Here is a 57,671-nt window from a genome sequence, read left to right as displayed (position 1 = left end):
AGACTTTAGAAATAATAGTTACATATTGAGAACTAACATAACCATAAATAGAATTAAATTTTATTTTATACCAATCTCCTACTTTAGATAATATTAAAAATTTATCGCTAACCTTTAAACTACCACATATTTTAGAATTAATTGAAGGATTTAATCTTATATTTAAGTATGAAGTAGCACTTATTTTAGGGTTACCATATTGTAACTGAGAAGTTATAGAAGATGTTTGCTTAATATTCTCTATACTATTTTCCTTAGTATTAACTATGGCATCATCTATAGTAGTATCCTTATTTATGTATATGTATCCCTTAAGATGTAAATTTCCTCTATCTTTTATATTCTCCTTAGAAAGACATTTTAATTCTTTATCATAATCTCCTCTTATAGAAAAGTTTCCTTCATTAAAATATACTTGATTTTCTTCTACATTTTCTACAAATGCTACATGTCCATAACCTAAATTACCACCTTCCCAAACGGCAATGGAATTCTCTTTTGGTTCACTTCCATAAGGAAAAGCATTATTTTTTTCATTATCATACCACCAATCTATAGCATTACCATAAAATGTATTTGGAAGTTTGATATTTAATTTTTCCAGTATCCTGCCGTAAGTAAACCAAGTACATTGCCCTTTATAGCCAGATAGTGTAAATATATTATCATTATTGTAAGCGCTGTTGTATGTGTCTGGCATTGAGTTGTTGTATGCGTTTACTGAAATACATAAAGGTTTATATAAAAATGAAGTGGTAATAAAAGAAATAAGTATAATTTTTTTAAATTTATTCATTAAGTTACACCTCCTAAGTATTTTAAATCTATAGAAATTATCGTATTAAACATAGAATAATTAAATTTAATATAATTCGACAATTTCTAATAAAATTCATCTAAGTGAATCTTAAGAGATGAACTAACTTAAATAAAAAAAGGTACAAATAAATGTACCTTTAAAACTAGGGGGATAGTAAATAATTATTTATCTGATTTCAATTCTTCAAGACATTGCTTACAGATATTTTTTCCTTTATAATTAACTACATCCTTTGCATTACCGCAGAATATACAAGATGGATTATATTTTTTCAATATAATATGTTCCCCATCTACAAAAATTTCTAAAGAATCCTTTATTTCAATATCAAGAGTTCTTCTTAATTCAATTGGAATAACTATTCTGCCAAGTTCATCAACTCTTCTTACTATACCTGTTGATTTCATTTTTTTAAATTCCTCCTTAAAACAATATTCGACTTTATTTAATTAAATAATAGCAATAATAACATAAATAGTCAATATATTTTTTGAGTAATTTAAATAAATTTAATAATTTTATTATCATAATGAAACTTATACAAAATATAGGCAATTATTATAATTTTTAAAATAAATATAAAAAAGATTTCATATTTATGGCATAATATAAATATAGCAAAAATGTTTTTTTATTTATATATTACTTATACTATAGTTTATGAGGTTTTAGTAATATTGCTAATAAATAAAAGTTAATTACAAAAAATATTTTAAAAGGAGGAAAAAATATGACTTTAGAAATAGGAAAAGAGTATAATGGTTTTAAGTTGATGGAAAAAAATACATTAAAAGAAATTAATTCAGAAGCTTTGATATTTAAACATGAAAAAACTGGTGCAAAGTTATTAAAGTTAAAAAATGAAGATGATAATAAAGTTTTTTCTATAGCTTTTAGAACTCCACCAAAGGATAGCACGGGAGTTGCACATATATTAGAACATTCTGTATTATGTGGATCAAGAAAATTTCCTACAAAGGAGCCATTTGTAGAACTTATAAAAGGATCTTTAAATACCTTTTTAAATGCTATGACTTTTGGAGATAAAACAATGTATCCAGTAGCTAGCAAAAATAAGAAAGATTTTTTTAATCTTATGGATGTATATTTAGATGCAGTATTTTATCCTAACATATATAAATATCCTCAAATTTTTATGCAGGAAGGTTGGCATTATGAATTAGAAAATAAGGAAGATGACATAGCATATAAAGGTGTGGTTTTTAATGAGATGAAGGGAGCTTATTCTTCTCCTGAATCTATTTTAATGAGAAAAATTTCAGAATCTTTATTTCCAGATACTACTTATGGGGTTGAATCCGGTGGAGATCCTGAGCATATACCAGAGCTTAGCTATGAAGAATTTATAGATTTTCACAAAAAATACTATCATCCATCTAATAGCTACATATATTTATATGGAGATGGAGATATTTTAGAAGAATTAAAATTTATAGAAGATAATTATTTGAGAGAGTTTGAGAAATTAGATGTGGATTCTAGCATAAAAATTCAACCACATTTCTCAAATATGAGAGAAGTTATAGTAGATTATCCTATATCTTTAAATGAGAAAGAAGAAGATAAAACTTTTTTTAGCTTAAATTTTGTTATAGGTAAGTCTACAGATAAAGAATTATATTTAGCGTTTGACATTTTAGAGCATTTGCTATTAGAAACTCCTGCAGCCCCTCTTAAAAAGGCTATATTAAAAGCAAACATAGGTAAAGATGTATTTGGAAGTTTTGATAATAGTATTTTACAGCCTACTTTTAGCATAGTAGTAAAAAATTCTAACGAAGATAAAAAAGAAAAATTTAAAGAAGTTGTATTTGAAACTTTGAAGGAATTAGTTAATAATGGAATAGATAAAAAACTTGTGGAATCTTCTATAAACATAAAAGAATTTGCTTTAAGAGAAGCTGATTTTGGAGGATATCCTACAGGACTTATATACGGAATAAAGTGTATGGACAGTTGGTTATATGATAACAATCCTCTTATGCATTTAAATTATGAGCCACAGCTTGGAAAAGTAAAGGAAGCTCTTAACTCAAAATATTTTGAAGAATTGATAGAAAAATATATTTTAAATAATAATCATAGCTCACTTCTTATAGTTAAGCCTGAAAAAGGATTGGGAGAAAGAAAAGATGAAGAAGAAAAAAGTAAATTAAAGGCCTATAAGGAAACACTATCAGAAGAAGAGATAGATAAAATAATAGATGAAACTAAAAAGCTTAAGGAAAGACAAATAAGTTCAGATTCTCAAGAGGATTTAAATAAAATACCATTGTTGTCTATAGAAGATATAGAAAGAAATACCGAAACATTACCATTAGAAGAATGTAATGAATTAGGTGTAAAGGTGCTTAAACATGATATATTTACCAATAAAATTGCATATATAAATTTATATTTTAGTTCAACAGTAGTTCCTCAGGAATTAATTCCTTATACAGGACTTTTAGCTACTGTGTTAGGAAAAGTAAGCACTAAAAAATATAGTTATGAAGAGTTATCAAATGAAGTTAACATTAACACTGGAGGAATATACTATACGTCTACTGCGTATTCGAGTAATAATGATTTAGATTGTTTTATACCAGTGGTAAAAGTAAAGTCAAAAGCGTTAATATCAAAATTGCCTAAACTATTTAATTTATTGGGAGAGGAAATCAAGCATAGTAAGTTTGATGATTATAGTCGTATAAGAGAAATAATTTCAGAATTGAAATCTAGAATGGAAATGACTATATTCGATAGAGGGCATATGGTTACAGCGGGTAGAGTTGCTTCTTATTTTTCTTCAGTGGCAGCTTATTTAGAAAATGTTACAGGATTAACCTTTTATCATTTTATAGTAGAATTAGAAAAGAATTTTGAAGATAAGAAAGAAGATATAGTTAATAAACTAGAGCAGGTATCAAAGCTTATATTTAATAAAAATAATCTTACTGTAAGTGTAACTTTAGAAGAAGAAGATTATAAGCATTTTAAAGATAGTTTTTCAGTATTATATGACAGTTTAGGAGAGAAAAATATAAGTTATAATAAATATATATTTGATTTAAAGCCTGAAAATGAAGGTTTAATGACTTCTGGAAAAGTTCAATATAATGCCAAAGGATATAACTATAGAAAGTTAGGATATGATTATACTGGAACAATGCAGGTACTGAAAACAATTATAAGTTACGATTATTTATGGAATAAGGTAAGAGTACAAGGTGGAGCTTATGGTTGCTTTGGTGGATTCAATAGAAATGGAAATATGTATTTTGTATCTTATAGAGATCCTAATTTAAAGAAAACTTTAGAAGCTTATGATGGAGCAGTAGAATATATAAATAATTTTAATTGTGATAATCGAGAAATGACAAAATATATTATAGGAACTATTAGTGATATAGATTCACCTCTTACTCCATCTATGAAGGGAGAAAAAGCTGCAGCTAATTATTTTAGTAATATTACTTCACAAGATTTACAAAAAGAAAGAGAAGAAATATTAGATACAAAGGTTGAAGATATTAAAAAATTAGCTAATATTGTGGAAAAGTGTATGAAAGAACAATATATATGTGTTTTAGGCAGTGAAGAAAGAATAAAAGAAAATAAAGAATTGTTTAATAAAGTAATTAATATATTTGAATAAGAATATGATAATCAATTAAAAAGATTAAATAGACTATATCTTAAATTTAAAATTATGATATAGTCTATTTAGTTTGTAGTTTACATTGACTTATATGGATATAATTTTTGAAATTTATACAAAATATATAATACAGGGGGAATTTGTTAATGAAAATAATGAAGAAAACGTTATCAATTTTCATTATGTTTATGTTCATTTTTACATTAGGTGCTTGTGGTAAGAGCAAAGATACTGCAAGTAAGGGAAATAAATTTAAACCAGGAAAATATATTGCAGAAGCTAAGGGACATAACGGTATTATTAAGGTTGAAGTAGAAGTAGATGAAAATAAAATAAAAAATATAAAAATATTAGAACACAAAGAAACAGAAGGAATAAGTGATCTTGCATTAAAGGACATACCTAAATCTATAATAGAAAAGCAAACTTTAGCTGTGGATATTATAACAGGGGCTATAGTTTCAAGTAAGGGTGTAATTGAATCTATAACTTTAGCTTTAAAAAAGGCAGGTGGCAATATAGAGGAATTGAAAAAGTTAGGTGAAGGTGAACGAGGGAATAAAAAGGAATTAATAAAAAAGGAAGCTGATGTTATTGTAGTAGGAGCTGGTGGAGCAGGTATGGCAGCAGCAGTATCAGCTGGAGAAGAAGGGGCTAAAGTAATAGTTATAGAAAAAATGCCAATGATAGGAGGCAACACCATAAGATCTGGTGGTGCTTATAATGCTGCAGATACTGAAAGACAAAAAGCTCAGGGGATTAAAATAAGACTGTAAATGATTTTAATAAATCTGTAGAGAATAAAAAAGATAATTTTGGTCGTGCTATGTGGAAAAATAAAATAGAAAAAGCTCCTTATTATGCTACATTAAGGCATCCAGCAGTTCATCATACCATGGGAGGGCTTAAGATAAATGAAAAAACTCAAGTTATAGGCAAAGACGGTAAAGTAATACCAGGATTTTATGCAGCAGGGGAGGTTACTGGAGGAATTCATGGTGGCAATAGGCTAGGAGGAAATGCGCTTCCTGATGTTATAGTATTTGGAAGAATAGCAGGCAAGAACGTTGTAAAATAATAAATTTAATTTATATTGAGTTTAAAATTAAAAAATTAGAATAATATATAAAGAAAATATAATTATTATGGAGAAGTGTATGAAAAGTTATGAATTTAATTTTAAAGATGGAGAAGGAATAAAAATACATGCATATAAATGGATGCCGGAAGAAAGTGAGATTAGAGCAGTTGTACAATTAGTACATGGTATGGAAGAAAGTGGAGCTAGATATGAAAGGTTCGCTAGAAAATTAACGAAAGAAGGCTTTGCTGTTTATATAAACGACCATAGAGGACATGGTAAAACTGCATGTACCAGAGAAAAATTAGGATATTTGGGAGATGGTAATGGATTTAATTGGTTAGTTGCAGATATAAAAGAGCTAAATAACATAATTAAACAGGAATATAAATCAGTACCTATATTTTTATTTGGGCACAGCATGGGATCTTTCATTGTTCAGAAATATGTATCATTATATGGAGAAGAGGTAAAAGGAATTGTATTATCTGGAACTAATGGGAAAAGGGGTATAGAATTAGATTTTGCAATTTTAATGGCAAAATATGAAATGAAGAAGTATGGAAGAAAAACAAGAAGTCGTAAGTTAAATAATTTATGCTTCTTTAACTGTAATAAAAACTTCCCTAATAATAAAACAGAATTTGATTGGTTAAGTAGAGATGAAAAAGAAGTGGAGAAATACATTAATGATCCTTTATGTGGTCATGTAGCAACTACATCATTTTTTTATGATTTATTTACAGGAATAAAAAATACTTATAAAAAAGCTTCAGTTGAAAGTGTGCCAAAAAAATTGCCGATTTTTATATTAGGAGGAACAATGGATCCTATAGGACAAAATGGTAAAGGCGTATTGAGGCTATATAATATGTATAAGAAAATGGGAATGAAAAATATAACTTGTAAACTATATGAAGGCGGAAGGCATGAGATGATAAATGAAACAAATAGAGAAGAGGTTATGAAGGACATTATATATTGGTTAAATAAACAGCTTGTTCTATAGAAGCTAAATTATTAAAAAAGTGTAGCTACTTTTTTAGAATACAGATAAGGTAGTTTCTCTTCCGCTATAACTATAGAAAGGAGAACGTCCATAGATTTATGTAAATACAAATCTATGGACGTTCTCATAGAAAGATTTTTTCGTAATGTTAACTAAGAAAAATTCTTTTTATCTGTACTCTGTGCTCTGTGCTCTATAATCTGAAAAGTTGCTTCGTAATCTTTTGAAATTATTGTTTAATTTTTACAGAGTATTTCATTTCAATTTTTACAGGATTATAAGAGAGTTTTGCTTTTCTTAATCCTTCAATACCTAAATCTTGCTCTCTATTTATATAAGTTATATCATTTAAATATTGTTCTACAAAAGTTTTATTTATATAAGCATAAAGTCCTCTTATGTCAGAGTCTGCTTTTTCAATGTGAATAATAGCCATATCATTATTTACTTTTTCTCCTATGGTAAAAGCAGAAATTTTGTCATTTACATATACAGCCATACCTATAAAATCCAATTCATCTATGTTCTTTAATAGTTCTTGTATTCCGTATAATTCATAAAGAACATATCCTTTACAGTCATTTTTATTACACCATTCTTTAGCAGCTAATATACAATCATTTATAATTTCTTTTGTTATAGGAGCAGTTCTATATTGATATTTTTTAATAAAGGCATTGTAATGATTTTTTTTACCATGAAATTTTCTGCCAGAAAGTTTCATTAAATCATTTTTTAAATATATATAGTCTGCATTATCCCTATCTTCTTCTATTATTAATCTATCTTTATATAGTTCCTTAATTTCTAATAAGAAAGATTCTTCTATATCTTTAAATAGATAATCTAAATTATTTTCATCTTTATATTCTATTAAGGTGTCTATTATTTCTTTTAAATTTTCTTTTGTATATCCTATAGGCTGCATGAAATGATAAGAATGGTCGAAGTCTATCTTCTTTATTATAAGAGTATTATCTAAGATAGCATATTCTATATTACAGCCTTTTTTCCAAAGGTATAAATTTGTAAAGGAATATTCACAGGTTAAAAAATTATATGGCTTTAAGTATTTGTTGAATATTTCCTTATCCTCTATTGAAAGAGGTTTGAATTTTAGCATATTAACACTCCTTGCTAGTATATAATTAATATTAATTAATAGTATGTATCTATTATAATATAAAAAATAAAATGTTAAAAGGGGGGTAAAAAAACTTGCAAAATGTTATTGAAAATGGTAAAATCGTAACATAATTAAATTATAGTTTAGAATTCAGTGATAAGGAAGAGTAGTTAAATCTGATTATTTAAAGAGAGCTGAGGATGGTGGAATCTCGGTAATATAGGTTTTATGAATGGACCTTATAGAAGTAAACCGAAATCCTTTAAGGAAAGTAGTATTTACCGGAAGCCTACCGTTAAAAAGGACAGGATATGTTAGTATCCCAGTAGAGATGTGCATTTTTGCATAATTTAGGTGGTACCGCGATAATACCTTCGCCCTAATTTCAGGGTGAGGGTTTTTTTATTTGTCTAATTAAGCAAAATACTCTCTACATATAAACATTATCAGAATTTATAAATGATTGCAGTGGCTCCTATCTCTTATAGAGGGTAAGTATTACAAATGACAGCTATGCTATAAAAAATTAAATTATATTGTATTTGGAAAGGAGGAGAGATTATGTTGTGAAGGATAAAAGTTTTTCTAAAATATTTTATAAAAAATGTAAATTTAGAAGGGAAGTCGTTTAATTATGAAATTAAAAAATTTTGTTTTATCATCACTATTTTTAGCTATTGGATTTTTACTTCACCAAATCACTCCTCCATTTTTATTTGGAATGAAGCCGGATTTTTTACTGATAATGATGTTTATTGCTATATTTTTGGTAAATGATTATAAAATCACACTTATAGTAGGAATAGTATCAGGTATATTAACTGCAGCAGCCACTACCTTTCCAGGAGGGCAGATACCTAATTTGATAGATAAAATTATAACTTGTCAAATGGTATATATATTATTTAAAACATTAAAAAATAAACTAAACTCTAATATGAATATTATAATTGTATGTATAATAGGAACTTTTATAAGTGGAATGATATTTTTAACTTCAGCATTCTTTATAGTAGGACTACCAGTTTCCTTTGGAGTATTAGTTTTAACTGTAGTTTTACCAGCTACATTAATAAATACTGTAGCATCCTTTTTCTTATTTAAAATTGTAAATACTGCTTTAAGATACTCAATGTAAAATTAAGAAATAATTTTTGAAAGTTGATAGTGGACAATTTACATTTGATAATGACTTTTTTCAATTAATATTATACAAAAGATTTAATTCTGAATTTTTGTACAGGGTAGAAAAAATTATCATTAACTGTCCACTGTTAATTATCAACTAATAAAAATTAGGTTGGCTATTTTTGGTGTTCCAGGTTATATTATAAAATTTTATAAAATAAATAATGGATATTATACTCAGCTATTTTTTTATATATTTACCATACTTTAATGGTTTGTTTTCTTTCCAAGGCATATATTCTGTAGCAAATTTTATTCTATCATAGTAGGATGGATGTGTATAATACCAAATTTCATATATTTTACTTGGATGGGGAAGAGCTAAACTATTTTCATGAAGTTTTATAGTAGAAGTTATAGCTGAATTAGTATCCTTAGTTAGTTCTAATTGGAAAGTATCAGCTTGCCTTTCAACATATCTAGAATAAGTATTTATTACTGGATTTCCTAAGAAAATAAAGAAATTCATAAGTAATATTATAAGTGGTAAAGCAGCTATATCATATAGTTTATCAAAACCTAAATTTTTTCCAAAGTTAAATATGATCCATAAAGCAGTTTTATTAACTAAGTATAATATTAATATTGTAAATAAACCTCCTAAAACTATAGATTTCCAAACATGCCCCATAACATAATGACCTATTTCATGGGCAGTAACAGCTAAAGTTTCATTTTCTGATAATTTATTTATAGTTGTATCCCATAAAACTATTCGTTTTGAAGAAAATACTCCTGTCATATAAGCATTCATCTCTTTGGTATCTACACTTTTATCTACTTGATATAAATTACTATTTTCTAGTCCAACTTTTTCTAATTGTTCATAGATTTTTTTCTCTAAATTTTTATTTTCTATAGCAGTATATTTATTAAAAAGTGGATCTATATATCTAGGAGAAATAAAAGTAGTAAATAAAAGTACTGGTATTGATAGAACTCCTAAATATAGCCACCATTTTTTAGGGCTAGCCTTTATTATAAAATAAGGTATCCATATAAATATAGCACCTATTATCATTGATAAAGAAAAACTTTTAAAGTAATCACTAAACCATTTTAAAGAACTTTGATTTGATAACCCGAAATTGTGCTTATTAATAAAACTACTGTAGTAATCTAAAGGGAGAGTAATTAAACAATTTATTGTTGTAAATATTATAAAATAAATAGCTATTTGCAAAATTAAATGAGAGCTTATATTTTCAGCAATAGATTTTATTTTAATGGAAAAACCAGTTGTTAAAAATAAAATAGGAATAGCAAAGGTTAAAATTAAATTAATTGACCATATATTTATGTTAGCTTTTCTATAACTTATAGATTTATCAGATGTTTTTGGGAAATTTGCTACAGTATCATTTTCTAGATATATGGTATATGAAGTATCGCTTTGTAATTCTTTTGTATTTTTATTTTCAGCTATTCGTACTGAAATAATAAATAGAAATATAAAAGCAAAAAATATTGTTAGTAGTAAAGTAAGCCTTTTTTTCAAGATATCCCTTCTTCCTTTAACTATATATAACTATATTATATTATTAACTTATCAATTCTATTAATAGTTAATTTTATAATAAATTTTATATAAATAATTATTAGATTAAAGGTATAATTTTTTAAATTTGTAAAGGAGTTTTATTAATTAATGTCGAAAACATATAATATAATAGGTATGATATTAATATAGATAATATTGAATATAAAAAATATTACCTAGAGGTGATTTTTATGTATGTAGAGCTAAATTATAATGAATTACAGAGTATAGAAAATCTAATTAGCAACAGAATAAATCAATTAAGAATTGATATAGATGGAGATGCAGAAAATGAAGATGAATTTAAAGAAATAATTAGATCTTATAAAAAATTGTTAAAAAAATTACAAGGATTTAAAAATGGGGAATGTGAAGAGGAGTTTTTAACTTACAAGGAAATAGAAGAAAAAGCTAGCAATGCAATTGATGGAAAATTAAGAAAAATCGAAGATAGTAATAAGACTTTTAAAGAAATATTTCCTCCTGGATTTGAAAATGTGCTAAAAGTTTATGTTTATAATAACAAAGATCAGATTGCTAAGAAGATTAAAGAAATAATAGACAATGACAAATTTAAGAGTAGAGCTAAAGAAGAAGTTGGAAAGTTTATAGCAAATAGTAATCCTATGATAAGTAAATTTATAAACTCTGAAAGTATACAGAAGAAGTTGCTTGATAATTTACGTAATTATGTTGAGGATGATAAAAACATTATGGAAATTGTTTTTCTTATAAATGGTTTTATAGATGAACTTAAGGATAAGAAAATTAAAGATTTCCTTGTATATGTTCCTTATGAAGGGAAAAAAACATTATATAATTTTATACGAAATACAACGTTAGACTTTTTAAAAAAATAAAAAGTTTAGATGTATTTTGTTAATGTATTTATATAGTGTACGACTTTTACGAATAGAAAAGGGAGCACTGCTTCCTTTTTTTAATATAAATAATACTATAATAAAAGAATCTATATTATAATATTTAAGAATGATTATGTTAATAATTAATATGAGCTATTAAATTAAAGGAATTTACTTAAGTAGGTGTGATAATATGGAAAACTCTATAGAATTTAAGTATGAGGAACTCTCTAATATATATGAAGAATTAGCTATAACGGAAGAAGAATTAAGAAGTCAATATGAGGAGCTTAGAAAAAATCAAGAAGCATTAAGAATAAGTGAAGAAAGATATAGACTTGCAGTAGAAGGAGCAAATGATGCATTATGGGACTGGGATTTTATAAATAATAAATTTTTTATATCAGAAAAGTGGAAAAAAGAAATGGGATATGAGGAGATGAAAAGAAATTTAAGTATAATTGGTAAATGGACTAGATTAATTTCTCCACAAGATTTGGAAATGGCTCTTAATGCATTAAAAGATTATTTGAAAGGAAAGACTCCTTACTTTTTCTGTGAATATAGAATGAAGTATAAAAATGATAGTTATAAATGGGTTCTAGCAAGAGGAAAAATTTTAAGAGATGGAAATGGTAGACCTATTCGTATGGCTGGCTCTCTATCAGATATAACGGATAGAAAAGTATATGAGGAAAAAATAAAGCAGTTAGCTTATTATGATAGATTAACAGGATTGCCTAATTTTCATTTGCTAAAGGAAAAAATAGATGAAAAAATTAGAGAATGTAGAGATAAAATTAAAGTAGCTTTTTTATTGATAGATTTAGATAACTTTAGAAATATAAATGATACCTTAGGACATAAATTTGGTGATAAAGTTCTAGTTAATATTAGTAATGAGCTAAAGAAAATTATTCATTCAAATGATATGATCTGTAGAATAGGCGGAGATGAATTTTTAATTGCTAAAAGCTTTGTTAAAGATAAAGAACAAGTGATAGATGTTGCAAAAGATATATTAGAATATTTCCAAAAACCTATTATCGTTGAAGGACATGATATATATATAACTATAAGTATAGGTATAGATATGTATCCTGATAATGGCAAAGATTCTTATACTTTATTGAAGAATTCAGATAGTGCTATGTATATAGCAAAAGAAAAGGGTAAAAATAGGTATGAATTTTTTCATAAATCTATATACAATAATATTTTACAGAAGACACAATTAGAATTAGATTTAAGAAAAGCTGTAGAAAACAATGAGTTTTTATTATATTATCAACCTCAAATGAGTTTAAAAACAAGTAAAATTATAGGTGTAGAGGCTCTTATAAGATGGAAGCATCCAGAAAAAGGTCTTATTTCTCCAGCTAAGTTTATTCCTTTAGCGGAAAGTACAGGACTTATAGTGCCTATAGGAAAATGGGTATTAGAAACTGCTATTTTGCAAAATATGTTTTGGCAAAAAATGGGATATAAAGAAATAACTATGTCTGTAAATGTATCTTCTCTTCAATTACAACAGAATGATTTTATGCCTACAGTTAAAGATGTATTGAATAAAGTTAATATGAATCCTAAATTTTTAGATATAGAGATTACAGAGAGTACACTTATGAAGTCCATAGATTCTGTTATTAAGAAGCTAAAGTCTTTAAAAGAAATGGGAATAAGAATATCTTTAGATGATTTTGGAACAGGATATTCATCACTTAACTACTTGAAGAAGCTACCTATAAATACATTGAAAATAGATAAAGTTTTTGTAGATGATATTAAAGAGGATTCAGATGATGAGGCAATAACAGGGGAAATAATTCAATTAGCTCATAAAATGAAAATAGATGTAGTAGCAGAAGGGGTAGAGATAGGAGAACAGGTTAAATTTTTAAGGATGCAAGATTGTGATAAAATACAAGGATATGTTTTAAGCAGACCTTTACCACATGATGAAATAGAAAAATATTTAAATAAATAGATTTAAATATAAGCATATAGTGAATTTAAAATTGTAAACACTATATGCTTTAATTTTAAGGTAATCTTAATGTTTCTAAAAGAACATTATCCTGATCAAATATTTGAAGAGTTTTATTATCTTCACTTATTTTTGCTAAATTAAAACTTTGATGAAAGGCATCATCTAAAGACTTATAGAATTTTAAACTTAAATCATCTTCTTTTATTATATGGGAAATAGAATAGCCAAAAGCTTCTATGAGCATTTTATAATCATTCTTCATCTTCAGGACCTCCTTTTGTATATTAAAAATCAATTAATATTATATATATTATTTTTATAAAAGTACATAGAAATAATAAAAAAACATATTGACAAAATAATCAGAATATTGTATGATTATATCAATAGATAATCAAAAATCTAAAAATTAAATAAATTTATCTATTTTATAAATAAGTATAAGGAGGTTAATTAAAACTAACTTTTATTGAGTCCAAGCTTATTTATAATTACATTAAGAAGAGGGGTGATTCCACCAAAATATTAAGGGAAACACATAGAATTTAAAATCTAGGATAGGAGGTATCCTCCAATGGGATAGGTAATTAGGGGCGGTACCTGTAGACTCTAATTCCTTATAATAAATCCCTTGATTTAATCTAAATTTATTCTCATTTCTATAGAGGTTTTTAAATAATAAAGGTAAGATTTAAATATTAAATGTGATAAGTTATTACTTACATGTTAAGTTAAATTATTAGGTATTTGATGTAGAAAGGATGGGTGAAAATTCAAATAGTTAGCGATGAATTTACAAGTGAATTAGAGTCTACTTTATAGCTGGTTTGTATATATAAGGGAGTATACAAACCAGCTATTATATTTTAAAAACTGTTATGAATATTTTAACTATATTTTCTACAAATGTTATATGATAGGATATATAATGTTTTTGGTAGGAGTCTATGAAGAAGACTAGTATATTAAAAATTGTATCAGTTACAATTATAATAATTTTGTTAGGAAGTTTTTGTACTTTTTCAATGAAAGTAAAAAGCTTGACAATAAAATATTAATAAGGACTCCTGTTAATCATGAACGAACAGATTATGGTTTGCTAAGGACAATGTTATATTTGCTTAAAGTATCGCTATAAGCATATCAATGCTTATAGACATTTTTAAAAAAAAGGCAGTCTAAAAAATAAAAAACGGAAGGAAAATCTTCCGTTTTATTTAGTAAAGGGGGAGGTTCTGTTAAAACGTAGGAAAATAATGTACACTTACTCTATTTCCTGTATAATTAATTATAAATATTAAATATTAAATTTAAATTATAAATATATTAACAATTAATAAACTTTATTAATTTTAGAGAGGTTTTTTATATGAGTAGTTTTCAGCTTAAAACTTTAGCTTGTATATTTATGTTAATAGATCATATGGGTACAATAATATTCCCACAATATATTTTATTTAGAATTATAGGAAGACTAGCTTTCCCTATATTTGCTTGGATGATTACTATAGGATATGAACATACAACTAATCCAATAAACTATATGAAAAGGTTAGGTGTTTTTGCTGTAATATCACAGGTGCCTTTTTCTTTGGCCTTTGGATATAAAGAGTTAAATATTTTCTTTACTCTGTTTCTGGGATTTATAAATATATATTATTATAATAAAATAGAAGAGAGGAAGAAAAGAATTTTTATTTTAATAGTTTTCATTATTCTATCTACTATTTTAAATACTGATTATAGTGCATATGGAATTTTAACTATTTTCTTTTTTTATAAGTACAGAGATGATTTTAAGGAAATGGTTAAGTATCAAGGAATTTTAAATATATATTTAGTAGCAAGTTGTGCTTTGGTTCTATTTTTAAATAGAAAGGCTATTAATTTAGATATTTTTCTTCAAACAGTATCTTTAACATCTTTATTTTTAATAAAAAAATATAATGGACAAAAGGGGAAAAATATAAAATATGCTTTTTACGCTTTTTATCCAATTCACTTGATTGTTCTTTATGTTATAAAAAATAAATGGTTGTAAAATATGGTATAATACCTCATATAACTTAATATTAATATAGGCTTTTAGGGAAACGTTGGAAAGGTAAATATAGTTATGAGTAAATATTCTAATAGAAGAAGGTCACATATACATTTTATAAGACAATATTGTATTAAAAGTAATGAATATACAGGTACAAGAGTAGTTATATTTATAAAAGGGAAGAAAAAGTACATTTATGATATGGAAAATTTTAAAATACATAGATATGAAAATCCTAAAAATAAAAAACCAAATAAATCAACTTGGAACATAGTTTGCTGTTCAATAGATAAAATAATAAAAAAACAAATGGTTAATTTCAGTCAAGATGGTAAATTGAAAATGTATCATATATTATATGAGTCTTTAGAATTAGAACTTATAGAATATTATTTGAAAGTATTTAAGGAGGAAAATATACCGCCAATTAAAATTTATTTGAGTTAATATTTATACTGGGGGAATGTTAAAGATGATATTTATAAAAAATGGTAAAATATTTACTATGGCAGATAAAATTTATGAAAATGGAGGCATATTGATAAAGGAAAATAAGATATTAGAGATAGGAGAAAATATTCAAGTGCCTAAAGAAACAGAAATAGTAGATGCAAAAGGCGGATGGGTTATACCGGGTATAATCGATGCGCACTGCCATATAGGATTAATAGAAGAGGGAATGGGATTTGAAGGAAATGATATAAATGAAACTACAGATCCGGTTACTGCCGAGTTAAGGGCAATAGATGGCATAAATCCTTTAGATCATTCTTTTGAAGAAGCTATTAAAGCGGGAATAACTACGGTTATGACAGGTCCAGGAAGTGCTAATGTTGTTGGTGGACAATTTGTAGCTATGAAAACTAAAGGAATATGTGTAGATGATATGATATTAAAAGCTCCGGCAGCTATGAAAATAGCTTTTGGGGAAAATCCAAAAAGAGTTTATAATTCAAAGGGAAAAAGACCAATAACTAGAATGGCTACAGCAGCTATTTTAAGAGAAACTTTAGTAAAAGCTAAAAACTATAAGAAAAGAAAAGATGCATCAGAAATTAAAGGAGATAATTTTGACATAGATTTAAGAATGGAAGCGTTAATACCTGTAATACAAAAGAAAATACCACTAAAGGCTCATGCACATAGAGCGGATGATATTTTAACTGCCATAAGAATAGCTAAAGAATTTGATTTAAATATTACTTTAGATCATTGTACAGAAGGAGAGATTATAGGGGAATATATAAAAGATGCACAAGTGCCTGCTATAATTGGACCTACATTAACTTTTAAGGGAAAGATTGAAACGAAGAATAAGTCATTTACTACTCCAAAAATTCTCAGTAATCTTGGTGTAAAAGTTGCCATAATGACAGATCATCCAGTAATTCCTATACAATATTTGCCTATGTGTGCAGGACTTGCTGTAAAAGAAGGATGGAATTTAGAAGAAGGATTAAAATCAATTACTATAAATGCTGCAGAAATAATAGGAATAGAAGATAGAGTAGGAAGTATAGAAAAAGGAAAAGACGCAGATATAGCAATATTTGATGGCAACCCATTGGATAGTCTTACAAATACAATGTATACTATTATAAATGGGAGAATAGAATATAAAAAGGAGTAATATATTTAAACTTACAAATTAATTAATAATGGAGGATTAAATGAATCCTTATAAAAAAATAGAGGAATTTAAGAATGCATTAATAACATGTTTCGAAAAAAGATTAATGTGTATGTTGCTCACTGGTAGCTATGCTAGGGGAGAGGAAAGGGACACTAGCGATATAGATATGTGGGTTTTTTTAGATAAAGTTGAATATAAGGATTTAAATGAAATAGGGAAAATACTTTTAAATCTTCCTAAAGAACCTAAATTAAATCCTCAATGTACATCCTTTGAAGAAGCTTTGATGCCATTTTTTATAAGAGAATATAGTTCTATACAATATCATACTGATGGTAAAATATTATATGGGGATTTAAAGGTACCTTATCCTAAAAGGGAAGAATTTTTAGAAAATAGTAATAAACTTATTGTCTATGTTCTTATGGGAATAAGGCATTTTAAATGTATTAATGAAAGTAAAGAATCTTTATTTAAGAAAAAACTTCAAAAAAGAATCTTAAAGCCTTTTATGTGGGCGTTAAGATATAGATGTGCTGCTACTACAGGAATTTATCCATTAGAATTAGATAAATTAAAAGAATTTTCAAGTAGTGATGAAATAAATGCAATAAATATTTATAAAGATTTTCTTATTGATAAAAAAGATAGTTATATAGGAAGAGAGGAAGAAATTCTAAAAAGTATATATTTATTATGTGAAAAATTAATTCAGGAAAATTAATTTTAAGAGAATATTATGAAATTAATTCAGATATACATTTCTAATATTTTAACTTAGAAATGTATATCTATAAAAATTAAAATAAGGCTCCGTTCCATGCCCAATCTTGAATTTCTTCAAAAGTTAAATAGATATTATCTTTAAGTATTCCTAGTTCTCCTTCAAAAACATTAGAGATGTCTTTTGCAATTTCATTTTTAGTTTTTCTATTTGTACTTCCGTATATTTTTACTTCAATAAAAGCAGCTTTTTCTTTTATATTTCCTCTAAAATAAATTGAGTTATTATCATTAAAACTTATCATTAGCCACTGTTCACTTTTACCAGGTATTTTACATATTATTTCACCAAGTTTTGCTTTTATAGTTTCTCTTTTTTCTTCTGAAAGTTTTGTAGATACTGTAGCATTAATGTAAGGCATTTATAGTTACCTCCTTCAATTTTAAATATAAGATTATTTTACTAGTTTTAGGTTTAAATTTCAATTGTTCTGGAAAAAATTGATTATATTACTAGAAATTTTTATGGAGGGTATATATGAATTTTATAGAGGCTATTAATAAACGTCATTCCGTAAGAAAATATATTAACAAGCCAGTAGAAGAAATTGTATTTAATAATTTAGACAAGTTTATAAGTAATACTCCTAGATTATACAATGATATAGATATGAAAATATATGTAGTCAGACATGGAGAAAAAATACATAAAATTTCAAAGGGTATTATAGGAAGCTATGGAAAAATAAAAGCACCTCATTATTTAATAGTGACTTCTGAAGAGAAAGAAGGATATCTAGAGAATATTGGGTTTGTATTAGAAAAAATAGTTTTACAACTTACTATGTTAAATATTGCTACCTGTTGGATTGGAGGTTTTATAAAAAAGGAACTTCTGGATTCTATAATAGAAATACCAAAAAATCATAAGCCAACTATAGTTATAGCTTTTGGATATGGAAAAGAAGGAAATGACATAATTAATAAAATATCTAAGGGATATAAAAGAAAAAGTATGGGGGAATTTGCTTCAGGAAATTTTGATGGAGAATGGATTGATATCCTAGAGATGATAAGAAAAGCACCTTCTGCAATGAACTTTCAACCATGGAGACTTTTTAAAAATGAAAATGAAATAGATTTATATATAGTAAAGAGAAATTTTATAGGTAAGAAACTAGAAGTACTGAATAGGATAGATGCGGGTATTGCATTATGTCATTTAAATATAGGAGGGGAGATATTTAATAAAAAATTAGACTTTAAAAAGTTAAAAGGTAAGGAAAAAGAAAATTTAAATTATGTTATAAGTGCAATAGAATAATTACATATTTAGGAAAATAAATAATAATTTGTGAAGTTATATGAACAAAAAAAAATAATTCTAATATAATAAAAGTGTGATTAGAATTATTTAATGAGGTGCTTTATGGAAAATTATTCAATGGATATGAATGAAATGATGGACAGAAACCAGATGGCAGGAATGAATCCACATATGGATATGTACTCAATGCCAGAAATGGGTATGGGACCAACCATGGGAATGTATCCAATGCAAGGAATGGGTATGGGACCAACCATGGGAATGTGTCCAATGCCAGGAATGGGTATGGGACCAATGATGGGAATGTGTCCAATGCCAGGAATGGGTATGGGACCAATGATGGATATGTGTCCAATGATGGGAATGCCATATATGAACCCGATGTATCCAATGTGTCAAATGGAGGATATGGGATGCATGAGGGAAGAAGACTAAGCACATAATTATGAAAAAGCATGTAGAAATTTATACTACATGCTTTTTTATTTTATTAAAATAATAGAATGTTTTCAATTACAATGAGTTGTGAGATAATGTTAATAAATACATATAGTTAATATAGAATATAAAAGATAGGAGAATGAATTGAGTTGGAGGATATTAAGAAAAAATATTTAAAAAGAAAAAACAGATATGAAAAATTGCTAAAAAAACAAGTTCAAACTATGAATTTTTTCAGTGCACTAAGATTAATAACATTTATTACTGGAATAGGATTTACACTTTTTTTCTATTATAGAATTGAGAACAGCTACTTAGCCGGGTTAATACTATTGGTTACATTAATATTATTTTTTGTATTGGCAACAACACATGAAAAAGTAATAAAGGGAAAGGAACTTACAGAAAATATAATTTCCATAAATAATGAAGCTATAAACCGAGTAGAAGGAAAATGGAAGAAGTTTAATGATACTGGAGAAGAGTATATGAATGAGAATCATCCATACATAAATGATTTAGATATATTTGGCAAAGCTTCTCTCTTTCAATATATAAATTCTACTACTACTATTTTTGGAAGAAAAATATTAAAGAACACATTAGAAAAACCTAATTATACTATAGAAGAAATATATAAAAGACAAAAAGCTATATCAGAATTAGGAAAAAAAATTAGTTGGAGACAAAGATATAGGGGAGAAGGATTGCTAAGACAAAATAAGAAAAGCAACCTAGAAAGACTTTTAAAGTGGTCAGAGGAGAGATATTTTGTATATGGGAAACCATATTTAAGATTAATTGTTACAATACTTCCCCTTATAACAATATCAATAATTTTATTGTTTTTCTTAACTAATAGAGTAAGCTATTATGTGCCACTAGGATTAATTTTAATACAGACTATAATATTAAATATATCTAAGAGAAAAAGAGTTAATGCGTTGGATACTTTATATATACATAAAAAGAGTATACAAAATTATTATGAAATGATTAAACTTATAGAAAAAGTTAATTTTAAATCAGAATATTTAAAGAATATAAAAAAGAATCTTATAAAAGACCATAAAGCGAAAGCATCTAAAGGGATAAATGAATTAGCTCATTTAAGTAATTTAACTTCAGATAGAATGAATTTTTTATATTTACCATTTAATATACTTGCTTTATGGGATTATCATATAATGATAAAATTAGAAAAGTGGAAGAGAAACTGGGGAGATGATTTAAAGAAGTGGTTTGAAACTATTGGAGAATTTGAAGCATTGAGTAGTTTTGCTATATTATCACAGGATAATCCTGATTGGAGTATGCCTACTTTTCAAGAAGGAGAACTTGTAGTTAAAGGTAAGAATATAGCGCATCCTTTAATTAGTGAAAAGGCTATAAAGAATGATGTAACCCTAGGACATAATGAAAAAATAATTTTAATTACAGGTTCTAATATGTCTGGCAAAAGTACTTTACTTAGAACTGTTGGAATTAATTTAGTTTTAGCTTATACAGGTGCACCAGTTTGTGGAAAAAACTTTCATTGTTCTTTAATGGATATATATACATGTATGAGAATTAGTGATAATTTAGAGAAAAACATATCTTCTTTCTATGGAGAGTTATTAAGAATTAAAGAGCTTATAGAGGGAGTTAATAAAGACAAACCTATTTTCTTTTTATTAGATGAAATATTTAAAGGTACCAATTCAATTGATAGACATACTGGAGCTAAAATACTTATAAATAAATTAAGTAATAAAAATGTATTAGGGTTTGTATCAACTCATGATCTAGAATTAGGAAGCTTAGAAAAGGAAAATAACTGGGTTATAAATTACCATTTTAGAGAGTATTATGAAAATAATAAAATATTTTTTGATTATAAATTAAGACCGGGAATTTCTACAACTAGAAATGCCTTATATCTTATGAAACTTGCTGGCATAGATGTGGAAGAACAATAAATAAAAAAAGATAAACAAGTATAATATCTATTATTAACTAAAGAATAAAAGAGGTGAATAATTTGCTAAAAAGAGATACTAGGGTGCAAGTTGTTATTTTAAAGGAAGATAAATATATATTATTAAAACATTACTCTGTAAAAGAAGATAAATATTTTTGGGCATTGCCTGGCGGAGGAAAAGAAAAAGGAGAAAGTGAAGAAGAAGGAGCTATAAGAGAGGTTTTTGAAGAAACGGGATTAAAAATAAAATTATTGCCTTGGAAATTTGAAATTGAGGCTATGGATAAAAGATTTTATAATAGAATGGTAACATTTATAGGATATCCTATAGAAGGGCAGGTTAAAGTTGGATATGATCCAGAAGAGGATATGTGTCAGTATTATAGATTAGTAGATATAAAGTGGCAACATTTATATGATGATGAATATTTGTCAGATTCAACTTTAAAATGTATTCAACAGGTAAGAAGGGTTTTAAAAAATAATTTGCATATAATAGAATAAAAAGTGGAATATATAAAATTAATAAATAGTATTGATTGCGAGGGATTTTCATGTGTGGAAGATTCTTATTGAAAAGTGATTTAAAAGAGGTAGTTAATACATATAATTTAAGAGATTGTAATTATATTCAAAGGGAGTTTAAAGGAGGAGAAATTTTTCCAAGTGATCTGACTCCTGTTATAACTACAGATGAAAAAATTAAGTTTTTAAAGTGGGGATTTATTAGTAAAGGAAATAATAAATTAGTTATCAATGCTAGAAGTGAAAGTATTAGCGAAAAACCTTTATTTAAAAAAGCTTTATATACTAATAGATGTGTTCTTCCAGCAAATTGTTTTTATGAATGGAAGGGAGAAAAAGGGAAAAAGCAAAAGTATAGAATATCTGTTAAAGGAGAAAGTATATTTTCTATGGCAGGGATCTATGATAGGTTTGTTGATTCAAAAGGATTAGAATATGAAGGATTTGTAATAATAACTACAGAGGCAAATTATGAAATGAGTAGCCTTCACCATAGAATGCCTGTAATATTTAAAATAGGTGAGGAGAAATCTTGGCTTTCAGAAGATATTAAAGAAGATTTTGATCTAACAAGCATATTAAAACCTTATAAAAATGGAGAATTGTTAATAGTGCCTGATAATGGATATGAACAAACATCATTCATATAGAAAATGAGCATAAAATTATATTTTATGCTCATTTTCTATATAAGGAGTTATAGAACATAGAGAATATACTTTATTGAGGAGTATACATTCCTTTACTTTGCATGTAATTGAATAAATCTTCACCATGTTGTTGTTCTTCTTTTTGAATATGATTTAGAGTTTGTCGTATGTTTGTATCTCTAAATTCAAATATACTAATATTATAACTTCCAGAAACATATTTTTCTGTCATAAGCAGGTCTCTGCAAAGATTTCCATCTTCAGGGCTATTTACATTAGATTGAGCAGTAGTTGCTATGTTTTGTGAGCTGGTATTATTTGTATTAGTAGATTGATTTCCGGCATTTTGCTGAGTATTAGGTACTTTACCACTAAGTATTGTGTTTAAACTAGTCAAATGTTCTTGTTCTTGTTGGGCATGTTTATTAAACATTTCTTTTAACTGAGGATCTTGTGCTTTGGAAGCATAATCATTGTATTTTACAATACATAATTCTTCGTGACTTTTTAAATCCTTTAATAATAAAGTTTCTTTTTGAGTTAATTGAATCATTGTTACCACCTCCATTATCTATTTTTACTAAAAAAGCATAAAGTATTCATAATAAGGTAAAGTAAAGATTTTAAATTTTAAATAATGTACTAGAAAGTAGGAATAAGGCATGGTAATATATTAATATAATTGTAATATTTTACCAATAGGAGGTATTAAAAATGAGCAATGAAAAAGGGTATTTAGAAGAAGTGGAAAAATTATATACTCCTCTTTTAGCTATAGAAGAAGCATCAAGATGTCTTTTATGTTATGATGCACCTTGTAGTAATGCATGTCCAGCTAATACTAAGCCTGCAAGATTCATAAGAGCATTAAGATTTAGAAATCTAAAGGGAGGAGTAGAGGTTATAAGAGAAAACAATATTTTGGGTGGAATATGTGCTAGAGTCTGTCCTTATGATAAATATTGTGAAGATGCCTGTAGCAGATCTGGAATAGATAGACCCATAAATATAGGTGCATTACAAAGATATTTAACAGACTATGAAAGTAAAATAGGAATGAAGGTATTAAAAAAGGTTCCATTAAATAAAGAAAAGGTTGCTATTATAGGTTCTGGACCAAGTGGATTATCGGCGGGGACTACATTAGCCAGAAAAGGATATAAAGTAACTATAATTGAAGAAAAAGAAAGATTAGGAGGCTGGTTAACTTACGGAATACCCTCCTACAGATTACCTAGTAAAGTAATACGTGAAGAAATAAATTATATAAAGGAATTAGGGGTGGAGTTTAGGACAAGCTATAAAATAGATAAAGATAAAAATTTTCAGAAGTTGAAAGATGAAGGATTTAAATGTATTTTGATAGCATGTGGATTACAAAAAAATAAGGACATAGATATAAGAGGCAAAAATTTGAAAGGAGTAATAAAGGGGACTGACTTTCTAGCAGAGGCAAAATTAAAAAATGGGAAGATAAAAATTGGGAATAAAGTAATAGTTATTGGAGGTGGAGATGTGGCTATGGATTCAGCAGCTACAGCTAAACTTTTAGGTGCTGAAGATGTGAAAATTGTATATAGAAGATCTATTGAAAAAATGCCGGCTAGTTTAAAGGAAAAGGAAATAATACATTCGTTAAATATTCCTATATTTACAGGATTGAAGCCATTAGAAATTTTGGGGGAAAATGATGTAGTAACAGGTTTTAAGGCTATTGGTATGTTTGATAATTCTAAACTAGAATTACAAGCAGATACTATTATACTAGCTATTGGTCAAGAAATCAGTGATTTAGATGAACTATCTTATATAGATAAAAATGAAAATGGTATTATAATAGATGAAAATTATGAAACTAATTTAAAAGGAGTGTTTGCTTGTGGTGATATTGTAGAAGGAGATAAAACTGTAGTATATGCTGTAGCTTCTGGTAAACAGGCTGGATACAAAATAGATGAATACTTAACCGCTTTAAGGCAAAGTAAAGAAGCGGTAGAAGAAATAGCAACTATAAAGGAAGGTGAAAATTAATGAAAAAGTTAGATCTTTCCATAGATTTTTGCGGAGTAAAGTGTGATAATCCTTTTTTCTTATCATCATCACCAGTAAGTAATAATTATGAAATGTGTGCAAAAGCTTTAGAAGTTGGTTGGGGAGGAGTTGTATTTAAAACTATAGGATTTTTTCTGCCGGAAGAGGTATCACCAAGATTTGATAATTTAAAAAAAGAGAGTACGCCATTTTTAGGATTTAGAAACTTAGAGCAGATAGCTGAGCATTCACTAGATTATAATTTAGCACAAATGAGGAAAATAAAAGAAAATTACTCCGAAAAAATTTTAATAGCATCTATAATGGGGGGAAATGAAGAAGAATGGACCAAACTTGCTACAATGGTTACAGAAGCAGGAGCGGATATAATTGAATGCAATTTTTCATGTCCTCAAATGACTAGTCATGCAATGGGGTCGGATGTAGGACAAAATCCTGATTTGGTAAGAAAATATTCTAATGCTACTAGAAATGGCACAAAACTACCAATACTTGCAAAAATGACACCTAATATAGGTAACATGGAAATACCTGCTGTGGCTGCTATTGAGGGAGGAGCCACTGGAATTGCAGCTATTAATACAATTAAAAGTATAATAGGAATAGATTTAGATAAAAGAGTAGCAATGCCTATAATTAATGGTAAATCTTCTATATCTGGTTACTCAGGAAAGGCAGTAAAACCGATAGCTTTAAGGTTTATAGCTCAATTAGCTAAATATCCTAAACTAAAAAATATTCCTATAAGTGGTATTGGAGGAATAGAGACTTGGGAAGATGCTTTAGAATTCATAATGCTAGGGTCTAGCAATTTGCAAGTTACTACTGCGGTTATGCAATATGGTTACAGAATAGTAGAAGATATGATAAGTGGACTTTCGTATTATATGGAGGAAAAAGGATTTGAAAAAGTAAAAGATATGGTAGGAATAGCATTAAATAATTTAGTTCCAGCAGAAGAATTGGATAGAGATTATGTTATATATCCTAAATTTAGTGAAGAGGAATGTGTAGGATGCGGAAGATGTTATATATCATGTTATGATGGAGGGCATCAAGCTATAGATTGGAATAAAGAGGAAAGAAGGCCGAAATTAAATAAAGACAATTGTGTTGGATGTCATCTTTGTAGTAATGTGTGTCCTGTAAATTGTATAGAATATGGAGAAATACAGTTTAAAAAGGAAGGCAAAGAAAGAGAAATTATAGTTTAATAAAAGCAAAATATGAACTTATTCTATAAGGATTGCTTAAGGGGCAGTCCTTATAGTTTTTTATTTCGTGTTCAACTTCTTAAGTTAAGCTATTGTAACAGTGTTAGGAACAACTGCTATTAAAGGATTTTAAAATATAAAGGATACAGGAGATGGGGTGTTTATAGATTGAAACATGCTAAAAATTCCGAATAATATTCGACACCATTTAATCAGCATGGTAGAATAGAAACGTAATAAGTAAAGAATATATAATAAGTAAAGAATATATAAAAGGTATAAAGAAAAAAATTAATAGATGTAAAAATATCTAAAATCAATTATAAACCTATTTAGGAGTGATAAAATTGAAAATAGCAGTTATATCTGATATTCATGGAAACATTTTTGCATTAGATAATGTTCTTTGTGATATTGATAAAAAAAGTGTTGACTGTATTATTAATTTAGGCGACTTTGTTGGTTATGGAAGTTTTCCTAATGAAGTTATAGAGCGTATAAGGAAAAAAAATATATTATCTATAAAAGGTAATTACGATGCTTCTGTTATAGATAACAAATTTAGTTATATAAGGGATACAGAAATAAATAAGTTTTCCCTTCCTTATGCAGTATCCGCAATAAGAAAAGAAAATATGGAGTATCTTAAGACATTGCCTAATGAATTAACTTTAAAGTTTGAGGATAAAACCATAATATTTGTTCATGGAAGTCCAGAATCTATAAATGAATATTTAAAAGAAGATAGCAATGAAGTAAAAGAAGTTATGAAAAAATTTAAAGGAGATATTTTAGTTTGTGCTCATACTCATATACCCTATATGAAAAAGTATGGAGAGAAAATAATAATAAATGATGGAAGTGTAGGTAAACCAAAGATTGGAAGACCTAATTCTACATATGTTATATTAAATATTGAAAAGAATAAGGAAATTAAAGCTGAATTTATAGAGATATCTTACAACTATAAAAAAATCATAGAAGATATGCAAATTAAAAAATTTCCAGAGGATCTTATTAAGTCTTACGAAACAGGAAAAGAGTAGTTATTTTAAACTTTAAGAATTAGTGTAGAACTTATAGAAGTAGCATTAATTAATATAATAACTTTATAAAGAAAAATACGAGGTGAAAATATGAAAATAAAAAATGGCATTTTAAAAAACAATTTATTTAAAACTATACAAACTATAATATCAGTAATATTTATGATGGCAGCAGTTGGATGTACTAATACTGCCAATCCTACTAATAATAAAAGTACTAATAAAAACTTAGAACAAAAAAAAGAAGCTAGTAAAACTAATAATGATAAATCTGGAAATAACCTTAAGGTTCATTATATAAATGTGGGACAAGGAGATAGTATACTACTTCAATATAATAATAAAAATATGCTTATAGATGCAGGGCAAAATGCTGCTTCTAATACAGTAGTTAATTATTTAAAAAAGGCAGGAATAAAAAAAATAGATTATTTAGTAGCTACACATCCTCATGAAGATCATATTGGAGGAATAGATAAAGTAATAGATAATTTTAATATAGGAACTATGTATATGCCAAAAAAGACAGCTAATACAAAAACTTTTAGGGATGTAGTACAAGCTATGAAGAAAAAAGGTATAAAAGCTAAAGCACCAATAGCAGGTGAAAAATTTACTTTAGGAGATGTAAAATGCACAATTTTAGCACCTAATAGTGATAAGTATGATAATGTAAATAACTATTCTATAGTAATAAAAGCTACTTATGGAGAAAATTCATTCTTGTTTACTGGAGATGCAGAAAGTCTTTCTGAAAAAGAGATTATGAATAAAAATTTTGATATACAGGCAGATGTATTAAAACTTGGTCATCATGGAAGTCGAACTTCAAGCTCTACTGCTTTTTTAAATAAAGTTAATCCTAAGTATGCAGTGGCTTGTCTTGAAAAGGGAAATGATTATGGACATCCTCATAAAGAAACTGTAAACAAATTAAAAGATAAAGGAATAAAATTATATAGAACGGACGAAAATGGGGATATAGTAGTGACAAGTGACGGGAAAAATATAAAATTTAGTTCTTCTCCGGGAAGTTATAATTCAGTAAGATAATAATAAGTATATTATATTGTTAAGATTAGAAATAGACAATATATAGTATATAATTGCTTGAGAAAATGAAAAATAAATTAGGAACTTGCAGATGTAAATTGGTGAGATATGATATAATTGTAGTAGTAATCAATGGAGGTTAGTATAAAATATGGAGGATGAATAATGAAAATTGATAAAGTAGAAGTTTTTGGTTGGGAAGCTGCTATAAGAGGAATGAGAAATCCAATGAATAGTTGGAATAAATCAGATAGTAAATATTACAATAATCATGTTGAAATAGGAGCCAATGATTTAAAACTTATGCAAAGATTAATATTAGCAGGAACAGAGCACTGTAAGTTTATGAGGTATATTACTGTATACATGGATATTGAGGCTCCATTATATTGGTGGAAAGAATTTGATACTTATAAATTTTGTGAGAAAAATAGTACAAGCACTATGCATAAAATTACTTCTAGAGCATTAACTTATGATGACTTTGATTTTGATTTTGAAAGTGAATATAGAAGTAATATAATAAATACTCTTAATAATATTATAGATAAATACAACAGTGTAGAAAATGCAAGTGAAAAAGAAAAAAATTTTAGAATGATAATTCAAGATTTGCCAAGTGCATTTAAACAAACTAGGACTGTAGTAACTAATTATGCAGAACTTAGAAATATGTATTTTCAAAGAAAAAATCATAAGCTTAAAGAATGGAGAGAAGTTTTCATTGATTTATTAAAATCATTACCATATAAAGAAGACTTGATAATGATTAAATAATTTATAATAAAGTATATAAAAAGGCTTATATCAAGAGGTGTAAGTCTATATTTATGTGCTATAATTTAATGAATTTATGATATAATTTAAAAGTTAAAATTATTCATATATTAAAAGTATGGGGGACAATAAATATGACATATGAAAATGAAGTTAAGTATGATAAAGAATCATATGAGAATTTGAAAATTAACTGCCAAAAATGTTTCGGATTTTGCTGTGCTGCATTATATTTTTCTGCTTCTGAAGGGTTTCCAACGGATAAAGATGCAGGTAAGCCATGTATAAATTTACAGTCTGATTTTAAATGTGCTGTTCATAAAAATCTTAGGCAGAAGGGGCTTAAAGGATGTACTGCTTATGATTGTTTTGGAGCAGGTCAAAAAGTCGCTCAAGTTACATATAGTGGACAGGATTGGAGAAGGAATTCAGAAAATGCGCAACAAATGTTTGATGTATTTTTAGTTATGAGGCAACTTCATGAAATATTATGGTATTTAACAGAAGCATTTAGGATACAACAAGATAGTATTATTCAAGACAAAATTAGTTATATGATAAGTGAAACGGTACGACTTACTGATCTAGATGCTAAGTCTCTTATAGAGCTAGATTTAGTAGTACATAGAAACAATGTTAATGCTATACTTTCAAAAACTAGTGAATTTGTGAGAACTAAAGCTCGTAAAGGGCAGAAGTCTACTTTAAAACGTAAGAAGACAATTGCAGGAAGATTAAATCTTATTGGTTCAGACCTTAGAAAAATTAATTTAAAAGGAGAAGATTTGAGAGGAGCATTGCTTATTGCAGCAAATCTTAGAGGGGCTGACTTAAGTGGAGCTGACCTCATTGGCGCTGATTTGAGAGATGCGGATATAAGAGAAGCTAATCTAACAAATAGTATATTTATTACGCAAGCTCAGATTAATGCAGCTAAAGGAGATTCTAATACAAGGTTGCCAATATCATTAGTTCCTCCTGCATATTGGGATAAATAATTTACTGATGGATAAAAAGATTAGTATTTCGACCTATTAATATAAATAAAAATCAATATATAAAATTGAATTTAAGAGATTAAAGCACTATTCTTAATAGAATAAGTGCTTTTTCGATTTACTTGAATATATGTTTACATTACATTATTATTAAAGTAATAGCAAAATTAGAAAAAGTTTTAACTAAGTTAGGAATGGAGTGTAAATTTAAGGAGAAAAAATATGAAAAATGTAAAAATAAAGTTGAGAACAAAAATAACATTGCTAAATATAGTGGTGGTTTTTATAGCTCTAATAATTACGGTTATATTTATGTGTCAACTTAGGATGTCCTGGATTAAAAAAGATACAGAGATTAACCTAATGAATATAAGTAAAATAGTATCAAAGTCTCCTTCAGTAATAAAGTCTCTTAAAAATAAAAATGATAAAGAAAAGGTACAAGCTTATGTAAAGAGCATAATAGATTCAGCAAAAAATGTAGATTCAATAATTATAACAGATCTAAGTGGAAATAGTTATGGCAATTCAGAAGTGGAAAGTATCCCTATTAGAAAAGAAATAGATATAGGTAGTAAAGCTGCCATTGAAAATGAAGATAATTTAAAAGAAATGATACAAAGTTTTGGTAAGGTTATCATATGCTTTGTGCCAATAAGAGATGAAAATAATATTCCTTTAGGTTTTGTAATATCAAAAGTGCTAACTACCAATTTAGAAATAGCAAGATATGAAATAATTATAGTATTTCTAATGCTAGTATTATCTGGATTGCTTATAGGCAGCGTAGGATCTCTTATAATATCTAAAAGTGTAAAAAGTTCTCTTTTAGGATATGAAGCGGAGCAGATATCAAAGTTATTTATTCAAAAGCAGGAGGTTTTAGATACCTTAGATGAGGGGATTATAGCTGTAGATGAAGATTATAAAATAACTTTTTATAATAAAGCTTCTTTAAGTATATTAAAAATAATAGAAGAAGATATAAATGATAAAGATATATTTAATATAATACCAAACTCTAATCTTCCTAAAGTATTTAAAAATGGAAAAGCAGAATACAATAAAGAAATGGTGATAAATAATACAGTTATAGTGACAAATAGAATTCCTATAAAAGATAAAGGAAAAATTATAGGTGCTGTTACTATATTTAGAGATAAAACAGAAATAACTAAATTAGCAGAGGAGGTTACTGGGGTTAAACAAGTAGTTGAAGCTTTGAGAGCTAATAATCATGAATTTATGAATAAACTTCATGTGATTTTAGGACTCATACAAATTGGACAATTAGAAGAAGCTAAAAAATATATATTAAATCAAACTAAGATACAGCAGCAGAAAATAAGTTTAGTAATGAATAAAATAGAGGATTCAACTATTGCGGCTCTTATATTGGGAAAGATAAGTAGGGCTAAGGAAATGGGAATAGATCTTATTATAAATCCAAAGAGTAATATTAAAAAAAGAAGGGGAAGGATAAATAGTAACATACTTGTAACTATAATAGGGAATCTTTTAGAAAATGCTATGGAAGCGGTAAGCTTAACTGATAAAGAAGAAAAGAGCGTAGAAATCCTTATTGAAGAAAATGAAAAGGAAATAAGGGTAATGGTTAAGGATTCAGGCATAGGGATAAAAAAAGAGGATATACCTTACTTATTTAAAAGAGGTTTTTCTACTAAAGGAAAGAATAGAGGAAGAGGTTTAACAATTTTAAAGGACGTAGTGGATAATTTAGATGGTAAAATAAATTTTTCTTCAGATTTAGGAGAAGGAACAGAATTTATAGTATTTATTACAAAGGAGGATCAGTATGATTAAAGTACTTATAGTAGAAGATGACCCTATGGTGGCTCAAATAAATAAAAAATATACAGAAAGTATTGAAAAATTTCAGGTAGTAGGAATTTGTAATAATGGAGGAGAAGCGCTAAATACTATAAAACAAGAAAAGGTTAATTTAATAATATTAGACCTTTACATGCCTAAGCTTGATGGAATAAGTTTTTTAAAAGAAATTAGAGCTTTAGGAATTATGACAGATATTATTATGGTTACAGCTGCGGATGAGGCGGACAAGCTAAATGAAGTTTTAAAGCTAGGAGCTATAGATTATTTAATTAAGCCTTTTGAATATGAAAGATTTAAAGATGCTTTAAATAAATTTAAAACTAGATATAAACTTTTAAGTACAAAAGCTGTGATAAATCAAGAAGATATAGATAAAATAACTAGTCAAAATATACATGGGATTAATGATGAGATGCAAAAAGGAATAAATGAAAGAACTTTAAAAAGAATAAAGTTCTTTTTAAAAGAATATAAAAAAGAATCGTTTACTTGTGAAGAGATAGCAGAGAAAATGAGATTATCAAGAGTTACTATAAGAAGATATTTAGAGTATATGACATCTTTTGGCGAATTAAGTACAGATATAGAATATGGAGAAGTAGGAAGGCCTAAAACCATATATAGAGTTAGGTTTTAATTTTTAAATAAAGTTTGCATTAAATAGATTTTTTAAGTTAATGCAAACTTTATTTAAATGAGATAAATAAAAAATTAACAATGAATATAAAAAAATATTAGATTTGCAAGTAAAAAATCATTATGTGTAGATTTTTTCTTGCAAATTTAATGAGTAGAAGTATTGATAATTCAGTATAATAGTTATAATTTTTGTAAAAAATGAAATGAATAAAAACTATCAATTCACAAACTATTGTAATAATTTACAATAGTTTAAATGTTGTGTTATACACTTAACAATAATAAATTTAATTACAAAATGTTTATAATACTTACATAATATAGGAAAGTGATTTTTTTTAGAGTATTATAAATATATAGACAATAATACATTAATCAATTGGCCAATTGATTTATAAAAATAACATAAAGTTTAAATTTTAACATACTCATTTTAAAAGAATAGGGGAGGTTGAGTTATGGACTATAAAGAAATGAGTTTAAAGCTCCATGAAGAAAAGGAAGGAAAAATAGAAGTAATATCAAAGGTGCAGGTAAAGGATAAAAATGACTTAAGTACAGTATATACTCCTGGAGTTGCGGAACCATGCAAGAAGATTAACCAAAATAGAGAAGAAGTTTATAGGTATACGGCTAAAAAGAATTTAGTAGCAGTAGTAACAGATGGTACAGCAGTACTAGGACTTGGAGATATTGGACCTGAAGCTGCCATGCCTGTTATGGAAGGAAAGTCAATACTTTTTAAAGAATTTGGAAATGTAGATGCTTTCCCTATATGCCTTGACACAAAGGATGTAAATGAAATAGTAAAAACTATAAAATATTTATCTCCGACTTTTGGAGGTATAAATTTAGAGGACATAGCTGCTCCAAGATGCTTTGAAATAGAAAAAATATTAAAAGAAGAACTAGATATACCAGTATTTCATGATGATCAACATGGGACTGCTATAGTAGTTTTAGCTGGTATTTTAAATGCATTGAAACTAGTAAATAAAAAAATGGATGAGGCAAAAATAGTTATAAACGGAGCAGGAGCTGCTGGAATATCAATTTGTAAGCTTCTTTTGGCTGGAGGAGCTAAAAATATAGTTATGTGTGACTTAAAAGGAGCTTTGGCAGAAGGAGAAACTTGGATGAATGAAGCTCAAGAAGACATTGCTAAGGTTACAAACAGGGAACTAGAAAGAGGAAAAATAAATAATATTATTAAAGGAAAGGATGTATTTATTGGAGTGTCAGGCCCTAATGTACTAACTTCTGAAATGGTTTCCACTATGAATAAAGATTCTATAGTATTTGCCATGGCTAATCCAGTACCAGAAATACTTCCAGAAGAAGCTAAAGCAGGAGGTGTTAGAGTTGTAGCAACAGGTCGATCTGATTATCCAAATCAAATAAATAATGTTTTAGTTTTCCCTGGAATATTTAGAGGAGCATTAGATGCAAGAGCAAAAGCTATAACAGAAGAAATGAAATTAGCCGCGGCGGAAGCCATAGCTAGTATTGTTGGAGAAGGAGAACTTAATGAAGAATACATTATTCCAGATCCATTTAATAAAAAAGTAGCCCAAGTTGTGGCAAAGGCTGTAAAAGATATAGCCATAAAAACTGGGGTATCAAATTTAAAATAAAAATTAAGGGGGCTTTTTCATGAGCAATAAAAAAATGAGTCTGGTCACAAAGATAATGATAGGGTTAATTCTTGGAGTTATAGTTGGATTACTTTTTGTACCAGCACCTAAAATTGCAACTAATTATATTAAGCCTATTGGGGTATTATTTTTAAATCTTATTAAAATGACTATAGTTCCATTAGTATTTGCTTCATTAGTTGTTGGAGCAGCAAGTATTGGTGATGTTAAAAAGTTGGGTAGAATTGGTGGAAAAACTATGATTTATTTCTTCATTACTACAGCAATTGCTATAGTAATAGGATTGACAATTGCTAATATATTTAAACCAGGCGTTGGTATTCCATTAGGAGAAGTTACTAAACCTAAAACTAGCGAAGCACCTTCATTAATACAAACTTTATTAGATATAGTTCCAACTAATCCTATAGATGCTTTAGCAAAAGGAAATATGCTTCAAATTATATTCTTTGCATTATTTACAGGAGTAGGAGCCACTTATATAGGGGAAAAAGGTAAGCCTTATTTAAAGTTTTGTGATAGCTTAGCAGAGATAATGTATAAAATAACTGAAGTTATAATGAGCTTAGCACCTTATGGAGTGTTTGCTCTTATAGTTCCTGTTATAGCTACAAATGGACCTAAAGTGTTGTTACCACTTATAAAACTTATAGGAGTCTGTTATTTAGGATTCGTATTACACTCAATTATAGCATATTCATTTTCAGTTAGTATATTTTCAAAGATATCAGCAAAGCAATTTTTTAAAGGAACTTCTCCAGCTACAGCTATAGCTTTTAGTACAAGTAGTAGTTCAGGAACATTGCCTATAACTATTAAAACTGTAAGAGAAACTTTTGGAATATCTGAAGGAATAGCAAGCTTTGTACTTCCGCTTGGAACAACTATAAATATGGATGGAACTGCAATTTATCAAGGTGTATGTGCTATGTTTATAGCTCAAGCATACGGAATACCATTGACTATAGGACAACAGGTTACAATTTTACTTACAGCTCTTTTAGCTTCAATAGGAACAGCAGGAGTTCCGGGTGCTGGATTTATGATGCTTATGATGGTTTTATCTTCAGTAGGTCTTCCACTTGAAGGAGCAGCTTTAATTGCAGGTATAGATAGAATATTAGATATGGGGAGAACTGCTGTTAATGTTACTGGTAATGTAGCAGCGTCTATTGTAGTAGGTGCTACAGAAGGTGAAATAGATTATAGTAAAGCTGAAATGAATGGAAATTCAGCAAATGCTTAATTAGTATAGTTTTATGTTAAAAGGCGGGGGCGTTGTAATGGGTAAAACTGTAGGGATTTTAGGAGGTATGGGACCTAAAGCAACAGTAGATTTATTTAATAAAATTGTGGACTTTACAGATGCTGAAAGTGATCAAGAACATATTCATATAATCATTGATAATAATGTAAATATTCCAGATAGAACAAGATTTATATTAGGAGATGGTGAAAATCCTATAACAGAACTTATAGAAACAGCAGTTAAACTTGAAAATAATGGAGCTGATTTTATAATAATGCCTTGTAATACAGCACATTACTTCTATGACAAATTGGTAAATGCAGTGAAAACACCTTTTATAAATATGATTGAAGAAGTAGGAAAATATATTGTAAGAAATTATGGGAAAGGTAAAGTAGGGTTACTAGCTACCATTGGAACGTATAATGGAAGAGTATATGAAAAATACTGCGAAAAATATGGGCTAGAAATAGTAATGCCTACGGATGAAATTAAAGAAAAACTTTTAGATTTAATCTACAGGGTAAAATCAGGAGAAAGAGATTTTAATATAGATTATATAAATGAAATATTGCAAAAATTCAAAAAAGAAGATGTGGAAATAATAATATTAGGTTGTACAGAATTACCTTTAGTATTTGATTCTTTAAAAGAACAGTTAAAAGATTTTAATTTTATATCATCTACAGATATTTTAGCAAGAAAAGCTGTAGAAATAGCTAAATAAATTTTTTATGGAGGGATTTTATATGTTATATAGATTAGAAAGTGACTCTGTTGGAGAAAAACAGGTGCCTAAGGATGCTTATTATGGAGTTCAAACTTTAAGAGCTTATGAAAACTTCAGAATAACAGGAAGAAGAATTAATCCTGAATTAGTAAAAGCTTTAGCACAAATTAAAAAAGCAGCAGCAATAACTAATATGGGAATAGAACTTTTAAATAGAAAAATAGGAAATGCTATAGTTAAATCTTGTGATGAAATTATGGAAGGAAAATTTCATGATGAATTTATAACAGATCCAATTCAAGGTGGAGCAGGTACTTCTATAAATATGAATGCTAATGAAGTTATAGCAAATAGAGCTATAGAAATATTAGGAGGAGAAAAGGGAGATTATAGTATAGTTCACCCTAATGATCATGTTAACATGGGGCAATCAACTAATGACGTTATTCCGACAGGAGGAAAGATTGCAACTATTAGATTGTTAGAAAAAGCTATGGAGGAGCTTGATAATTTAGTTCTTGTTCTTATGGAGAAGTCAAAGGAGTTTGATCATGTTATAAAAATGGGAAGAACTCAAATGCAAGATGCAGTACCAATAAGATTGGGGCAAGAATTTAAAGCTTATGCAGATGTAATAAAAAGGGATATAATGAGAATAAAAAGAGCTAAAGAAGATTTAAATTGTGTAAGTATAGGAGCTACAGCTATAGGTACAGGATTAAATGCAGATGAAGAATATGTAAGGAATATTACTCCTAATCTATGTGAAGTTACTGGTTTAGAATTAAAGCAATGTGAAGATTTAGTAGATGGAACTCAAAATTTGGATACTTTTGCAGCGGTATCAGGAACATTAAAAGTATGTGCAATTAATATATCAAAAATAAGTAATGATTTAAGATTATTATCATCAGGACCAAGAACAGGTTTTGGAGAAATAAATCTTCCAGCAAAACAAAATGGTTCATCTATAATGCCAGGAAAAGTTAATCCTGTAATACCAGAGGTGGTTAATCAAGTAGCTTTTAATATAATAGGAAATGATATGACTATAACTATGGCAGCAGAAGCAGGGCAACTGGAATTAAATGCTTTTGAGCCAGTAATTTATTATAACTTATTTGAATCTATAGAAACTTTAACTAATGGAGTGAACACATTTATAGAAAATTGTATAAAGGGAATAACAGCCAATGAAAAGCGTTGTAAGGATTTAGTTGAAAATAGTGTAGGAATAATAACAGCAATATGTCCACATGTGGGATATAAAGCTTCTGCTAGAATAGCTAAAACTGCAATAAAGACAGGAGAATCAGTAAGAGAACTAATATTAAAAGAAGGACTGTTAAAGGAAGCTGATATGGAAGTGATATTTGATCCATATGGAATGACCAAGCCTGGTATTTCCGGTAAGCAGCTATTAAAAAAGTAACAGTTTAAATAATTGCCATGATCTTTAAGGTCATGGCAATTATTTAATTAACAAATTTAATGAAATCATTATTTTCTTTTTATCATATGCTTTTGTGGTTTTAAAGTAATGTCTGTAATAACTATTCCATTTCTTTGAGTTAATACCATCTCAACAGTATTAGCTACTTCCTCTGGTGTAATATAACTTTCCAAGGTATCTCCTTCTTTAAAGTTAGCATTTCTATAAAAGTTAGATTTGGTCATATCTGGATGTATGGCAATTACCTTTATGCCAGACTTTCTCCCTTCATCAAATAAACTATTAGAAAAATGTGTAAGTGCTGCTTTTGTAGCTCCATAAGCACAGCCATATGTACTAGACTTTTTAGCAGTTATAGAGGATATATTTATAATAAAGCCTGAATTTTTCTTTAAATCTCTAAGAAGCATTTGAGTTATTATAAGTGGTGCTTCAATATTTACTGTAACCATCTCATGAATTTTTTTATAATTTAATTCCTCATGAGGACCGAAGTAACCAACACCAGCATTATTTACAAGAATATATACTTCTTCTTTTTTCTTTATATCTTTTATTTTTTCATGAAGAGATGAAGTATTCATTAAATCACAAGTTATGGATATAAAATAATCACTTTCAATAGGGTTATTAGAAAAGTTTCTTCCTATGCCATAAACTTTGTAGCCTAACTTTATTAAGGTTTTACTAATCTCAAGACCAATGCCTGAGGAAGCTCCTGTAACAATAGCTGCTTGCATATTACCCTTCCTTTCAAATATATATTTTGCCTTTTGGTACATATTTTTTTACAAGCTCATACACATATACAACCATATTTTCCGATAGATTATTAGAATAGCTACATAGACCATTTACTGTCTCAAAAGGATAATTTAATATAACAGAGTCTAATCTTTGTTTTCTCATTCTTTTTAAGTAATCCTTTGAAACTCTAAACACTCCTATGCTTACGTCATATATTTTTTCTACTGATAGCTCTGTAAAAGTAGTGTCAATTAAATTTTTATAGGTTTCTTTCCACTGTTTTATATAAAGTATTGGATCAAAACATAATCGAACTTTCCATCCTTTATCTATAGCTTCTTTTATACTTGAAAGCCTTTCTTTCAAAGACGGTGTCTTATTTTCATAATTTTTTATTACTAAATCTGGTGATAAAGTCCATGCTAAAATTATATTTTCCTCTTTTTTTATATCTTCTATAGCTTTAAAATTGGCACTTTTAGTTCTTAACTCAATAGTTAAATGTTTATGTTTTTTAGCAAAATTAATCCATTGTCTTCCATAATCAATTACATTTTCAAAGGCTAAAATATCTGTATCATAAGAAATACATAGATATACTGAATGTTTTTTTAAAAGCTTTTTCACTTCGTTGAAAATATCTTGAATATTTACAAATATAACCACATTAGCTGAGGAATACATTCCTTGAAGATAACAGTATTGGCAATCATATATGCAATTCATCATAGTTGAAGTATAGTAAAAATGGCTGTTTCCAAAATCCTCACAAACTTCAGCACCTTCATATACTAAATTATCCTTTTTTACTGCTAGAATCAATTTAGGACTTTTCTTTTGTAAGATATAATTTTGATGACTTCTAGAAAATACATCTTTATAGTGATTAATTTGAACAATTTCAGCTTTATTAAAGTAATCTAATATTTTTTTTGTATTAGGATAATTTAAAGCTTTTTCTTCAATGTATATATGCGAAAAATAAGGATTAAATAAGCTTTTGTTTGAATTCTGCAAAATATCTCTTCCCCTCATTTTTAGATTTACATTCTACATCTAGATACATCTTTATAATATCTATACAGTGACCATATTGAAGCTTATGATATGTAACTAGTTGTTTAAATTTACTTTCCATAGTAGAAGATAATTTTAAATTTTTCACTACAGTATTTAATATTTCCTTTTCTTTTTTAGATAATATATTTTGTTTATATGAAAATTGAAGCTTTATTTCATTTATCCAATCTATAATTTCTTCAGAGTTACTATTAATTAAATTGCAAACTGTATTTTTATTTATATTTTCAATTTTTAAGTAATCTGAAACTACTTTTATAAAGAAGATTTTATGGGACTCTAAAAATATTGAAGCTGCTGCGTATATTCCTGCGGCTTCCATATCCACCAATTGGCCTTCAAGCTTTATATTATCTTTATCAATTACAGAAGAGCAAGTTTCAATGCTAGTTTCTTTAAATGGATGTTTAAAAAGCATATCAGGATAAAAAGTTTTTTTTGTATCGTTTTCTATAATTTTATTGCAAAAAAATGCAGTTCCTATAGCTGTATTTTCATTTTTAGTACCACACAAACCAATATTTATAAATAAATCTGAGGATTGTGGTTTATACTTTGAAAATAAATAGGTAACAGCAATTGCAGCTTTTATTTTACCTAATCCAGTAATAATTAATATAAATTCTTCATTTTTAAAGATTTGAAATTTATGACACTGAGAATCCTTTTTTAAATTTAATTGTTTTATAAAAGGCTGGGCTTCCAAATGCATAGCTGTACACATAAATATCATGTTCATTACCTCTCTTATATAACATTACTTTAAAAAATTCATTTCATATTAGATATTACCATAATATCACAAGTTATTAAACATAAGTGAATATATTAACATTAATTATAAACGTAGGATTAAATATTATATTATGATAAAATTAATTAAAAATGTATAAAGGTAAACTTTTAGTTATAGAAAGGGGAAATAGGTATGAAATATGATTTTGACAAAGTTATAGATAGGCATAATACAAACTCAGAAAAATGGGATTTTAATAAAGAGAAATTTGGAGAAGAAAATGTATTATCTATGTGGGTAGCAGATATGGACTTTAGAGTCCCAGAATGTATTATAGAAGAGATTAAAAAAAGAGCAGAACATGGAATTTTTGGATATACTGCACCAGGAGAAAACTATTATAAAAGTGTAATTAATTGGATGAATGAGCACCACAACTTTAAAATAGAAAAGGAATGGATTTGTACAGCGCCAGCAGTAGTACCTGCTTTATATTGGATAGTACAAGCTTATACCGAAAAAGGAGATAAGGTTATTATTCAACCTCCTGTATACCACCGATTTAAAGGAGCAATTGAAGATAATCAACGAATAGTAGTTGAGAATCCATTGAAATTAGAAGATGGAAAATATTACATTGATTTTGAGGACTTAGAGAAAAAAATAGATGATAGAGTAAAAGTATTATTTTTGTGTAGTCCACACAATCCAGTAGGAAGAGTTTGGACAAAGAATGAGTTAACAAGATTGGGAGAAATATGTTTAAGTCATAATATAATAATGGTATCAGATGAGATTCATTCAGATATAGTATTTGAAGAATATAATCACATTCCTTTTGCTACTATAAGTGAAGAATTTGCAGAAATTTCTATAACGTGTACAGCTCCAACCAAAACCTTCAATATAGCTGGATTACAGGTTTGTAATATAGTCATATCTAATAAATATTTAAGGGATAAGTTTTTGCATAGATTAAAAATAAATGCTATGGGAAGTTTAAATACTTTAGGAATGGTAGCTTTAGAGGCTGCTTATAATTATGGAGAACAGTGGTATAAAGAAATGCTTCATTATGTAAAAGAAAACTTTGACTTTTTAGAAAATTATCTAAAGGAGAATTTACCACAAATTAAGCTTATAAAGCCTGAAGCCACATATTTAGCATGGGTAGATTTTAGAGGACTTAAAATGAACGATTTAGAACTAAGAGATTTTTTAACCAATAAAGCTAAGGTAGGATTTAATGCTGGAAATATTTTTGGAAAAGAAGGAGAAGGATTTCAAAGAATAAATCTAGCTTGTTCTCGTATTATATTAAAGGAAGCTTTAGAGAGAATAACAAAAGCTTTAAAATTTATTGGAAAAAATGATTAAAAATTTTAAAAAACTATTGCAAAACAATAATAATTATTATATAATAGTTATTGTCGGATGAAGTTAAATAATTTAAAAATAAATAAATGATTTGGAAATGGGAGGAATTTAAAAATGAAAAAATTTGTATGTACAGTATGTGGATATGTTTATGAAGGAGAACAAGCACCAGAAAAGTGTCCATTATGTGGAGTAGGTGCAGATAAGTTTATAGAAAAGAAGAATGAAATGAGTTGGGCAGATGAGCACAGAATAGGAGTAGGAAAAGATGTGGATGCTGAAGTTATAGAAGGATTAAGAGCTAATTTTACAGGAGAATGTACAGAAGTAGGAATGTATTTAGCTATGAGCAGACAGGCAGATAGAGAAGGATTTCCAGAAATAGCAGAAGCTTATAAGAGAATAGCATTTGAAGAAGCAGAACATGCTGCAAAGTTTGCGGAATTATTAGGAGAAGTAGTCTGTGCTGACACAAAGAAAAATTTAGAGATGAGAGTAGAAGCAGAGCATGGCGCATGTCAAGGAAAGAAAGATTTAGCGACTTTAGCTAAGAAATTAAATTTAGATGCAATTCATGATACAGTACATGAAATGTGTAAAGATGAAGCAAGACATGGTTCTGCATTTAAAGGATTATTAAATAGATATTTTAAATAATATTTATTATATAAACAAAGATATTTCAAATGAAAAATACCTTCATTAGTGAATTGCTAATGAAGGTATTTTTTTACTCTATTTTAATAAAACTATTGAATTTAATGAGAAATATTGCTACAATTATAAAGAAATTGATATTGATATTCATTATCAATAAGCAAGATATTTGCTTTATATAGAACATTGTTAAGAGATAAAACTTTATTAGGGAGGGATTAAAGTGATTAAATTTAGGAATTTAAAGATAACAAAGGCAATTTTAACTTTAGAAATGTTAGCAATATTTTTCATAATAGTTATAGGAATGTCAGCATTAAGATACATAAGAATTATTAATAATAATTCTTTAATTATGCTTAAAAATAATATGGAACCCCTTGCTTATTTAAATGAAGTAAGAAGCGATTATTTGAACATAAGGATAAAAGTAAATAGAGCTAATTCTAGCTATAAAAAAGAATATAACAATGAAATAAAAAATTATGATAATAATATTAAAAAGAACTTAAATACATATATATCTGATAATGTTCATGAAGAAGAAAATGAAGTTCTAAATGCTATACAAAAAGAATATGGAGAGTACATAAGAAATTGGAATAAATTAGATGAAAAATTAAACAAAGGATATAAATTTTCTAAAGAAGATTTAAAAACTTTAGATTATTATGGAAATAGTATAGAATCTAAATTAAATTATCTAATAAAATTTAATAATGAGGAAGCAGCAGAATTAAATAAAAGTAACAATAATATATATAAGTTTTCAATAAAAATGTTTATAATTATTTTACTTATTAGCATAGTTGTATTTAATTTTATATGTTTAAAAATGAGAAAAATTATAGGAAAATCTTCAAAAGAAATAGTAGATAATATTGGACAAATAGCTAAAGGAAATTTTGCAGTAAAATTAAAATCACTGGGAAAAAATGAATTTGGTATTATTAGTGAAGAACTCAATGAGACCATAATGAAAGTCTCAAATATGATAAATAAAGTTAAAAATAATTCCTTTTCTGTGGACAAGGAAGGAGAAAAATTATTTGAAGCATCTGGGCAAATACTGTCTTCATTGCAAAATGTGTCAGCAGCTTTAGAGGAAATTGCAAAAGGAACCGAAGAACAATCAAACAGTTTGTCCTGTGTTAATGATAATATTAATAAATTTAGTAGTGATTTAAGGAAAATGAATGAAAGCATAGTTGAAATAAATATAAATGCAGATATTGTAAGCGATATGGCCATAGGAAGTAGTGAAGAAATGAATTCTTTAACCAACTCTATAAAAAATATAAGAGATTATTTCAATACATTTTCTAATAAAATAATGGGGCTAGGTGAAAAAGTTAAAGAAATACATGAAATAAGCAATCTTATTAATAATATATCAGAACAAACTAATCTTTTAGCATTAAATGCAGCTATTGAAGCTGCTAGGGCAGGAGAAGCTGGAAGAGGATTTTCTGTAGTGGCAGATGAAATTAGAAAGCTTGCAGAACAAAGTAAAACCTCTGTAGAAAATATAAATTTGTTAATTGATAGCATATCAAGAGATAGTACTGATATTGTAAATAATTCTAATTTTATGAATGAAGAATTAAGCAATCAGAGCTCCATTATAGATAATGCTATGAATTCATTTGGGGAAATAATATCCATGATAGGGCAAGTTACGCCAAATATGCAAAAGCTGAGTAACTCTGCGGTTAAAATTGATAAAGAAAGTGAAGGTGTTTTTGAAAAAATAAATGAAGCATCTATAGTGGCACAACAAGTATCAGCTTCAATAGAAGAGATAGCTAGTTCTGTTGAACAAATAAATATACATAGTGAAGATATAACTAATTCATCAAAGGCATTAACATGTATGACAGGAAATGTGCTAGACAGCGTAAATGAGTTTACAGTGAAATAAGAAAATTTTTGGTAGCACATTTTAAATTGACATCATGTAACAAATGTGATAGATTTAAATCAAAGCTTAAAATTAAATATATCTAGGGGAGCCTATAAATAGGCTGAGAGTGAGATGTGAGCTCAGACCCTCATAACCTGATTTGGGTAATACCAGCGTAGGGAAGAACTTTGTATAATATGCATAATTTTATTTATATAAAGTTGTGCATTTTTATATGGAAGCATTTATGAGGGAAGCAAAAATATTGCTTCCTTTTTTTATTTTTTAGATAGATAAAAGGTTATTACCTAAAAAATTAATTAATAAAAAAGGAGATGTTTTAAATGAATTACACAACTCAAATGGATGCAGCAAGAAAGGGTATAGTGACAAAAGAGATAGAAATAGTAGCAAAAAAAGAAAATATGGATGTAAAAGAACTTATGGATCTAGTGGCTAGTGGAAAAGTAGCCATTCCTGCAAATAAGAATCATAAAAATATAAGCGCAGAAGGAATAGGAAAAGGATTAAGAACCAAAATAAATGTTAATTTAGGTATTTCAAAAGATTGTTGTAATGTGGATATGGAACTTGAAAAGGTAAAGAAAGCTGTAGATATGAAGGCAGAAGCGATAATGGATTTAAGCTGCTTTGGAAAAACTAAAGAGTTTAGAAAAAGACTTATAGATATGTCACCAGCAATGATAGGAACGGTTCCTATGTATGATGCTGTGGGATTTTATGATAAAGAATTAAAGGATATAACTGCAGAGGAACTTTTAAAAGTTATAGAAACTCATGCTGAAGATGGTGTGGATTTTATGACTATACATGCAGGTATAAATAGAGAAACCGCAGAAGTATTTAAAAGGAATCCAAGACTTATGAACTTTGTTTCAAGAGGAGGAAGTTTACTTTATGCTTGGATGCAGTTAAATGAGAAAGAAAATCCTTTTTATGAATACTTTGATAAAGTTTTAGATATATGTGAAAAATATGATGTGACTATAAGCTTAGGAGACGCATGTAGACCTGGATGTATTGCAGATTCCACAGATCCAAGTCAAATTAAAGAACTTATGACTTTAGGAGAGCTTACAAAAAGAGCTTGGGAAAGAAATGTACAAATTATGATAGAAGGACCGGGACATATGGCTTTAAATGAAATAGAAGCAAATATGATTTTGGAAAAGAAGTTGTGTCATGAAGCACCATTTTATGTCTTAGGACCTATTGTAACAGATGTAGCTCCTGGATATGATCATATAACCAGTGCCATAGGAGGAGCAATTGCAGCAACATATGGAGCAGATTTTCTGTGCTATGTAACTCCAGCTGAGCATTTGAGGTTGCCAGATTTAGAAGATATGAAAGAAGGAATAATAGCTACTAAAATAGCAGCTCATGCAGCGGATATAGCTAAGGGAGTTAAAGGAGCAAGAAATTGGGATAATGAAATGAGTAAAGCTAGAAGGGAACTAAATTGGGAAAAGATGTTCAACCTTGCTATAGATCCAGAAAAGGCTATCAGATATAGAGAAAGCTCAAAACCAGAAGATGAACACACTTGTACAATGTGTGGAAAAATGTGTGCAATAAGAAATATGAATAAAGTAATGGATGGGAAAAATATAAATATTTTAAGAGATGATGATTAAATGAATGATGATAAGTTTAAAGAGGAATGTGGAGTATTTGGAGTATTTTCTAAGAGAAATTTTAATACACCGGTGATCACTTATTATGGATTGTATGCTCTACAACATAGGGGACAGGAAAGTGCAGGCATAGCAGTAACAAATGGACAACATATAAATACTTATAAATCTATGGGACTAGTAGATAGTTTGTTAGAGCATAATGATTTTAGTAATATAAAGGGGAAATTCTGTATTGGGCATGTTAGGTATTCAACTACCGGTGAAAGTAAAATAGAAAATGCACAACCTTTTATATGTAATTCAAAAATTGGACAAATAGCTTTAGCTCATAATGGAAATGTAATAAACAAAAATAAGTTAAAAGAAGAATTGGGAAAGAATATTATTTTTGAAAGTACTACAGATAGTGAAATAATATTAAGAATTATAGTAAAAGAAATAGACAAAGGTAAAAGAATAGAAGAAGCTATAATTTCTACACTAAAGCTTGTAAAGGGAGCTTATTCTTTAGTTATTTTAGCTAAAAATAAACTAATAGGAATAAGAGATCCTAAAGGTATAAGACCACTTTCTATAGGAAAATTAGGAGATGATTCTATTATATCATCGGAAAGTTGTGGAATAACTTCATTAGGAGGAGAAATTATAAGAGATGTAGAACCAGGAGAAATGGTATTAATACAGGAAAATGGAATTAAAAGTATAAGGATATGTGAAAAAGAAAAAAACTATCTTTGCACCTTTGAATATATTTATTTTGCTAGAGAAGATAGTATTATAGACAATATTAATGTATATGTATCTAGAGTTTTGGCAGGAGAAGAGTTGTTTAAAGAATGTCCAGCAAAAGGAGATATAGTAATAGGAGTACCTGATTCAGGAGTGCCAGCAGCTATGGGGTATGCCAAGGCTGCTGGAATAGCTTATAATGTAGCAATTGTTAAAAATAGGTATATAGGAAGAACATTTATAAATCCTTATGAGAAAATAAGAAGACAAAAGATTTCAATAAAACTTTCTCCAATAAAAGTAAATGTATATAATAAAAGCGTTATAGTAGTAGATGATTCTATGATAAGAGGAACTACTGCTAGAAGTTTAATTAAGATACTTAGAAATGCTGGTGCTAAAGAGGTACATTTTAGAATTGCTTCTCCAATTGTTAAAAGTTATTGTAAATTAGGGTTAGATATTAAATATAAAAAAGAGCTTATATCCTATTCTAGAAGTATTGATGAAATTAAAAACAGTATTGGAGCAGACAGTATAGGTTTTTTAAGTTTGGAAGGATTACATAACATATTAGGAAAAGATAAAAGTTTTTGTTTTGGATGCTTTAATGGAAAATACCCCTATAATTAAAAAGGATTTATTTAATTATGTTTAGAAATATAATACATTGGAAAGTATTATATTAGTATAAACAGGAGGGGTATTATGTTTAAATTAGTAGCATTAGATATAGACGGTACATTATTAGACAAAGATCATGTATTAAGAGATGAAGTAATGTATACAGTGAATAAAGTAAAAGAAAAAGGTATTAAAGTGGTTTTAGCATCAGGTAGAGATTATAAAGCACTAAAGCCTTTTTTACATAAGTTAGGTGTTAAAGATTTAGTAATAGGAATGAATGGATGTAGGGTTTATAACAAAGAAGGAAAAACAATATTCAATGAAAGTATAGACTCCATTGTAGGTAAAGAAATAATTAATTTTTTTCAAGAAGAAAAAAGATACATTATATTATTTATAGATGGTAACACATATGTAGCAAAATTTAATAATTATTTAGATCATGAGTATTATACAGGAATTCCTATAGAAGTAGAAAATTTATCTCATTTTTATAAGGAACATATGAATTTAGATAAAATAATTGTTGTAGAGGAACATGAAAAATTATTAGAAATAAAAGATATTTTAAACAAAAACTTTAAAGGAAAAATAAATGGAGAATTTACATTATCAATATTTTTAGAGATTTTTAGTAATAAGGTGAATAAGGGGGTTATGTTAGAAAAAATTGCTAAGTATTATAACATAGAAAGAAATGAAGTAATGGCAATAGGAGATTGGGATAACGATATTCCAATGATAGAATATGCAGGGTTTGGAGTAGCTATGGGTAATGCTTCAGATGGCTTAAAAGAAAGGGCAGATTTTATAACTAAAAGTAATGAGGAAAATGGAGTAGCTTATGCTCTACAAAAATTTATTTTAGATAGTGATTAAAAAATCTATAAAGATTAATAAGTAAGTTTTATAAATAATAAAGAATAAATATGGATAAATTTTCAATTAGTATTAAGAAAAATTTTAAATAAAAGATTTTCTATACATCAGCAAAAGAAATTTTTCCTAAATTTATTCTTTATTATTTTTTTATTTAGTTCTTAAAGATGTTGCCAGGAAATTTTTTTAATGACATCCTGAACAAGTAGAACAACCATAGTCATCGTCGTTTTGTATCATTGGATGAAGGGAAAATCCATCTATACCACTTTCTTCAGCGCAAGTTAAGGTGAATCCTCCAAATTCTGCAATAAGATCCTTATCCACTAAGAAAGTTAAATCATGTATCTTAGTTACAGTGTCATTGCTCTTCTCAGAATCTATAACAATATTAAATATTGGCCCACCACAGCCCATACCAGCTAGATTAATTCTGATTAAATTATGTACAACATTATGTTCTTCTAGAAATTTTTTAAATTCATCATAAGCTATATCACTCATATTTATTGCATTCATTTTATTTCCTCCTTTTATATTGTTATGCATAGTATTTTCTATTTTAATATAATATATTAGGTTTTTCAAATAAGTCTTTATATTGACTTTATATTTTTTTCCTTTATAATAAGATATAAACTTTAATAAAGAAAGAGGATAGGGAATGAATACTTCTGTATGGGTAAGATCTTTGATTTCAAAACAGTACTCTGTAGATAAGTTTTTTAAACATGTAGTAGTAACCTTAGGAAAAGAATTTGAAGCAAAAATATATTATAGTACAGAAAAAGATGAATTTGAGTTTTCTATGCTAGGTTTTAGTATAAATATCCATAGAGATGAAGTAGAAAATCTTCAAAAATTAGGCTTATATTCTCTGGACAGATATATATTAGAAGAGTTAAAAAAATTAGGATTTAAGTTTAATATAAATAGAAGTCAATATATACAATGCTGTTATGGAATATTTAATAATAATGAATATAGTATGGAATCTATTAAAGAAGTAAGTGTTAGATTTAATCAAATATTTAATATACCAATAGTTGAAGGAAGTTTATTTTATCCATGTTGTGGTATAGATACTTATGAACCTTTAGCTCTTTTTATCAATTCCATTAAAGAGTTTCATTTTGCAGATGGTGGACAAATATTGCTACCCTTGCTGGAGTGTGGCGTTTACAAAGGAAGTATGGATAGAAATAAGGATAATAAAGACCATTGTGGTAGTTTTTCAAGCGATGTTATTCCATTTGCAGTATCGCTTCCTAATAATGATAACCTTGAAGTGATTAAGAAAATTGAAGAAAACTTTATGGTTAATTTTCATTTTATAAATGCAGAAGATATTAGTGTAAAAGAAGTTTGGAAAACAAAATTTAAAAAGAATAAGAAAATAGATATTTATTGCCATAGATTTGAAGGAGCTTTGAGTTTAGTAAATATAGAAAAAATATCTGTATTTTATTATAGAGTATATAGTAAAAGCTTAAGCAGTTCCAGTTTCAATTGGTTTTCACATATTGCTTTTAATTCGGTTTTAAAAAAATTAGTTTCTGGTGGTATTATAATTACAGATGGAGGAGAACCTAAAAATATGAAAGAGGATGTACCATGGAAAAGTTTTTGGAATAATGATGCTGTAGAATTTTCTTATAAAAATAGAAACTTTACTTATATAGGTGAATGTGGGGACAGATATGGAAAAATGAAAGTATGGAAAGTTGATTAGATATAAAGAGAAGCTATATAAACAAATGATATAAACTCATTTGTCTATATAGCTTTATTATTAGAGTTTAAATTTACTTATTTTATTTACCATATCTTGAGTCATTTCATTTAGACTTTGAGCAGACGATGCTACATCCGCTGAGGACATATTCATTTCTTCTGAGGAAGCTGAAATCTCTTCTGAAGAAGCAGATACTTCCTCTGCTACAGAAGAAGCAGATTCTATCTTTGAGATTATATCATTTTTTTCTTCATTTATGTTTATTAAAGATATATTGGCTTCTTCAATTTTAGGAATTACATCCTCCATTTCATTAATTATATTTTTAAAAGAATCTATAGTAGTGTTTATAGTAGAAACTTGAACTTTTAACTCACCATCCATAGTCCCGGTAGTTTCTACAATATTTTTTGTATTAATGGTTATTCCTTTTACTAAATCACTTATAGCACTTAATGAATCTTTACTTTGTTCCGCTAGTTTTCTTATTTCATCTGCTACTACAGCAAAACCTTTTCCTGATTCACCAGCTCTTGCAGCTTCAATAGCTGCATTTAAAGCTAAAAGATTAGTTTGGTCAGTTATATTATTAATAAGAGAAGTGATTTCATTAATTTGTTTTATACTGCTATTAAGATCTCTTATTTTTACTTCAAAATCTTTAAACGAATTGCTTATTTTATTTACAGACAGAATTAAATCCTGCATATTAGTATTGCTTTTATCTGCCAAATTACTAATTTCCTTAGAAGAGTTGGTTACATTGTTTATAGTGGTTACTATATTATTTAGCGATTGGCTAAAATTGTTTATTACATAAGTAATACTTACTAAATCTTCTGCTTGACTACTTGTTCCTTTGGAAATTTCACTAACTGCCAGGGAAACATTTTGAGAAGATGCAGCCATTTCTTCTGCAGTAGCAGATAAATTTTCAGATTCTTTATCAATATTTTTAGAGTTTTCTAAAATACTTTCCATAGTTTCTTTTAATTCTTTTCTTAAAAATAATACAGCCTCCGCCATTTTCTTTGTTTCATCTTTAGATTTTAATATACCATCCATATCATCATTCATATTAGTGACAAGATCTAGTTCTGCAGTTTTTTGTATTAAATCAGTAACTTTATTAATAGGTTTTGTTATATATGATGCCAATAAAATTATTAGGAAACCAATTATTACAAGACCAGCTATACTTAAAAATAAAGATTTTGTTATTACCTTATTTGAATTAGCCATAATTTCATCTATTGGAGCATAAACCATTAGACTCCAAGGGGTAGTAGTGTTGCCTACCTTTATAGGAGCATATACTCTAATTACATCTTTCTTTAGTGAGTTAGAATATTCAGAATGAATAAAATCTTTTCCTTCATTAATAGACTTTTTAACTTCTTCTTTACTATTTGTAATTAGTTCAGAAATGCTTTTTCCAATATAGTTTTTTTCATTAATAGCTACAATTTTATCACTATTTGAAATTATAACAGCAGACCCAGAATTATATAGTTTAATTTTAGATACTAATTTATTCATGTAATCTATAGATACATCAATACCTATTACTCCAAGAACCTTTTCACTTTTTATAATAGGTACACATAGAGAGAGCATAGAAACCTGAGTGCCTTGTACATTGTAACTTTCTGGATCAGTAATGACTTCGGATTTTTTTTCTTTAGGAACAGTATACCAAGCAACGTTATATTCATTAGGTTCTGTAGCAAGTTGAACAGATATTTTATTATTATAGTTTGTCCAATAAACATTAAATCTACCTGTACTGTCATAGCCATTTTTGTTGGAATACTGAGAATCTAATCCGTCAAAAGTATTAGGTTCCCATACAGTCCATATACCTAGAAAGTTATGATTGTCTTCTAGTATATTTTTCATAGCAATGTTAGCTATATTTCTTCTATCTTCAGGTTTAATATTATCCATATTACTGAAAATATTGCTAACTGTTCTAGCACTATCTAGAGCTACTTCTAAATCACTTTTAATAAGAGATGAATTTTCTTTGCCTTGAGATAATAAATATTGTTCTGCATTAGATCTTGCCATATTTTTTGTTGTTAGAGATTGAAAAAGAATTACAATAGAAAATATTATTAGTACTGGTGTAAGAATAAATAAGAGCATTTTTGATTTTATACTTTTCATTTTGATGCCTCCTTAAATATATTTGTAAAGTTTAATATTAAAATACCTGTGCCAATATTCCATAATATAAAATTTGACACTATATTACACTATTATACAATATAAACTAAAAAAATAAATAATTATACAAAATATTTAAATTAGTTTGATATTACCACAACTATAAAGATAATTCAATTATTTTCATAGTCAAAATAAAAAATATTATATTTAAAGGGTAAAGTGATTTTAGGGGAAAACTATTGACACATTTGAAATATTATCGTATTTTACTGGTATATTATGTATTCATTTTATGAATAAAATTATATGTAAGCCTAAAAATTAATGGAAAGATAATGAAAGGAATATTTAAGGTAAAAAGCCAATGAATAAGATATTAAAAGAGGATATTTACAATTTAGATTTATTTGGTGATCTAAAAAAAGAAGAAATAGAAATATTATTGGAAAGAGGTAGTAAAGAAAAATTAAAAAGAGGCGAAGGTTTATTTTATGAGAAGGATGTAATAAATAATATATATATTGTACTTAATGGGAAAGTAACACTATTTAGACACTCTGAAATTGGTCAAAAAAGAGTAATTTATATATTAAATAGTGGAGAGGTAATAAATGAAGTTATTTTTGATAATTTGCCTGCATCTATAAATTGTGAAGCATTTGAAGATAGCATTATAATATGCTTTGAAAAAGAAGATTTACTTCAAGTTATGGAGAAAAATTTTGAGTTTAATAAAAAAATTATATATTCTATGGGAAAGAAAATTAGAAGGTTATATAGACAGATCAAAAATACAGTACCACTTAAAATAGATAAAAAGATAGCAGCAAAGCTTTGGAAACTAAGTAAAGACTATGGTATAAATATGGAAGATGGTGTACTGATTGATTTAAATATAAGTATAACTTATTTAGCTGACATGATTGGAAGTACAAGAGAAACTGTATCTAGATGTATAAATGGACTTCAGAAGCAGGGGCTTATAGAAATGAAGGATAAAAAAATTATAGTTAAGGATAGGGATAAGTTATCATCATATTTTAAGGGATTGTGATAGATATAATAATGAAGGAACTGTCGCACTAAGAATAAATCCTACAATATATTGTGTTAAGTATATTGTATGTAAATTCCTTTATAATGCGACAGCTACTTTTTATTTGCTAAATCATATTTGTAATATTATAGGTATTTATAATAAAGTTTACTTATTGTAAAATTTATTATATAATCTACCTGTATATACTATTTTTGGGGGGAGCCAAATAATGAAAACTATTTTTAAAAAATTAATGCCAGCTATATTTATAGCAATTTTATCTATTTCTTTAATGGGATGTGGTGCTAAACCTGATGAAACTGCTAAGAACTTTTTAGAGGCTATTAAACAACAAGATATTCAAAAGGCAGCGTCACTTGTAAAAGATAATTCTTCTAAAAAAGAATTAAAATTTGATAATAAGGAACAAGAAAAGATAGTGAAAGCTATTTTTTCTAAAGTCGATTATTCTTTAGGTGAGGTAGAGAAAAAAGGAGATACTGCTACAGTAAAAGCTTCAATAACATCAATAGACTTACCTAAAATAACAGGAAAAATGATTACAGAATTACTTCCTACTATGATGTCACAAGCATTTTCCGAAGGAAAAGTTGATGAAAAGAAACAAGAGACTATGGTACTTGAGCATATGTTAAAGTCTATAAATGATGCTAAAGCTGCTAAAACTAAAACAGATGTTACTATAAAACTAGTTAAAAATGATAAAGGATGGCTTATAGAGCCTAATGAAGAGTTAATCAATGCATTAACTGGTAATTTCTATTCAGCAACAAAACAGTTACAAGGTAAATAAATTTAAAAGTTAGATATAAAAAAGAACTTGGAAAACAAGTTCTTTTTTATTTTTTCTATAGTGTGACATATATCACATTCTTTTTTTATATAATGTGTTATTTTTTTGCTAGAGAGTTTAAAGGAGGAGATATAAATTGTTTAGTGAAGAAATTAACAAACTTTCAACAGCAGCAGAGAAAAAAGTTTTCTTTCTTAAAAACAGTGAAATAAGATATTTAGTAGCTTCAATGTTTGCGGGAATATATGTAGGGTTTGGAACAGTTCTTATTTTTACTATAGGAGGATTGCTTCAGTCTGTAAGTTCTCCTATGACAAAAATTTTTATGGGAGTAGCTTTTGGAATTGCATTAAGCTTGGTACTTGTAGCTGGCTCAGAGTTGTTTACTGGAAATAATATGATTATGACTATAGGAGCTTTGGAGAAAAAAGTTAAATGGAAAGAAGCATTAGATATATGGATTTTTAGTTTTATAGGAAATTTTATAGGAGGAATTTTGCTTTCAGTGTTGTTCGTTTACTCAGGATTAGCAAAAGGAGCTACAGGGGAATTCATAGTTAAAATAGCAGGAGCTAAAATGATAGCAACTTTTGGTCAACTTTTTGTAAGAGGTATACTTTGCAACATTTTAGTTTGCTTAGCAGTTTGGTGTTTTTTTAAGCTTAAAGAGGAAGCAGCAAAACTTATAATGATTTTTTGGTGTCTTTTTGCATTTATAACTAGTGGATTTGAACATAGTGTTGCTAACATGACACTATTAACTACAGCATTAATGATTCCACATAGTAAAACAGTATCAATGATGGGACTTATAAATAATTTACTTCCTGTTACATTAGGAAATTTTATAGGAGGAGCAGTATTTGTAGGAGCAGCTTATTGGTATGTATCTAGTAAAAAGTGATTAGTAAAGTTTCATTTAAGGTATGTAAAATCCATAAATTAAAGGAGGTAAACAAGCATGGGATTTTCTTTGGAATTAAAAGATTTTAACGAAGTATTTAAGAAATTAAAAAAACAATATAAAATATATGCTCCTAAGTGTTTTAAAAATAAAGGAACATTTTCAGATACAGATATGATTAGATATGGAGAAATAGATAGATTGGAAGAAGTAGAGTTTAACAAAAAGTCTTATTTTTCACCTAAAGAAGTGATACTTCCAATAACTCAAACTTTATTTTATTTTACAGAGGATGAAGTTATAGAGCCAAAAGTAGATGAAAAAGATATACTAATATTTTTAAGAAGTTGTGATATACATGCAGTAAAAAGATTAGATGAAATATATTTAAAAAATGGTTCTGAAGATCCTTACTATAGAAAATTAAGACATAAGATAAAGTTTATTCTTATAGAGTGTGAAAAGAGTTTTGAAAACTGTTTTTGTGTAAGTATGCAGTCAAATAAAACAGAAGATTATTCTTTATTTATAAAAACACATGAGGGGAAGGTATTAATAGAATGTAAAGATTTAGATTTTGAAAAACATTTTAAATTGGGGAAAATGAAAGAAGTCTGTCCTAAGTTTATTCAAGAAAATGAAACTAAAGTAAACATACCTGAAGGAATAAATATAGATATTTTTAAATCAGAAATGTGGAAGGAATATTCTTCAAGATGCATAGCGTGTGGTAGATGTAATACAGTATGTGGAACTTGTGCGTGTTTTACTATGCAAGATATTTTTTATAAGGACAATAGTAAAACTGGAGAAAGAAGAAGGGTGTGGGCATCTTGTCAGATAGATGGTTTTACAACTATGGCTGGTGGTCATGAATTTAGAAAAGACAAAGGGGAGAGAATGAGATTTAAGGTTATGCATAAAGTTTATGATTTTAAAAAGAGATTTGGATATCATATGTGTGTAGGTTGCGGAAGATGTGATGATGCATGTCCTGAATATATTTCTTTTTCAAATTGTGTAAATAAATTAAAGGATGTAGTTAAGGAGGAGGAATAAATGGAAAACAATATATATTTGCCATTTATATCAAAAATACTAAGCATAACACCACATACGCATATAGATTATACTTTTAGAATGGAGTTTAAAGGAAAAGTAATACCAGGACAATTTTTTGAAGTATCTATTCCAAAGTATGGGGAAGCTCCAATTTCAGTATGTGAAATAGGAGAGGATTATGTAGATTTAACTATTAGAAGAGTGGGAGTAGTTACAGATGTAATTCATACATTTTTTCCAGGAGATACTCTATTTATAAGAGGGCCTTTTGGAAATGGATTTGATGTAAATTTATATAAGGGAAAAGAACTTATTGTAGCAGCAGGAGGAACAGGACTTGCTCCAGTAAAAGGAATTGTAGATTATTTTTCAAGTAATGCAGATGAAGTAAAAAAATTTACGCTTTTATCAGGATTTAAATCACCAGAAGACATATTGTTTAGAGAGGACTTTAAGAAATGGAATAAAAGTATAAAGACCATTGTAACTGTGGACAAAGCGGAAGAAGAATATAAAGGAAGTACTGGTCTTATAACAAATTATGTAAAGGATATAAAAATAGAAAACATAGAAGAAGCAACAGTAATAATAGTAGGACCTCCTATAATGATGAAATTTACTGTAGCTGAATTTATAAAAAGAGGAATAAAGGAAGAAAATATATGGGTTTCTTATGAAAGAAAAATGTGCTGCGGAGTTGGAAAATGTGGACACTGTAAGATAGATGATACTTATATATGTTTAGACGGCCCTGTATTTAACTATACAAAGGCTAAACAACTTATAGATTAGGAGGTGAAATTTATGGATATAAATACAAAGTTATTAAAGAAAAATGCTTTTAGAGTAACAAAAGAACGTGGAATAACTGCGGCTAGAGTAAGAGTGCCAGGAGGTCATATAGAAGCAAAATATTTAGCTCTACTTGGAGAAATTGCAGAAAAGTATGGAAATGGCAATTTGCATATAACTACAAGACAGGGGTTTGAAATACCTGGTATTTCTATGAAAGATATTAATCATGTAAATAAAGAACTTCAACCTATAATTAAAGGATTAGAAATAAATCAAAAAGACCCTAATACAGGATACTCGGCATCAGGTACAAGAAATGTATCTGCTTGTATAGGAAACGCAGTATGTCCTTTTGCTAATTATAATACAACTAACTTTGCAAAAAAAATAGAAAAAGCTATTTTCCCTAATGATTATCATGTAAAAATAGCTTTAACAGGATGTCCAAATGATTGTATAAAATCAAGAATGCACGATTTTGGAATAATAGGAATGACAGAACCGCAATATGATGCTTATAGATGTATTGGATGTAAAGCCTGTGTAACTAATTGCAAAAAAAGAGTAACAACAGCATTAACTTTTGAAAACTTTAAAGTAGTAAGAGACTACAGTAAATGTATAGGATGTGGTGAGTGTGTAGGGAAGTGTCCAACAGCTGCTTGGTCAAGAAGTACTAAAAAGTATTACAAACTTGTTATTATGGGTAGAACGGGAAAGAAAAATCCTAGAATAGCTAGAGATTTCATAACCTGGATAGATGAAGAAAGTATAATAAAGATAATTCTTAATACCTATGATTATATAGAAGAATATATAGATAAAGATGCTCCAGGTGGAAAAGAGCATATAGGATATATTGTAGATAGAACAGGATATCAGGAATTTAAAAAATGGGTCTTAAAGGATGTAAATCTAGGAGAAGAGGCAGTAGTAGCAGATAATATAAATTGGTATTAAACTTAAAATGAAGGTTAGCTATATAATTAATTTAGCTAACCTTTATTAATTGTGTGCTCAGCATGGGCAACAACTTGACGGTGAAAGTCCGTTGTGGGCTTGGTAGTGGGAATGACGGCAAGGGTGTCCACCGTGAGGTGGAATCTGAAGGAAGCCGAAGGCAAAATCTTGGTCTGAGGAATACAAATTACATATAAGGCTTACTAAGGGTGGATGAGTTTGCAATACAAAACCAAGTCCAACACTGCCCAAACCCTTAGGAGTAAATGTAGCAGATATATGAGATGAAAGTTGTTGCTCTTACCTGGGGAGGTCTGATAGATATATTATCAAATGATGTAATTCATGAATGATAACCTACATAGTGATATGTAGCTGAACTATCAGAAGTCAGAAGAGGTCATAGTACTACGTAAATACGCGTTAGCGTAGGAAGGACTGAACTTTAGGAGGTTTTAAAACTTGAAAGTTTCGAAGAATACTCAACGAT

At 27.7% G+C, this 57,671-nt stretch carries 53 protein-coding genes, 1 riboswitch and 1 other annotated feature (1 of these 55 running past the window's edge); of the genes, 41 read left to right on the top strand and 12 right to left on the bottom strand.

The window, feature by feature from the left end; genetic code table 11:
* Positions 1 to 796, bottom strand: partial view of an SH3 domain-containing protein gene (locus tag J2Z24_RS13100; protein WP_051593280.1) — the 5' portion only. It extends 263 nt beyond the left edge of the window; only the first 796 of its 1,059 coding nucleotides appear in the window; it begins with the start codon at positions 794 to 796; the stop codon falls past the left edge of the window.
* 185 nt (positions 797 to 981) lie between these two features.
* Entirely contained in the window at positions 982 to 1,227 is a 246-nt protein-coding gene (locus J2Z24_RS13095; RefSeq protein WP_035148221.1) for an AbrB/MazE/SpoVT family DNA-binding domain-containing protein, read from the bottom strand.
* 323 nt (positions 1,228 to 1,550) lie between these two features.
* Between J2Z24_RS13095 and J2Z24_RS13090 the strand changes: the two genes are divergently transcribed.
* The 4 genes from J2Z24_RS13090 (at position 1,551) to J2Z24_RS13080 (ending at position 6,571) form a co-directional block, all read left to right on the top strand.
* A complete protein-coding gene (locus J2Z24_RS13090; protein WP_035148220.1) occupies positions 1,551 to 4,478 on the top strand; it encodes an insulinase family protein in 2,928 nt (975 codons plus the stop codon).
* Positions 4,479 to 4,627: 149 nt separating this feature from the next.
* Complete coding sequence (locus J2Z24_RS13085; RefSeq protein ID WP_051593279.1) at positions 4,628 to 5,257, top strand: FMN-binding protein; 630 nt, start codon at positions 4,628 to 4,630, stop codon at positions 5,255 to 5,257.
* A gap of 50 nt (positions 5,258 to 5,307) precedes the next feature.
* Entirely contained in the window at positions 5,308 to 5,559 is a 252-nt protein-coding gene (locus J2Z24_RS21455) for an FAD-binding protein (RefSeq protein ID WP_035148219.1), read from the top strand.
* Between the two features lie 79 nt (positions 5,560 to 5,638).
* Positions 5,639 to 6,571, top strand: a complete 933-nt coding sequence (locus tag J2Z24_RS13080) for an alpha/beta hydrolase (protein WP_035148218.1) — start codon at positions 5,639 to 5,641, stop codon at positions 6,569 to 6,571.
* Positions 6,572 to 6,800: 229 nt separating this feature from the next.
* Here J2Z24_RS13080 and J2Z24_RS13075 read toward each other — a convergent pair whose 3' ends face one another.
* Positions 6,801 to 7,694 (bottom strand): DUF2156 domain-containing protein, encoded by an 894-nt coding sequence (locus J2Z24_RS13075; RefSeq protein ID WP_035148217.1) that lies wholly within the window; start codon positions 7,692 to 7,694, stop codon positions 6,801 to 6,803.
* Positions 7,695 to 7,841: 147 nt separating this feature from the next.
* Positions 7,842 to 8,082, top strand: a binding site (T-box leader).
* Between the two features lie 249 nt (positions 8,083 to 8,331).
* Here J2Z24_RS13075 and J2Z24_RS13070 point away from each other — a divergent pair.
* A complete protein-coding gene (locus J2Z24_RS13070; protein WP_035148216.1) occupies positions 8,332 to 8,835 on the top strand; it encodes a tryptophan transporter in 504 nt (167 codons plus the stop codon).
* Positions 8,836 to 9,066: 231 nt separating this feature from the next.
* Here J2Z24_RS13070 and J2Z24_RS13065 read toward each other — a convergent pair whose 3' ends face one another.
* Positions 9,067 to 10,383, bottom strand: a complete 1,317-nt coding sequence (locus J2Z24_RS13065; protein WP_035148215.1) for a M48 family metallopeptidase — start codon at positions 10,381 to 10,383, stop codon at positions 9,067 to 9,069.
* Positions 10,384 to 10,616: 233 nt separating this feature from the next.
* Between J2Z24_RS13065 and J2Z24_RS13060 the strand changes: the two genes are divergently transcribed.
* Together J2Z24_RS13060 and J2Z24_RS13055 are read left to right on the top strand one after the other, a co-directional pair.
* A complete protein-coding gene (locus tag J2Z24_RS13060) occupies positions 10,617 to 11,285 on the top strand; it encodes a hypothetical protein (RefSeq protein WP_035148214.1) in 669 nt (222 codons plus the stop codon).
* Positions 11,286 to 11,481: 196 nt separating this feature from the next.
* Positions 11,482 to 13,275, top strand: a complete 1,794-nt coding sequence (locus J2Z24_RS13055) for a putative bifunctional diguanylate cyclase/phosphodiesterase (protein WP_051593278.1) — start codon at positions 11,482 to 11,484, stop codon at positions 13,273 to 13,275.
* 55 nt (positions 13,276 to 13,330) lie between these two features.
* Here the strand turns inward: J2Z24_RS13055 and J2Z24_RS13050 are convergent, their stop codons facing one another.
* Entirely contained in the window at positions 13,331 to 13,540 is a 210-nt protein-coding gene (locus J2Z24_RS13050; RefSeq protein ID WP_035148213.1) for a hypothetical protein, read from the bottom strand.
* 1,107 nt (positions 13,541 to 14,647) lie between these two features.
* On the opposite strand from J2Z24_RS13050, the gene J2Z24_RS13045 reads away from it, so the two are divergent.
* From J2Z24_RS13045 to J2Z24_RS13030, 4 genes are all read left to right on the top strand, one after another.
* On the top strand, positions 14,648 to 15,319 hold the full coding sequence (locus tag J2Z24_RS13045) for a TraX family protein (RefSeq protein WP_035148212.1): 672 nt from the start codon (positions 14,648 to 14,650) through the stop codon (positions 15,317 to 15,319).
* A gap of 75 nt (positions 15,320 to 15,394) precedes the next feature.
* On the top strand, positions 15,395 to 15,769 hold the full coding sequence (locus J2Z24_RS13040) for a hypothetical protein (RefSeq protein ID WP_035148211.1): 375 nt from the start codon (positions 15,395 to 15,397) through the stop codon (positions 15,767 to 15,769).
* 25 nt (positions 15,770 to 15,794) lie between these two features.
* On the top strand, positions 15,795 to 16,952 hold the full coding sequence (locus tag J2Z24_RS13035) for an amidohydrolase (RefSeq protein ID WP_035148210.1): 1,158 nt from the start codon (positions 15,795 to 15,797) through the stop codon (positions 16,950 to 16,952).
* 40 nt (positions 16,953 to 16,992) lie between these two features.
* A complete protein-coding gene (locus tag J2Z24_RS13030; RefSeq protein ID WP_035148209.1) occupies positions 16,993 to 17,679 on the top strand; it encodes a nucleotidyltransferase domain-containing protein in 687 nt (228 codons plus the stop codon).
* Between the two features lie 76 nt (positions 17,680 to 17,755).
* Here J2Z24_RS13030 and J2Z24_RS13025 read toward each other — a convergent pair whose 3' ends face one another.
* Positions 17,756 to 18,100, bottom strand: a complete 345-nt coding sequence (locus tag J2Z24_RS13025) for a phenylpyruvate tautomerase MIF-related protein (protein ID WP_035148208.1) — start codon at positions 18,098 to 18,100, stop codon at positions 17,756 to 17,758.
* A gap of 116 nt (positions 18,101 to 18,216) precedes the next feature.
* Here J2Z24_RS13025 and J2Z24_RS13020 point away from each other — a divergent pair, with 116 nt between their 5' ends.
* The 5 genes from J2Z24_RS13020 to J2Z24_RS13000 all read left to right on the top strand — a co-directional run bounded on the left by J2Z24_RS13020 (position 18,217) and on the right by J2Z24_RS13000 (position 22,584).
* Positions 18,217 to 19,002 (top strand): nitroreductase family protein, encoded by a 786-nt coding sequence (locus J2Z24_RS13020; protein WP_035148207.1) that lies wholly within the window; start codon positions 18,217 to 18,219, stop codon positions 19,000 to 19,002.
* A 105-nt stretch (positions 19,003 to 19,107) separates the two neighbouring features.
* Entirely contained in the window at positions 19,108 to 19,440 is a 333-nt protein-coding gene (locus J2Z24_RS13015; protein ID WP_051593277.1) for a hypothetical protein, read from the top strand.
* Between the two features lie 155 nt (positions 19,441 to 19,595).
* Positions 19,596 to 21,407: a MutS family DNA mismatch repair protein gene (locus J2Z24_RS13010; RefSeq protein ID WP_051593276.1), complete on the top strand. Its 1,812-nt coding sequence runs from the start codon at positions 19,596 to 19,598 to the stop codon at positions 21,405 to 21,407.
* Positions 21,408 to 21,469: 62 nt separating this feature from the next.
* Positions 21,470 to 21,913 carry an NUDIX domain-containing protein gene (locus J2Z24_RS13005; protein ID WP_035148284.1) on the top strand — a complete coding sequence of 148 codons (444 nt, stop codon included), beginning with the start codon at positions 21,470 to 21,472 and terminating at the stop codon, positions 21,911 to 21,913.
* A 50-nt stretch (positions 21,914 to 21,963) separates the two neighbouring features.
* Positions 21,964 to 22,584, top strand: a complete 621-nt coding sequence (locus J2Z24_RS13000; RefSeq protein WP_035148205.1) for an SOS response-associated peptidase — start codon at positions 21,964 to 21,966, stop codon at positions 22,582 to 22,584.
* Positions 22,585 to 22,654: 70 nt separating this feature from the next.
* On the opposite strand, the gene J2Z24_RS12995 is transcribed toward J2Z24_RS13000, so the two are convergent.
* Positions 22,655 to 23,137, bottom strand: coding sequence for a spore coat protein (locus J2Z24_RS12995; RefSeq protein WP_035148204.1), 483 nt, complete (start codon positions 23,135 to 23,137; stop codon positions 22,655 to 22,657).
* Between the two features lie 161 nt (positions 23,138 to 23,298).
* On the opposite strand from J2Z24_RS12995, the gene J2Z24_RS12990 reads away from it, so the two are divergent.
* The 12 genes from J2Z24_RS12990 (at position 23,299) to aspA (ending at position 37,283) form a co-directional block, all read left to right on the top strand.
* On the top strand, positions 23,299 to 24,615 hold the full coding sequence (locus tag J2Z24_RS12990; protein WP_035148203.1) for an NAD(P)-dependent oxidoreductase: 1,317 nt from the start codon (positions 23,299 to 23,301) through the stop codon (positions 24,613 to 24,615).
* Positions 24,615 to 25,850, top strand: coding sequence for an NAD-dependent dihydropyrimidine dehydrogenase subunit PreA (gene preA / locus J2Z24_RS12985; protein ID WP_035148201.1), 1,236 nt, complete (start codon positions 24,615 to 24,617; stop codon positions 25,848 to 25,850). Before J2Z24_RS12990 ends, preA begins: the two co-directional genes overlap by 1 nt.
* Positions 25,851 to 26,197: 347 nt before the next feature.
* Positions 26,198 to 26,896 carry a metallophosphoesterase family protein gene (locus J2Z24_RS12980; protein ID WP_035148199.1) on the top strand — a complete coding sequence of 233 codons (699 nt, stop codon included), beginning with the start codon at positions 26,198 to 26,200 and terminating at the stop codon, positions 26,894 to 26,896.
* 90 nt (positions 26,897 to 26,986) lie between these two features.
* Complete coding sequence (locus tag J2Z24_RS12975; RefSeq protein ID WP_035148198.1) at positions 26,987 to 27,949, top strand: ComEC/Rec2 family competence protein; 963 nt, start codon at positions 26,987 to 26,989, stop codon at positions 27,947 to 27,949.
* 165 nt (positions 27,950 to 28,114) lie between these two features.
* Entirely contained in the window at positions 28,115 to 28,726 is a 612-nt protein-coding gene (locus J2Z24_RS12970) for a hypothetical protein (RefSeq protein ID WP_156950237.1), read from the top strand.
* A gap of 134 nt (positions 28,727 to 28,860) precedes the next feature.
* Positions 28,861 to 29,724 (top strand): pentapeptide repeat-containing protein, encoded by an 864-nt coding sequence (locus J2Z24_RS12965; protein ID WP_035148195.1) that lies wholly within the window; start codon positions 28,861 to 28,863, stop codon positions 29,722 to 29,724.
* Positions 29,725 to 29,946: 222 nt separating this feature from the next.
* Positions 29,947 to 31,548 (top strand): ATP-binding protein, encoded by a 1,602-nt coding sequence (locus J2Z24_RS12960; RefSeq protein WP_035148194.1) that lies wholly within the window; start codon positions 29,947 to 29,949, stop codon positions 31,546 to 31,548.
* Positions 31,541 to 32,215 carry a response regulator gene (locus J2Z24_RS12955; RefSeq protein WP_035148192.1) on the top strand — a complete coding sequence of 225 codons (675 nt, stop codon included), beginning with the start codon at positions 31,541 to 31,543 and terminating at the stop codon, positions 32,213 to 32,215. The genes J2Z24_RS12960 and J2Z24_RS12955 overlap by 8 nt, the downstream gene beginning before the upstream one ends.
* Before the next feature lie 460 nt (positions 32,216 to 32,675).
* Positions 32,676 to 33,851, top strand: a complete 1,176-nt coding sequence (locus tag J2Z24_RS12950; RefSeq protein ID WP_035148191.1) for an NAD(P)-dependent malic enzyme — start codon at positions 32,676 to 32,678, stop codon at positions 33,849 to 33,851.
* 34 nt (positions 33,852 to 33,885) lie between these two features.
* A complete protein-coding gene (locus tag J2Z24_RS12945; protein WP_035148283.1) occupies positions 33,886 to 35,118 on the top strand; it encodes a dicarboxylate/amino acid:cation symporter in 1,233 nt (410 codons plus the stop codon).
* Between the two features lie 37 nt (positions 35,119 to 35,155).
* Positions 35,156 to 35,848 (top strand): cysteate racemase, encoded by a 693-nt coding sequence (gene cuyB, locus J2Z24_RS12940; protein WP_035148190.1) that lies wholly within the window; start codon positions 35,156 to 35,158, stop codon positions 35,846 to 35,848.
* A gap of 22 nt (positions 35,849 to 35,870) precedes the next feature.
* A complete protein-coding gene (aspA, locus tag J2Z24_RS12935; protein ID WP_035148189.1) occupies positions 35,871 to 37,283 on the top strand; it encodes an aspartate ammonia-lyase in 1,413 nt (470 codons plus the stop codon).
* Between the two features lie 68 nt (positions 37,284 to 37,351).
* Here the strand turns inward: aspA and J2Z24_RS12930 are convergent, their stop codons facing one another.
* From J2Z24_RS12930 to J2Z24_RS12920, 3 genes are read right to left on the bottom strand one after another with little or no spacing between them, the layout of a single operon-like run.
* Positions 37,352 to 38,044 carry an SDR family NAD(P)-dependent oxidoreductase gene (locus J2Z24_RS12930; protein WP_035148282.1) on the bottom strand — a complete coding sequence of 231 codons (693 nt, stop codon included), beginning with the start codon at positions 38,042 to 38,044 and terminating at the stop codon, positions 37,352 to 37,354.
* Between the two features lie 13 nt (positions 38,045 to 38,057).
* A complete protein-coding gene (locus tag J2Z24_RS12925) occupies positions 38,058 to 39,068 on the bottom strand; it encodes an SPL family radical SAM protein (protein ID WP_241392941.1) in 1,011 nt (336 codons plus the stop codon).
* Complete coding sequence (locus J2Z24_RS12920) at positions 39,040 to 39,864, bottom strand: 5'-methylthioadenosine/S-adenosylhomocysteine nucleosidase family protein (protein ID WP_035148186.1); 825 nt, start codon at positions 39,862 to 39,864, stop codon at positions 39,040 to 39,042. Before J2Z24_RS12920 ends, J2Z24_RS12925 begins: the two co-directional genes overlap by 29 nt.
* A gap of 195 nt (positions 39,865 to 40,059) precedes the next feature.
* On the opposite strand from J2Z24_RS12920, the gene J2Z24_RS12915 reads away from it, so the two are divergent.
* The 6 genes from J2Z24_RS12915 to J2Z24_RS12890 all read left to right on the top strand — a co-directional run bounded on the left by J2Z24_RS12915 (position 40,060) and on the right by J2Z24_RS12890 (position 47,700).
* Entirely contained in the window at positions 40,060 to 41,244 is a 1,185-nt protein-coding gene (locus tag J2Z24_RS12915; protein ID WP_035148184.1) for a MalY/PatB family protein, read from the top strand.
* Between the two features lie 114 nt (positions 41,245 to 41,358).
* Positions 41,359 to 41,901: an NADH peroxidase gene (locus tag J2Z24_RS12910; protein WP_035148181.1), complete on the top strand. Its 543-nt coding sequence runs from the start codon at positions 41,359 to 41,361 to the stop codon at positions 41,899 to 41,901.
* A gap of 223 nt (positions 41,902 to 42,124) precedes the next feature.
* Positions 42,125 to 43,822 (top strand): methyl-accepting chemotaxis protein, encoded by a 1,698-nt coding sequence (locus tag J2Z24_RS21785; RefSeq protein ID WP_035148179.1) that lies wholly within the window; start codon positions 42,125 to 42,127, stop codon positions 43,820 to 43,822.
* Positions 43,823 to 43,896: 74 nt separating this feature from the next.
* Positions 43,897 to 44,003: riboswitch (TPP riboswitch) on the top strand.
* A gap of 145 nt (positions 44,004 to 44,148) precedes the next feature.
* Positions 44,149 to 45,462, top strand: coding sequence for a phosphomethylpyrimidine synthase ThiC (thiC, locus tag J2Z24_RS12900; RefSeq protein ID WP_035148178.1), 1,314 nt, complete (start codon positions 44,149 to 44,151; stop codon positions 45,460 to 45,462).
* A complete protein-coding gene (purF, locus tag J2Z24_RS12895) occupies positions 45,463 to 46,827 on the top strand; it encodes an amidophosphoribosyltransferase (RefSeq protein ID WP_035148176.1) in 1,365 nt (454 codons plus the stop codon).
* A 75-nt stretch (positions 46,828 to 46,902) separates the two neighbouring features.
* Positions 46,903 to 47,700, top strand: a complete 798-nt coding sequence (locus tag J2Z24_RS12890) for a Cof-type HAD-IIB family hydrolase (RefSeq protein WP_035148175.1) — start codon at positions 46,903 to 46,905, stop codon at positions 47,698 to 47,700.
* A 186-nt stretch (positions 47,701 to 47,886) separates the two neighbouring features.
* Here the strand turns inward: J2Z24_RS12890 and J2Z24_RS12885 are convergent, their stop codons facing one another.
* Positions 47,887 to 48,219, bottom strand: a complete 333-nt coding sequence (locus J2Z24_RS12885; RefSeq protein ID WP_035148174.1) for a HesB-like protein — start codon at positions 48,217 to 48,219, stop codon at positions 47,887 to 47,889.
* A gap of 145 nt (positions 48,220 to 48,364) precedes the next feature.
* Here J2Z24_RS12885 and J2Z24_RS12880 point away from each other — a divergent pair, with 145 nt between their 5' ends.
* Positions 48,365 to 49,432, top strand: a complete 1,068-nt coding sequence (locus J2Z24_RS12880) for a hypothetical protein (RefSeq protein ID WP_035148173.1) — start codon at positions 48,365 to 48,367, stop codon at positions 49,430 to 49,432.
* A gap of 60 nt (positions 49,433 to 49,492) precedes the next feature.
* Here the strand turns inward: J2Z24_RS12880 and J2Z24_RS12875 are convergent, their stop codons facing one another.
* The gene (locus J2Z24_RS12875; RefSeq protein ID WP_051593275.1) at positions 49,493 to 51,604 is read right to left on the bottom strand and encodes a methyl-accepting chemotaxis protein; all 2,112 of its coding nucleotides are present in this window, start codon (positions 51,602 to 51,604) and stop codon (positions 49,493 to 49,495) included.
* A gap of 367 nt (positions 51,605 to 51,971) precedes the next feature.
* On the opposite strand from J2Z24_RS12875, the gene J2Z24_RS12870 reads away from it, so the two are divergent.
* The 6 genes from J2Z24_RS12870 to asrC all read left to right on the top strand — a co-directional run bounded on the left by J2Z24_RS12870 (position 51,972) and on the right by asrC (position 57,181).
* Positions 51,972 to 52,661 (top strand): Crp/Fnr family transcriptional regulator, encoded by a 690-nt coding sequence (locus tag J2Z24_RS12870; protein ID WP_035148171.1) that lies wholly within the window; start codon positions 51,972 to 51,974, stop codon positions 52,659 to 52,661.
* A 214-nt stretch (positions 52,662 to 52,875) separates the two neighbouring features.
* Complete coding sequence (locus J2Z24_RS12865) at positions 52,876 to 53,460, top strand: DUF4878 domain-containing protein (RefSeq protein ID WP_035148169.1); 585 nt, start codon at positions 52,876 to 52,878, stop codon at positions 53,458 to 53,460.
* 136 nt (positions 53,461 to 53,596) lie between these two features.
* Positions 53,597 to 54,364, top strand: coding sequence for a formate/nitrite transporter family protein (locus J2Z24_RS12860; protein WP_035148168.1), 768 nt, complete (start codon positions 53,597 to 53,599; stop codon positions 54,362 to 54,364).
* A 57-nt stretch (positions 54,365 to 54,421) separates the two neighbouring features.
* Entirely contained in the window at positions 54,422 to 55,423 is a 1,002-nt protein-coding gene (gene asrA, locus J2Z24_RS12855; RefSeq protein ID WP_035148166.1) for an anaerobic sulfite reductase subunit AsrA, read from the top strand.
* Positions 55,424 to 56,218 carry an anaerobic sulfite reductase subunit AsrB gene (gene asrB, locus J2Z24_RS12850; protein ID WP_035148165.1) on the top strand — a complete coding sequence of 265 codons (795 nt, stop codon included), beginning with the start codon at positions 55,424 to 55,426 and terminating at the stop codon, positions 56,216 to 56,218.
* A gap of 12 nt (positions 56,219 to 56,230) precedes the next feature.
* Complete coding sequence (gene asrC, locus J2Z24_RS12845; RefSeq protein WP_035148164.1) at positions 56,231 to 57,181, top strand: sulfite reductase subunit C; 951 nt, start codon at positions 56,231 to 56,233, stop codon at positions 57,179 to 57,181.
* The last annotated feature ends 490 nt before the right edge of the window (positions 57,182 to 57,671 follow it).

This window comes from Clostridium tetanomorphum (assembly GCF_017873215.1).
In the GTDB taxonomy this organism is placed as follows: domain Bacteria; phylum Bacillota; class Clostridia; order Clostridiales; family Clostridiaceae; genus Clostridium_AO; species Clostridium_AO tetanomorphum.
This window is presented reverse-complemented; position numbering and strand designations above follow the sequence as displayed.

Bases quoted from the DNA above. Each gene is read 5' to 3' on its own strand.
- J2Z24_RS13095 (WP_035148221.1), bottom strand. From the start codon at position 1,227: ATGAAATCAACAGGTATAGTAAGAAGAGTTGATGAACTTGGCAGAATA.
- J2Z24_RS13090 (WP_035148220.1), top strand. From the start codon at position 1,551: ATGACTTTAGAAATAGGAAAAGAGTATAATGGTTTTAAGTTGATGGAA.
- J2Z24_RS13085 (WP_051593279.1), top strand. From the start codon at position 4,628: ATGAAAATAATGAAGAAAACGTTATCAATTTTCATTATGTTTATGTTC.
- J2Z24_RS21455 (WP_035148219.1), top strand. From the start codon at position 5,308: ATGTGGAAAAATAAAATAGAAAAAGCTCCTTATTATGCTACATTAAGG.
- J2Z24_RS13080 (WP_035148218.1), top strand. From the start codon at position 5,639: ATGAAAAGTTATGAATTTAATTTTAAAGATGGAGAAGGAATAAAAATA.
- J2Z24_RS13075 (WP_035148217.1), bottom strand. From the start codon at position 7,694: ATGCTAAAATTCAAACCTCTTTCAATAGAGGATAAGGAAATATTCAAC.
- J2Z24_RS13070 (WP_035148216.1), top strand. From the start codon at position 8,332: ATGAAATTAAAAAATTTTGTTTTATCATCACTATTTTTAGCTATTGGA.
- J2Z24_RS13060 (WP_035148214.1), top strand. From the start codon at position 10,617: ATGTATGTAGAGCTAAATTATAATGAATTACAGAGTATAGAAAATCTA.
- J2Z24_RS13055 (WP_051593278.1), top strand. From the start codon at position 11,482: ATGGAAAACTCTATAGAATTTAAGTATGAGGAACTCTCTAATATATAT.
- J2Z24_RS13050 (WP_035148213.1), bottom strand. From the start codon at position 13,540: ATGAAGAATGATTATAAAATGCTCATAGAAGCTTTTGGCTATTCTATT.
- J2Z24_RS13045 (WP_035148212.1), top strand. From the start codon at position 14,648: ATGAGTAGTTTTCAGCTTAAAACTTTAGCTTGTATATTTATGTTAATA.
- J2Z24_RS13040 (WP_035148211.1), top strand. From the start codon at position 15,395: ATGAGTAAATATTCTAATAGAAGAAGGTCACATATACATTTTATAAGA.
- J2Z24_RS13035 (WP_035148210.1), top strand. From the start codon at position 15,795: ATGATATTTATAAAAAATGGTAAAATATTTACTATGGCAGATAAAATT.
- J2Z24_RS13030 (WP_035148209.1), top strand. From the start codon at position 16,993: ATGAATCCTTATAAAAAAATAGAGGAATTTAAGAATGCATTAATAACA.
- J2Z24_RS13025 (WP_035148208.1), bottom strand. From the start codon at position 18,100: ATGCCTTACATTAATGCTACAGTATCTACAAAACTTTCAGAAGAAAAA.
- J2Z24_RS13020 (WP_035148207.1), top strand. From the start codon at position 18,217: ATGAATTTTATAGAGGCTATTAATAAACGTCATTCCGTAAGAAAATAT.
- J2Z24_RS13015 (WP_051593277.1), top strand. From the start codon at position 19,108: ATGGAAAATTATTCAATGGATATGAATGAAATGATGGACAGAAACCAG.
- J2Z24_RS13000 (WP_035148205.1), top strand. From the start codon at position 21,964: ATGTGTGGAAGATTCTTATTGAAAAGTGATTTAAAAGAGGTAGTTAAT.
- J2Z24_RS12995 (WP_035148204.1), bottom strand. From the start codon at position 23,137: ATGATTCAATTAACTCAAAAAGAAACTTTATTATTAAAGGATTTAAAA.
- J2Z24_RS12990 (WP_035148203.1), top strand. From the start codon at position 23,299: ATGAGCAATGAAAAAGGGTATTTAGAAGAAGTGGAAAAATTATATACT.
- preA (WP_035148201.1), top strand. From the start codon at position 24,615: ATGAAAAAGTTAGATCTTTCCATAGATTTTTGCGGAGTAAAGTGTGAT.
- J2Z24_RS12975 (WP_035148198.1), top strand. From the start codon at position 26,987: ATGAAAATAAAAAATGGCATTTTAAAAAACAATTTATTTAAAACTATA.
- J2Z24_RS12970 (WP_156950237.1), top strand. From the start codon at position 28,115: ATGAAAATTGATAAAGTAGAAGTTTTTGGTTGGGAAGCTGCTATAAGA.
- J2Z24_RS12965 (WP_035148195.1), top strand. From the start codon at position 28,861: ATGACATATGAAAATGAAGTTAAGTATGATAAAGAATCATATGAGAAT.
- J2Z24_RS12960 (WP_035148194.1), top strand. From the start codon at position 29,947: ATGAAAAATGTAAAAATAAAGTTGAGAACAAAAATAACATTGCTAAAT.
- J2Z24_RS12955 (WP_035148192.1), top strand. From the start codon at position 31,541: ATGATTAAAGTACTTATAGTAGAAGATGACCCTATGGTGGCTCAAATA.
- J2Z24_RS12950 (WP_035148191.1), top strand. From the start codon at position 32,676: ATGGACTATAAAGAAATGAGTTTAAAGCTCCATGAAGAAAAGGAAGGA.
- J2Z24_RS12945 (WP_035148283.1), top strand. From the start codon at position 33,886: ATGAGTCTGGTCACAAAGATAATGATAGGGTTAATTCTTGGAGTTATA.
- cuyB (WP_035148190.1), top strand. From the start codon at position 35,156: ATGGGTAAAACTGTAGGGATTTTAGGAGGTATGGGACCTAAAGCAACA.
- aspA (WP_035148189.1), top strand. From the start codon at position 35,871: ATGTTATATAGATTAGAAAGTGACTCTGTTGGAGAAAAACAGGTGCCT.
- J2Z24_RS12930 (WP_035148282.1), bottom strand. From the start codon at position 38,044: ATGCAAGCAGCTATTGTTACAGGAGCTTCCTCAGGCATTGGTCTTGAG.
- J2Z24_RS12920 (WP_035148186.1), bottom strand. From the start codon at position 39,864: ATGATATTTATGTGTACAGCTATGCATTTGGAAGCCCAGCCTTTTATA.
- J2Z24_RS12915 (WP_035148184.1), top strand. From the start codon at position 40,060: ATGAAATATGATTTTGACAAAGTTATAGATAGGCATAATACAAACTCA.
- J2Z24_RS12910 (WP_035148181.1), top strand. From the start codon at position 41,359: ATGAAAAAATTTGTATGTACAGTATGTGGATATGTTTATGAAGGAGAA.
- thiC (WP_035148178.1), top strand. From the start codon at position 44,149: ATGAATTACACAACTCAAATGGATGCAGCAAGAAAGGGTATAGTGACA.
- purF (WP_035148176.1), top strand. From the start codon at position 45,463: ATGAATGATGATAAGTTTAAAGAGGAATGTGGAGTATTTGGAGTATTT.
- J2Z24_RS12890 (WP_035148175.1), top strand. From the start codon at position 46,903: ATGTTTAAATTAGTAGCATTAGATATAGACGGTACATTATTAGACAAA.
- J2Z24_RS12885 (WP_035148174.1), bottom strand. From the start codon at position 48,219: ATGAATGCAATAAATATGAGTGATATAGCTTATGATGAATTTAAAAAA.
- J2Z24_RS12880 (WP_035148173.1), top strand. From the start codon at position 48,365: ATGAATACTTCTGTATGGGTAAGATCTTTGATTTCAAAACAGTACTCT.
- J2Z24_RS12875 (WP_051593275.1), bottom strand. From the start codon at position 51,604: ATGAAAAGTATAAAATCAAAAATGCTCTTATTTATTCTTACACCAGTA.
- J2Z24_RS12870 (WP_035148171.1), top strand. From the start codon at position 51,972: ATGAATAAGATATTAAAAGAGGATATTTACAATTTAGATTTATTTGGT.
- J2Z24_RS12865 (WP_035148169.1), top strand. From the start codon at position 52,876: ATGAAAACTATTTTTAAAAAATTAATGCCAGCTATATTTATAGCAATT.
- asrA (WP_035148166.1), top strand. From the start codon at position 54,422: ATGGGATTTTCTTTGGAATTAAAAGATTTTAACGAAGTATTTAAGAAA.
- asrB (WP_035148165.1), top strand. From the start codon at position 55,424: ATGGAAAACAATATATATTTGCCATTTATATCAAAAATACTAAGCATA.
- asrC (WP_035148164.1), top strand. From the start codon at position 56,231: ATGGATATAAATACAAAGTTATTAAAGAAAAATGCTTTTAGAGTAACA.